Origin of the sequence: Mucilaginibacter tolerans (genome assembly GCF_030519375.1) — a bacterium.
Classification (GTDB): domain Bacteria; phylum Bacteroidota; class Bacteroidia; order Sphingobacteriales; family Sphingobacteriaceae; genus Mucilaginibacter.
Genome location: NZ_JAUMKB010000003.1, coordinates 288,358 through 346,028, shown reverse-complemented (window position 1 = coordinate 346,028; position 57,671 = coordinate 288,358). Strand labels below are relative to the sequence as shown.

Genomic DNA, 57,671 nt, shown 5'->3' with positions numbered 1-57,671 from the left:
CTAAAATGCTTGTTGTCCATTAGCTTTTCGGCCCTTGCAGTAACAGGAATAGCGCTATCACCTTCAGATTCTTCTTCGTCGTCATAGAAAACCGCTTTCCGTATCAGCAAATCGGAAATTAAGCTCCATTTATCAAACTTTTTATCATAAACACTTTTGAAATACATGTAAGACAACATATAAACCAAAAGGCCTAAAATCAACAATATAATACCGGCAAGGACAATATTTTGAATATGCCAGATACTGAACACGGAAAGTAAATAAGCTTTGCTAACCAAACTTTTGCTATTAAAATCAGGTGAATTATTTAACCAATGGGGCCTCGAACCTCCGTACACGTACTGATAGCTCGTTCGGGCTAAATGGCTTTGTCATGTAGTCATCGGCACCAAGTTGAAATGCCTCGAGCACTACATTTTCTTGTCCCATACCTGAAAGAATAATTACCGGTGTACCGGTCGGATATCTTTTTTTCACAGCACTCACCACCTCAAGGCCCGATAGATAAGGCATCATAATATCTGTAATAACCAGATCGGGCTGAAAATCGTCCAACTTTTGTACTGCTGCACGACCATCATTTGTTATCACCACATCATGCCCGTCTTTTTTGAGACGGAACTCAAGCATCTTAATCATCAATTGATCATCTTCAGCTACCAGGATTTTCATATTTTAAAAATTTTAAACGGTTAATAAACTGTTAAAGAATTGTTATTGCCTCTGATAAAGGCGTTATCACACTTATACGCAGTCAGATAAACATTAGTTATGCGGCAATGATTTTTTTGCGCCTGACGAAGTTCGGAGCGAGAAGTGATGCTAAAACCCGTAAGATTGGGGTTGATTGCAGGTTAAATTATCCATTAAAAACAATAATCCCTTGCTCAATTTTTGGAGAGTTTATCATGCCGCAAGAATAACGCCGGGACGAAATATCTACCATTGAAATTTCAAAATTTTTGAACTACTTTGGCTCGGTGTTAAAGCCTTCTATTCGTAAAAGGCATTATTAAATTCAAAATCTAAATCATGAAATGCGCTTTAGTAACGGGGGGATCAAGGGGTATTGGCCGGGCTATTTGTTATAAGCTCGCCGAAATGGATTACTATGTGCTGGTTAACTACAAGGCTAACGAACAGGAGGCTCAAAAAACGCTTGCCAAAATAAAGCAAAACGGAGGTAATGGCCAGTTATTGAAATTTGACGTTGGCAATAAAGCTGAAATCAATCAGGTACTAAGTAATTGGGCTGAAACAAACACCGATAAATACATCGAGGTGCTGGTGAATAATGCCGGCATAAAAGATGATGAATTAATGATGTGGATGAAAGATGAGCAGTGGGATAGTGTTTTGAAAACGAGTTTGGATGGCTTTTTTTATGTCACCAGGCAGGTTTTAAGCAGTATGCTGATGAAAAAATATGGCCGCATAGTTAACGTGGTTTCCTTATCTGGCATAAAAGGGTTACCGGGGCAGGTTAATTATTCGGCAGCTAAAGCGGGGGTTATAGGCGCCACAAAGGCATTGGCCCAGGAGATTGCCCGCAAGGGGGTTACTGTAAATGCGGTTGCCCCCGGATTTATAACAACCGATATGACGGAAGGCCTTGACGAGAAAGAATTAAGGTCAATAATCCCCGTTAAACGTTTTGGTACGCCCGAAGAGGTGGCCCATGCGGTCGGGTTTTTAGCATCTGCCGAAGCGGGCTATATAACCGGGGAAGTATTGTCTATTAATGGGGGTCTATATACTTAGAGGTTTGCATAATTATTTGATAGCATAATTTGATAGTATCAAAAGAAGATATCTTATCCTTTATTCCACAAAGGCCGCCGTTTGTGATGGTCAATCAATTAGTGGATTGCGACAGTACTAGTTTTCATAGCACATTTTTTATTGAGCGAGAAAACATATTGGTTTATAATAATGAACTAAGCGAAGCCGGCATTATAGAAAACATTGCTCAAACGGTTGCCGCCGGAGCAGGGTATAGGGCAAAAAAAAACAGCGAACCTATTTCGATCGGTTATATAGGTGCAGTAAAAAACCTTGAAATATCTGCTTTGCCTAAAGTTGGAGACACCATAAATACCCAGGTAACTATTACTAACCAGGTATTTGGAGTTACCATTGTAACCGGGAATGTTGAATGTAAAGGTAAAAGCCTTGCAAAATGTGAAATGAAAATATTTATTAAATAGGTTTTAAACAGTATAGAAAATTTAGAATGCTGCAAAATGAACTTTTTACTTTTACGGACATTCTTGCCGAAGAAAATACTGTAAAAGCAAACGTCAAGCTAAATCCGGAGCATCCAATATTTAAGGGGCATTTTCCCGGCGAACCTGTTTTACCTGGTGTGTGCATGACCCAAATGGTAAAGGAGCTGTTGGAGATTTATATTCAAAAGCAAACCAGGTTGATCAAAGCCAGCGATATTAAATTTTTATCAGTTATTATCCCCAAGCAGGATAAGTTAATTGGCATCGAATTAAAATTATTCTTTGTTGATGATGGAATCAGAACAGATGCCAGGCTCCTGAACAAGGATATAACACTTTTCAAATTCAAAGGGATGTTTCAGTTACAGTAAGTTATCGCTACCTCCACTTTCGCATTTGATTCTTCACTCTTTATGCTTTTTAATCTGAGTTTGAAGTTTTTTCAATCAAAAATAAAATACCGTTAAAAAACGGGTTGCTTATTGAGCAAAAATTGATGATCTTTACTAAGCCTTCCCCCTGATTGTTCGCAGAACTAAACTATTTTTTTAAAAATATTGTTGGTTAAATGAATTTCAATGAGCGCATAAAGCATGATACTCGTTGTTTCTGAAAGTCAACATTGTTTTACGCAGATAATAGGAAAGTTACGCCCCCCTCGGAATTCCACCAAGGAGCTTTGAATATTTATGTGTATCAAAGTGATTACCTGCTTATATTTCCTTATTCCATTCTATGATAAAACAAGTATCTAAACCAAACATCGACCAAAAACTCTTAACCTTACTTGTCACCAGTGTAAAGGATTACGCCATCTTTATGATTGACCCGCAGGGTTATATCATTAGTTGGAACAATGGTGCCGAACGTATAAAAGGGTATAGAGAATCAGAGATTCTGGGTAAGCATATATCTGTTTTTTATACAAAAACGGATATTGATAAGAATGAGCCCCAACATAATTTAAATGAGGCCCTTAAAAGTGGCTCCTACGAGAATGAAGGATGGAGAGTTCGAAAGGACGGTTCAATATTTTGGGCCAACGCTATTTTTACGCCACTGTTTGATGAAGATCAAAAATTGCTGGGATTTGCGAAAGTGACCCGCGATGTGACCGAGCGGAAAAAGACAGAGGATAAAAGACAAGAACAGTATATTGAACTTGAAAGACAGGTAAAAGCGAATACTGAAAAAATATTAGCCGCCGAGATCCATTACCGTAAGCTGATTGAAAATAGCCATGACGGCATCGCATTATTCGACAAAGATCTCAATGTGTTTTACCGCAGCCCTTCTGCCCAGCGTATTACCGGCTGGGGAAAGAAGGAACGGGATGGTTTGGGCATCGGGGATATTATCCACCCTGATGACAAAACACTGGTTAGCGGGTTGTTCCTGAAAATATTGGATAAACCAGAGGCACCGGTCATTTGTTCTTACCGTGTCAGGCACAAGCTGGGACATTACATCTGGCTGGAATGTGTATTCAATAATAAATTGGATGATCCGGACATGAGGGCTATCGTTTGCAATTTCCGCGATGTAACCGCCAAGAAGGAATCAGAACTGTTATTGCAAAAAACTGTAAATGAACTGTCTGCTTACAAAGTCGCATTGGATGAATCGGCAATAGTAGCAATAACTGATCAGACAGGGATCATCAAACACGTCAACGACAATTTTTGCGGGATATCCAAATACAGCAGAGAAGAGCTGCTTGGGCAGGACCACCGCATCATCAATTCCTCTTATCATGAAAAGGCACTTATAGCCGGTCTGTGGCATACCATCGCAAACGGAAAAATTTGGAAAGGGGAATTAAGAAATAAGGCGAAGGACGGCAGTTTTTATTGGGTTGATACTACCATCGTGCCTTTTTTGAATGAACGGGGAAAACCTTATCAATACGTTGCTATCCGTTCGGATATAACAGAACGTAAAAAAGCTGAATCAGAAATACAGAGAACAGTTAAGGAATTGTCGGCTTACCAATACGCATTGGACGAATCAGCAATTGTAGCGATAACCGATCAGAAGGGGATCATCAAACATGTTAATGATAATTTTTGCCGGATATCCAAATTTAGCAGGGAGGAACTGCTTGGACAGGACCACCGCATTATCAACTCCTCCTATCATGAAAAGGCATTTATAGCCGGGCTGTGGCGAACCATTGCCAACGGGAAGATTTGGAAAGGGGAATTGAAAAACAAAGCGAAGGATGGAAGCTACTATTGGGTTGACACTACCATTGTGCCTTTTTTGAACGAACAGGGCAAGCCTTATCAATATCTTGCCATCCGATCGGATATAACAGAACGTAAAGAAGCTGAATCGGAAATACAGAGAACAGTTAAAGAACTGTCAGCTTACCAATATGCATTGGACGAGTCGGCAATTATAGCGATAACCGATCAGAAAGGGATCATCAAACATGTTAATGACAATTTTTGCCGGATATCTAAATATAGCAGGGAGGAGTTGCTTGGACAGGATCACCGCATCATCAATTCAGCCTATCACGATAAATCATTTATTGCTGGTTTGTGGCGAACTATTGCCAACGGAAAGATTTGGAAGGGGGAACTAAAAAACAAAGCAAAGGACGGGACAAATTATTGGGTTGACACTACCATTGTGCCTTTTTTGAACGAACAGGGTAAGCCTTATCAATATCTGGCCATCCGCTCGGATATAACGGAGCGGAAAAGTTTAGAAGAACTGTTGGGCAAAACAACCGAGCTTGCGCGTATAGGGGGCTGGGAAATTGATTTGGTAAACGGCACCTATTATTGGTCTGACATTACAAAAGAGATACATGAAGTAGAGCCTCACTACGAACCTACTCCGGAAAAAAGTGTCAGTTTTTACCCGGATGAAAGATACAGAACAGCGCTAACGAATTTAATGCATGATGCTCTAAATAACGGTAAACCTGGTGACGCCGAACTTCAAATTGTTACTCCTAAGGGGAATCATAAATGGATACGTGTAATTGTTGAATCTGAATTTGTTGATGGGAAGTGCTCAAGAATTTATGGCAGCTGCCAGGATATTGATGCACGGAAAAAAGCAGAAATATCCGGAAAAAGGGCACTCGAAGAAAGGAATCAGATACTCGAAAGTATAGACGATGCTTTTTTTGCTGTCGATAAAAATTGGATTGTGACTTATTGGAATAAAATGGCCGAAAAAGTTTTATTAACCCCTAAGGATAAAATTCTCGGTCATAATTTATGGGAAATATTTTCTGATTCAGTAGGGTCAGAATCATACAAAAACTATCATATTGCTCTTGAAACCAACCAGGCAGCGCATTTTGAAGACTATCACCCCCCTCTTGACAAATGGTATGAAATAAGCGCTTACCCTTCTGATACTGGTCTCTCAGTATATTTTAAGGACGTAACAGATCGAAAAAATTCAGAAACGCGCTTAAAAGAGTTAAACGAAGATCTTCAAAATCATGCAAAAGAACTGGCAGCTTCAAATGAAGAGTTAGAACAATTTGCCTATGTAGCCTCACACGACCTGCAGGAACCACTGCGCATGGTAACTGGTTTTTTGACCCAACTGGAGAAAAAGTACCAGGACGTGATTGACGAGAAAGGCAAACAGTACATTTATTTCGCGGTGGATGGTGCCAAACGTATGCGCCAGATCATACTCGATTTACTGGAGTATTCCAGGGCAGGTAAAACGGTGTCGGGCCTGGAGCGGATTAACCTTAACAAGCTTATGGATGAAATGCGGGTATTATACCGTAAACAGCTCGACTCCGGTGCGCAGATAATTAACGACGAATTGCCAGTGATAGTTAGTTACAAAACTTCGCTCTGGCAGGTATTACAAAATCTGATAGGGAATGCCCTTAAATATCATAAAAAGGACGTAGCACCTGCTATTACACTGACTTGCAGCGAGACGAATACCCATTGGCAGTTTTGTGTGGAAGACAATGGTATCGGCATTGAGTCGGAATATTTCACCAAGATATTTATCATTTTCCAACGCCTGCACCGAAAGGGAGAGTATTCCGGAACAGGCATTGGGCTGGCTATTGCCAAAAAGCTGGTCGAAAATCTTGGCGGGAAGATTTGGGTGGACTCTGTCAAAGGCCAGGGTACCAGATTTTATTTTACCATATTGAAAAACGAAACCTTATGAAACCTATCAAAATTCTGCTTATTGAAGACAGCGAAGGAGATATCCTCCTGACCGTAGAGGCACTTTCTGACAGCAAAATTGTTAATGACATCTACGTACTGAAAGACGGCAAAGAGGCAATTGAATTTTTTGAAAGCAACCCTCCGGCCGAACAATTGCCTGACCTTATACTGCTGGATATAAACCTCCCGATGAAAAGTGGTCACGAGGTGCTTAGCTACCTTAAAAACAGTATGTCGTATCGGCATATCGCCGTTATTATGCTCACCACATCTTCATCTGAAAAGGACATCTTACGGGCGTATGACAGTTATGTAAATTGTTATATCACCAAGCCGATTGATGCCTCAGATTTTATGGATGCGGTAATAAAAATCGAAGACTTCTGGATTAGTATCGTTACCCTGCCCAGGTAAATAATGTGATGAAAGCTATCGAAAAAACATATCGCATCCTTGTAGTGGAGGACAATCCGGGAGATTTTTTGCTAATCTCGGATTGCTTGCGAGAGCAAATGATTGGCGTTGATATTTCTGGAGCGACCAGTTTCGGTGAATTAAAGGAGCTGATCACAGACGATGGCCCCTTTTATGATGTTGTACTATTGGACATTACCCTGCCTGATCAGGTAGGTGAGCCGCTTATACGTGAAACGTTGCAGCTTTTTCCCTATACACCTGTGATCATCCTTACCGGATATACAGATTTTGAATTCAGTGTGCGTTCGTTAACTCTGGGAGTGTCAGACTATCTGCTGAAAGAAGAGATCACTCCTTTCGTGCTTTACAAAAGCATTCTTTACAGCGTGGAAAGGAAAAAAATTACGTTCGACCTGGAAACGTCGGAAAAGCGGGTGCGCAGTTTTGCGCTGCAGCTGAATAATGCCATTGAAGAGGAGCGTTCGCGCATTGCACGTGAAATTCACGATGAGTTCGGACAGCAGCTTACAGGTATGAAAATGGGACTGAGTGCGTTAGAGGAAATGGCGGGCGGCAACCAGGAGATACGCACGGTGGTCCATGAAATACAGACACAAGTGGATGAGGGCATAGGTGCATTACGGCAGATTGCCAATGAGCTTCGCCCGGCCATTCTTGATAAACTTGGACTGGTGGCAGCTATTGAGTGGTTGCTGAGTGATTTCGAGAAAAAAACGGGTGCGCGTGGTTATCTGTATGTGAGTAACAAGGCGCGTCTGAAGATAAATGACAAAAACTTATCGGTCAATATTTTCAGGATATGCCAGGAGGCTATTACTAACGTGATTAAACATGCTATAGCCACCATCCTGCAGATATTTGTCAGGGTTAAAGATTCACAATTACACATCAACATTTCAGACAACGGCCGTGGAATGCCGGCCCGTGATCAGCATATGCCACTTTCGATGGGATTGTTGAATATGCAGGAGCGTGCAGCACTGATTGGCGCAGAACTGTCTATTGAAAGTGCACCGGGAAAAGGTACAATTATAGAAATAAAATGCAATTTATATGGCGACACGAATATTGATAGCTGACGATCATTCAGCCATACGCGCTGGTATTCAACGGATATGCAGCAATAAGCTTCTTGCCCCCCAGTTTGGTGAAGCCGAGAATTACCAGGAAGTATTCACTCAATTGAGGGAACAGCTCTGGGATCTATTGATTTTGGATATTGACTTACCCGGAATGAGTGGCCTGGAAATATTAAAGCAGGTTAAAAAAGATAAAATAAAAGTGCCTGTACTCATGTTCAGCTTTCATAGCGAGCAGCAAATAGCACTTAAAGCACTAAAAACAGGAGCTGCCGGATACTTGTCGAAAGATGCAGCAGATAAAGAATTGATTACTGCAATTGAACATGTGCTGGGCGGGAGAAAATATGTCTCGGCGGCTATTTCAGAAAAGCTATTTTCAATGCTGGACAGCGACCCTGATAAAGAACCACATGAATTACTATCAGAAAGGGAATATCAAATATTTCTTCTAATTGCATCAGGGAAAGATCTTTCGCAAATGGCCGATCTTTTATTTCTGAGCAGATCAACCATTAGTACCTATCGCGCACGTATACTGGAAAAAATGGAACTACGGAATAATGCTGAATTAGCCGCCTATGCCGCTAGCCATAAACTGGTTTAAGCGCTTCTTGTCATAATTATTACTACACGCTTTTCGTAACAACGACTATATTTTCCCGTGCTTTATCACCCCATTTTTGAATAAACAAAAACGGATATGAAGCATCCTCACTTTTTTTATCACTTGTATTGCATCAATATGGCTTGTCCCGGTTCTGTCTTTGGCACGATCCACGAGATAAGATTGGAACTAACATCGGAGAATATTACCAATACTCATTTGTGCCCGCAATGCGGCGCGACGTTGGTTACCGCAATCGATATTGAAATCAGACAGATACTGGTAGAAGCGAGGATACAGCTTCAACGTTAAACCGGACCTAAAATGGACATTCAAAATTAAATGCAATGAAAATCATAGGTAACCTGTTATACGGCCTTGTTCTCCTGCTGAATTTCGGCACACTGCTAACAATCGCCTGGTGTTTGCTGACACCCATCGATAAAAGACAACCCCTGTTTACAGGCCGACCGGCTTTAGAGTTCCCCCGCTCTTTAGCCGGAAAGCCTGAATTATCCAAACATAAAACTTTAAAAACAAGACGTGATGGAACCGATTATTAGACCTGCTATTTTATTGGTCCGGGGCGACCAGAGAAGCTATAGCTACCAATGCGCACAATGTGGTACAACTCATCAGCGGCGAGTGAAAATAGGAAAAGGCACCGGACCCTTTAGTGACGTGTCTTTGCTGCAGAGGCATTACTGCACACGCTGCGGTGCCAGCTTCGTTACCATTTTTCACTATGATAATTAATGTGTTGGAAACCCTGAAATGTTGAAAATATGAAGATCGATAAGAGCATTTCCCACGTGCTGGTTGTTGAAGATAACCCTGGTGACTTCGCCCTGGTGGATGATTTTCTGATGGAAAAGTTTACTTCCCCGCATGTGACGCAGGCTGAAACGTTTGCAGAGGCCAGAAAATATCTTAAATCAGGCAGTCAGAATTATGATCTGGTATTGCTGGACCTTTCATTGCCCGATAAGGCAGGAGAAGATTTGATCGCAGAAATGACCGCGCTGTGTGGCGTTGTTCCGGTGATCGTACTTACGGGTTACAGCGACTTTTCCTTTGGCATCAGGTCGTTATCACTTGGAGCAGCCGACTATATTTTGAAGGATGAACTTACACCGATGACGCTCCACAAGAGCATCCGGTATGCCCTGGAGCGAAAAAAAGCCATGTCAGCATTGGCTGAATCTGAAAAGAAATATAGCGAGCTTTTTCATTTGAGCCCACTCCCAATGTTTGTGTTTGCTTTCGATGGTTTGTCTATTCTTAATGTGAACAAATCAGCAATAAAACATTATGGTTATACAAAAGATGAGTTTCTGGGTATGACCATCAAGGATATATGCAAAGCAGGAGACATGTCGTTGCTGGAAGAATCCCTGATGACTTCCAAGCAGTACAACAAGCTGATGCTACCAGGACCTTATCGTCATTGCAAAAAGAATGGAGAGATTATCCATGTAGAAATACAGGGGAATTCAATGACATATAGAGGCATAGAAGCAAAAGTGGTATTGATTATAGACGTGACTGAGCGGCTGAACTATATTGGGGAGATTGAGATTCAAAATGAAAAGCTTAGAGAGATCTCGTGGATTCAATCTCACATGGTGCGTGCGCCGTTGGCCAGGTTGCTTGGGCTGATCGCCTTAATCCGGGACGTGAAGGATAATTCTGGTGAATTGCAATATATGATGAATTATCTGGAGGTTTCGGCTAATGAGTTGGATCAGGTGGTCAGGGAGATTACATCCAAGACCGTAATACCGGAAATTGACCCGCTGTTAAAGCAGGCTATTTGAAAGATGAAAAAGAGTTGTCTCAGAAAAGTCGCCGTCAGTGTTTGGCCGGGATTGGGCGGCCAACGTGATAGGCGCGCTATTTTAGTGTTATGACAACGATAGATTATGACAGCGCAATTTGAGATACAAGCCGCCCGTTACCGGGAAGAGACTCTTCGGAGGTCGGATAAGCTAATGGATTATTTCCTTGCTTGTTACGGCCTCACTGGTCTTGCTCTTGCTTTTTATTATAATACATGGCTAATTGCCGTGGGTTTTGGTGGTTCAGCGTTGGTGATTTATTATTCTGTCAAAGTGCTGATGCCCGGGTCGAATTTCTATCAGTATGTACTCAGTGCTGTATTCGGGGTGTTTACTGCTCAGTTTATTTACCAAATGCAGGGCCTGTTTGAGATGTATTTCTTCGCCTTTATTGCTAGCGCAATGCTTGTTACCTATCAAAAATGGAAGTTGCAGATACCTTTACTGGTAGTTGTGCTCATTATCTATTGTGTGCTAAATTATCTGAATAATATTGGATATAGAGTATATACCGACCGAGCCGGTCGTTTTGTTATACCCACGTATATCATCCATGTTGTATTGACAACGGCTATGTTTTTTGTCTGCGGGCTATCGGCGTACCAGCTTAAACAATACCAGGAAAAGCTAATCAGGCAGACACTATTGATGGCTGAACTAAAGCATGAGGCTCAACTCTCGCAACAAGTTCACCAGGAGCTCGCTCAACATGCAAAAGAACTTGCAAGGTCTAATGCGGAGCTGGAACAATTTGCCTATGTGGCCTCACATGATCTGCAAGAGCCACTGCGCATGGTAACTGGCTTTCTCACGCAGTTTAAGCGGAAGTATTATAATGTAGTGGACGACAATGGGAAGAACTACCTGCGTTTTGCGTTGGAGGGGAGCCAGCAGATGAAGCAAATTATCCATGACCTCCTTGATTATTCGCGGGTTGGGCGAATAGAGGACAAACGGGGGCAGGTTGCTCTGAATGAAGTAGTGAATGATATCGGGAAGTTATATCGCAAGGAGATTCATGAACAAAAAGTCATTATCCATTCTGAAGACCTCCCGGTAATTCATGCGCCAAAAGGAGCAGTCCGCCAGATATTTCAAAATTTGATCAGTAATGGTATCAAATATCAAAAGTCCGGGAACATTGCCAAGATTGACATAAACATACAGGAAACAGGCAGTCATTATCAATTTTCTATTCAGGATAATGGGATAGGAATCAGTCCCGAATATTTCGAGCAAATTTTTATTGTTTTTAAGAGGCTGAATAAGAAAACAGAGTATCCGGGTACGGGTATGGGGCTAGCTATTACCAAAAAGATCGTGGAAAACCTTGGTGGGACAATTCATGTAGAATCAGAGCAGGGTAAGGGGAGCGTTTTTTATTTTACAATTCCCAAAACAACGGGCGATCATCGAGGCGTGATCGAAAACTCAATCTAAATTTTACTCAAAACGACGTTCTTAGCAGCCGTAGGGACGCTTTTCGAACCCCTTTTTGCAAGATTTGCGATTATTGGCCTTCTAAATTAATTGAAATGTGTGATTTAAAAAGCATAAGCTTTTTTTTGTGTATAGACTCCCAGAATCAGCTGACCCTTCTGCATTTACTTTACCGGCGCAGGCGCATCCTTAAACTTGTTGTACTTACCCGTAAGCCTTCCGATAAAATAAATTACCGGGAAGACCACCTTTTGCACAAAGCCGGGTATTTCGAGCATGGCGAATTCGCTTTTATAGCGGGTCAATAGATAAGCGCCGTCAAATTGTTCGGGTTGCCCTCTGCCCGAGCGACTTTGAGCTTCATAAATCGCCGATAAAAAAAACTGGAGGTTGTTTGCAGGTTTTGCCCATCCTTCTACTTGTGCCTCGTTAGTGCCGCTATTCCAAAAGCGGTGGGGTGTACCCCTTGTAAACACAATGCTGTCACCTTCGCGAGCCACTTGCTCTGGTCCGCCCAACACCTGGTAACTTATCTGCCCTTTTTTTACAGTGATACATTCGTCCTGTTTATGATGAACATGCATCGGCGGACCACTCATCGGGTGTACCCAGCCATGAAGGATCAACTTGTCCCCGTCAGGCTCCCGCACTAATTCTCTGAAAACTATCTTTTCACCAAGGCCGTTTTCAATCGTTTTAGGAAATTGATTCATTGATTTAAATTTAGGGTTTTGAATTTACTTTGATGGTTCAGCTTTTCCTGCAACAAGGTTAAGCGCCAGGAAGTCAAACACGAGTGTAACGGCGCAGATCAGGCTCCTGAACCAGTTCATTGAACGCCATTGTTCCAATGCAGTTTTTATAGCCTCTAGGTTAGTGGCGATCGGCGATTTGAACATAATATCATTCCTGGGGTAGAAGTAGGCGAAGGTTAACATATCTGTGCCCACAGCAAATACGAGTGCTATGGCGCAATAAATTCTTACTCTTTTGCCCGCCCGCCAGCATAGTATCAGAGCCAGCAAGCCTGCCACCTGGTTAGCAGGCGAAAATATCCTGTAAAAAGTTCCGGGATTGGCCGCTTTAAAATAATCCCTCGTCGTTTGGATAGATGACGGTATATTGGCCCCCCAGTTACGGGCGTCAACCACCGAGGTGTAAATGTTTGTGAAAAGCAGGCCGGCTGCTAAGCTAATTGCCAATGCAAGTGATAGTTTACGTAGTGTCATGGGTATTAGGCTCTTAAAATAAATTTTGATTTTAAAATAAAGATATGCTAAATTAGGACAATGTCCTAATTTATTTGAAATTTATGTCAACCAAAGAAAAACTTGTCTCCAGGGCAGTAGAATTGTTTAATGAAAACGGAATAGAATATGTGGGAATGCGCGAGCTGGCGGCGGACTTAAATATGCGCGTTGGTAATGTCACCTACTATTTTCCAACCAAAGATGACCTGGTGATGGAGATAATAAGCCAACTTCGCGATTTGAACAGCAAAACCATCGGACCTGATTGCAGCAGTATCATCGATTTTTTGTCGATGTACAAGCAGGTATTCCACAATCAGTATCAATACAGATGTTTGTTGTTAAGTTTTGTGCACTTGGTTTCGAGGCATCCGTTATTTGCAGGCAATTATTTTGCAACCGAGGCAAAGAGAAGAGAAGCATTGCGGAGCCATTTAGCGTCCATGGTGAAAAATAACTATCTGTCAACTTCGCTTATCGGTGATAAAGTCGAGTTGGTCGTTTCGCATATCACCCTTATTTCAAGGTTTTGGCTATCCGAAGCACGCATTAGTTATGTGAATTGGACAACTGAGCAAACCATAGCTCATTATCTTAATTTATTAAGCGATATACTGCTTCCCTACGCTACAGATGAAGGGAAGAAACAGGTTGATAATTTCAGAAAGGAGCTTGGGGGAGATTTACCCAAAACTTGGAAATAAGAACGTTTAAGCGATCTAATGCTAAACCTGCCTTATGAATCGTTTCGAACTGTTGGCGATTAGCTTAAATGAAAAACGCCATTATCTTATAAGAAAACAGCGTTTATCGTAGCCCGTAGGGGGGCTTGACCTTTTTTGACGCAAAATCGGAGTCAATTCGGCTCATTCAAACTCATTCGATGTCATAGCGATTTGCCCTATAGCAACTACAAAAAGAACATATTCGAAGCTTTAAAAGATCCTTATTAATTTAAGGATTTTAAAGGAAACATTAGTTCAGCATTACTGCAACATTACTTCGACAACAACTCGACTGCTTTCATAATATCATTAATAAAGTGTACTAATGATATCCCTTATAAAATACAATATAGGGTACAGGCATTTATCAATACCTGATAGTTATTAATTATATGTCAAGTATTCTGTGCGGTTTACTTGACATTTGAAAAATAAAAAGTAACTTTGATCTGCGAGAATTTTAAAAAAAAATGAAAGTAGCCGAAAAAATTGCAGACAAGATTGCCGGGATGCCCGAAGGCAGCACCTTCCGCTACCAGGAACTGCCGATAGAACGCGAGGAATACACCGCCGCCGCGAAGGCTATCGAACGCCTGGTTAAAAACGGCCTGATCACGCGCGCCTCAACCGGGCTGTTTTACAAACCCAAACGCTCTGTTTTCGGAATTCTGAAACCCGATGAGCAGGAACTGCTGAAGCCTTATTTGTTTTTAGCCGGGAAAAGGATCGCCTACATTACCGGCACGCTGTTGTATAACCGGATGGGGCTGACCACGCAGGTGCCCAAAAACATTAAAATAGCTACCCGTGATAAACGACTGGAGCTGACGCTGGGTAACCAGAAGGTAACATCCATCAAAAGCTACGTAGATATCAATGACGATAATTACCGCTATCTCGAATATCTCGACGCGATCAAAGACTTTAAATCCATACCCGACCTCAACAAGGAAGCTGCGGTCCGGCTATTAAAGGACGGCATTGGCAAACTGGAAGACCGGCAGCTTCTTAAAAAGCTAGCCTTAAAATATCCACCCCGCGTAAGGGCCCTGGTAGGGGCTTTGATGGAGCTTGTAAGCCCCACGGAAGACCTTAACGCATTGCGCAAAAGCCTCAACCCGCTCAGTACTTTTGAGTTTGGGCTGAACACGAACCTATTGCCGAACAGCACCACCTGGAATATCGCCTGACCATGACCTTGCACAACAACCCGGAACTGTTTAAAGACGCGATCACAGCGACCGCCCAGCAAATGAAAATTGCCGAGATCTATGTCGAAAAAGATTATTGGGTCACGCTGGCGTTAAAAACCATTTTTGAATCTGAAATCGGAAAGGAAGCCGTTTTTAAGGGCGGAACCTCGCTGTCCAAATGTTATAAGTTGATCGAACGGTTTTCCGAGGACATCGATCTGGTCGTATTGCGCCGTGAGGGAGAAAGTGATAACCAGCTTAAAACGAAGATCAGGAACCTGACCAACCTGGTAGGAACCGTCATGCCCGAGATCGAAGTGGAGGGCATTACCCGCAAGATGGGTATGAACCGTAAAACGGCCCATGCGTATGCCAAGGGGGAATTCAAAGGCGAATTTGGGCAGATCCGCGAACACATCGTTGTCGAAGCCACCTGGCTGGGCAACTTCGAGCCTTATACCACCGCTGAAGTCAGCAGCTTTATTGCTGAAATGATGCGAAGCAATGGCCAGCAGGCATTGATCGACGAATATGGCTTACAGGCCTTCACCGTCAGGGTGCTGACCAAAGAGCGAACGATCTGTGAAAAGATCATGAGCCTGGTCAGGTTCTCTTACACGGAAGAACCTTATGAAGAGCTCGCCAAAAAGATCAGGCATATCTATGATATACATATGTTATTGAAAGATGCCGCCGCCTTTTTTGATTCAGAAGAGTTTGACAAATTGTTAAACATGGTCGGCAAAGATGATATTTTGACTTACAAGAATAATAACGGCTGGCTAAGCGCCCCGCCGCAAAATGCCATTATCTACGCAGAGCCGGAAGTTACCTGGGCAGCGATCCGCCAACCCTACCGTACCACATTTAAAGATTTGGTGACCGGCAGGCTGCCGGAAGAGTCGGAATTGATCGATACCTTAAAGCGTGTTTCCAAAAGGCTTCAATCGGTAGTATGGTCCGCAGGAATATTCGGGAGAGCCAATAATAGCTTATGCTAAAGAACTTAAAACAGGTTTGGTATTTTGCCGCAATGATATATATTCCTCATTAGTATTAAAGAGCGCAATATCTAACGACCATCAATCACTTTATGTAATATCGGAGTCCACAGAAGGCAAAAACGCCATCAAGCCTTGGGCGCTAGCGAAGATTTTATCCTACCTTTATTGACAGTAACTTTGACAGTAAAAACAAAAAACCCTCATAAGCATCTCACTTACAAGGGTATTTTGATAATCTAAGTAGCCCGTAGGGGAATCGAACCCCTGTTTCAAGAATGAAAATCTTGCGTCCTAACCCCTAGACGAACGGGCCTTGTCGAAGCAAAAAACTCAATTTAGAATCTTCCGTTTCGGGATGGCAAAGATATAGCTTTAACACAAGTTTTAAAATAATTTTTAAAAAAATATTTAGGCTATTTATAACTGTGTGATAATTAAGTCAAAAAAACAATTTGCAGGCTTATCCATTGTATTTCTTACAGTCAATTGTTATACATTTATATTGAATCAATAAAAACTTGTAAGGTTTTTTCCCTGCCACGACTAAGGTTCAGCCATTCAATAATTTGTAAAACTGTATTAACCACTTGATAATAACCAGGTGACATGAAAACCTTCGACGCAATTGTAATAGGATCCGGTCAGGCAGGAGGCCCTTTGGCCAAGAAACTTGCCCTCGCCGGCAAGAAGACTGCCCTAATAGAACGCAGATATGTGGGAGGTACCTGCGTAAATGATGGTTGCACGCCTACCAAAACATGGGTGGCGTCCGCCAAAGCAGCATACATGGCTTCGAACAGCGACGATCTGGGCGTTGATATCAAAAGCTTTAAAGTAAACATGACGCAAATCCAAAAGCGCAAGGACGATGTGGTGCTATTGTTTCGTAATGGAAGCCAGAAAGGACTCGAAGCCACAAAAGGGTTGAGCCTGATATTTGGAGAGGCGACATTTACTGCGCCTAAAACCATTTCGGTAAAGCTGAACAATGGTAAAGTGGAAGAAATAAAGGCTGATCTGATCTTCATAAATACTGGCTGTCAGCCTATCATACCTGAGATTGAAGGACTGAAAGACATTGATTATTTGACATCGACCTCCATACTGGAATTGAAAAGAGTTCCCGAACATCTGCTCGTTATCGGCGGAAATTATATCGGGCTGGAGTTCGGGCAGATGTTCAGACGATTTGGAAGCAAAGTCACCATACTTGAAAGATCAACAAGGATTGTTTCCCGGGAAGATGAAGATGTTTCTAAAGAATTAACCGATATTTTAGAGGAAGAGAAGATCAAAATATTGACTGGCTCAGAAGCGGTAAAATTCAAAGAAACGGCCAAAGGGAATATCTCAGCAACCATCAAAACGGAGAGCAAAGAACACAAGATCAAATGCTCGCATGTGCTGATCGCCATTGGCCGAAAACCTAATACAGAAATTCTTGCACTTGAAAAGACGGGTGTGGAAACCGATGACCACGGTTTTATTAAAGTAGATGACAGGCTCGAAACAAATGTAAAAGGCATTTATGCGTTGGGTGACGTAAAAGGCGGTCCTGCGTTTACCCATATTTCATATAATGATTTTACCATCATTTACCGTAACCTGGTAAAAGGAGAGAACCTGAGCATAAAAAACCGGCTTGTTCCCTACTGTATGTTTACGGATCCACAATTGGGTAGGGTAGGATTGGATGAAACTGAAGCAAGGAAACAGGGTCTGAAAGTTAAAGTTGCGAAATTGCCAATGGCGCACGTAGCGCGGGCAATTGAGACGGGCGATACCCGCGGATTTATGAAGGCGGTAGTTGACCCGAAAACAAAAAAAATATTAGGTGCAACGGTATTGGGACAGGAAGGTGGTGAGATCATGACCATGTTGCAAATGGCAATGGAGGGGGGCCTCACTTACGAACAAATACGTTATTTTGTGTTCGCACATCCGCTATATGCCGAATCGTTGAACAACCTTTTTATCACAATCGAGGAGTAAGTAGCCAATGATAAGGGTTGAACAACTGAGCAAGCATTTTGGCAGCATCAAGGCTGTTGATGGCATCTCGTTTGAGGTAGGCGATCGTGAAAAACTGATCCTGCTGGGCACCAGCGGTTGCGGGAAGACTACTACGCTGAAAATGATCAACCGGCTGATCGAGCCCACCTCGGGTAATGTATTCATAGATGGTAAAAACATTTTCGATCAATCTCCGGAAATTTTAAGACGTGGCATTGGCTACGTATTACAGAACAATGGTTTATTCCCACACTACACCGTCGGCGAAAATATTGCGATAGTGCCTCAATTATTAAAATGGGACGGCAAGCGTATCGAAAAGCGCGTTGCCGAATTGATGGAGAAGCTTCACCTGTCAAAAGATCAGCTCAAAGCTTATCCGAATGAACTGAGTGGTGGCGAGCAACAACGTGTGGGTTTAGCGAGGGCGTTAGTTGCAGATCCGCCGGTTTTGTTGATGGACGAACCATTTGGAGCGTTGGATAATGTTACCCGTTCAAAAATCCATGCTGAATTCAAAGCTTTGGATGAACTGAAAAGAAAAACCATAATCATGGTAACACACGATGTGCAGGAAGCTTTTGAATTGGGCGACCGCATCTGTCTGATGGACAAGGGAAAAATCGTACAGATTGGCACACCAGCCGACTTACTGTTCAAACCTGTCAATCATTTTGTTCAATCGTTTTTGAAAGAGCAACGACTACAATTGGAGTTTAAGGCAGTTCGCATCAAAGATATCTGGGGTTTGCTGCCGCATGCAAAGAAAACAGGGGATACTGGTTTAAATGCTGACATAACGGTTTGGTCAGGATTGGAGAATTTTAAATCTCAGCAGGCAGATCATCTGAATATTACTCACGAAAATGAAACACGGTCGGTGGGATTTGAGCAGCTGATAACCGCATTTTATAAATACCAAAACGGCCGCGCACATGAATGAGCATCAGCAAACTTTATGGGAGTTTATGCGGCAGCAAAGCGACAAGCTGTTGATGCAAACCCTGCAGCATATTGGCCTGACTTTTATTTCGCTAATCATTGCGGTTGTGATCGGGTTGCCTTTGGGCATCTGGATAACACGGAAAAAATATTTTTCGGGTATAGTATTAGGTACCGCCGGAGTTTTACAGACTATTCCTAGTATCGCACTCTTAGGCTTTATGATACCGTTGTTGGGTATCGGTATAAAACCCGCTATTGTTGCTTTGCTACTTTATGCACTTTTACCTATCATCCGTAACACTTATACAGGAATAACCGGAGTTGATGTAGCAGTGAAGGAAGCGGCACTTGCCATGGGAATGAACAAATGGCAAATTCTGTTTAAAGTAGAATTACCCTTAGCTATGCCGGTTATATTGGCAGGAATACGCACTGCAACGGTAATCAATGTCGGAGTAGCGACGCTGGCCTCTTATATTGCCGCGGGCGGTTTAGGCGAATTCATCTTTGGCGGTATTTCCCTTAACAATACCAATATGATACTTGCCGGGGCTATACCGGCTGCTTTGCTTGCTATTTTATTCGACTTTTTGCTGTCGCGATTGCAATATTTCAATTTCAGAAAAATAAAGACCGCCACTGCTACACTGCCACTACTACTGATAATACTGGCATCGTTCTATTTTATTCCTTCAGCTTATGGTGGTAAGCTGAAAGCTGGTTTTACGCCAGAATTTATGGGCAGGCAGGACGGTAATCTGGGGCTGGAAAGCAAGTACGGATTAAAAGTTCATCCTATAGTAATTAGCGATGCGGTAATGTATGAAGCCGCATATGAGAGGCAATTGGATGTGATCAGCGGTTACTCAACAGACGGGCGGTTGAAGGCGTATGATCTGATCGTTTTGGATGATGATAAAAAAATATTCCCGCCTTATTATGCAGCGCCCATTGTTCGGCAGGATGCATTGAAAAGATTGCCCGAGCTTGAAAATGCTCTTAATTTGCTGTCAGGTAAAATTACAGATTCTATTATGTCTGATCTGAATTACAGGACAGATTATTTGCACCAAAGCCCGGAAAGGGTGGCTGAGGATTTTTTAAAATCGCACAGGCTTTTAAAGCCCCTCCGAAATGGCAGTAACGGAACCGTACGTATCGGCTCAAAAATTTTTGGCGAGCAATACATATTGGCAAGCATGTATACGATGCTGATAAAAGGTTATACGGATTATGATGTAACCACCAAAACTGGGCTTGGTGGCACCAAAATATGTTTTGACGCTTTGAATAATAACCAGATTGATCTGTATCCTGAATATACCGGAACAGGCTTGCTGGCTATTCTTCAACCACCATCAAAAGCAATAGATTCTTTAATTGCCGATAACAATAAAACCTATAACTATGTTGCCAGCGAGTTTGGGAAAAAGTATGGTATTAAATGGCTTAAACCAATTGGCTTTAACAATGCATATGCTTTGATGATGCGCGAAAAACAGGCAAAGCAACTCAATATTAAAACAATTTCAGATTTGAAAAGGTATTTGGAGAGCAACCCATGATAAAACTTTCTGACAAATATAAAGAGGTACGGAAACGCACCGAACAAATTTGCGCCCCCTTGCAAACGGAAGATTATGTTGTGCAACCCATCGCGGACGTGAGTCCGCCTAAATGGCATTTGGGGCACACCTCGTGGTTTTTTGAAACCTTTATCCTGAAGCCTTATTTTATGGGTTACCAGGAGTTTGATGATCAGTATAACTTCGTTTTCAATAGCTATTACGAAACTGTCGGCACAAGGGTAATTCGCACTGACCGTGGAAATTTAAGCAGACCCACTGTTGCCGACATCTATCAGTATCGCGAATACGTAGATGAAGCAATGGACAAATTTCTGTGCGGCGAAATATCCGATGATGTAAAGGAATTGATGATACTCGGCCTCAATCATGAGGAACAGCACCAGGAGCTTTTATACGCCGATATCAAATACATTTTGGGACATAACCCTTTGTTCCCGGCATATTCTAAAGACTATATATCACCCAAACCTGCCGAACCAGCAAACACATCATTCATAAAAATTGAGGAGGGCATTTATGAGATCGGGCACCGGGGTGATGGGTTTTGCTTTGATAATGAATTGGGCCGGCATAAAGTCTATTTGAATGCTTATGAGATAAGCCCGGTGCTGGTTACCAACCAGGAATACCTGGAATTTATTAACGATGGGGGTTATCAGAACTTCAGGAACTGGCATGCCGAAGGGTGGGATTGGGTAAATAAAAATCACGTGTTAGCGCCGCTGTACTGGCACCAGATCAACGGTGCCTGGTATAATTATACGTATAATGGCCTGCAGTTGCTGAACCCAAAGGATACCCTGACTCATGTCAGTTATTTTGAGGCTTATGCCTATGCTGCGTGGAAAAGTTTGCGGTTGCCTACTGAATTTGAGTGGGAGGCGGCTGCCAATAAGTTCGACTGGGGCTATCGATGGGAGTGGACAGAAAGCGCTTATCTGCCTTATCCTGGTTTTGTGAAAGCACCGGGCGCAATAGGTGAATACAACGGGAAATTCATGGTGAACCAGCAGGTTTTGCGCGGTGCTTCTGAAGTGACTTCTCCCGGTCACGGCCGCGTCACATATCGCAATTTCTTTCAGACAAATTTACAATGGCAATTTACTGGCATACGTCTTGCTAAATAAAAATAATACAAAAACCTGAAAACATGGCTATTTATATGCTGCAATCAAGTTTAAATGACGCTGTAAATCTTAAAAAAGACCAGTTTTTTGACGACGTTGTCAATGGATTAAGGTCGAACCCCAAGCGCTTGAGCTCAAAATATTTTTATGATGCGAACGGCGATAAGCTTTTCCAGGACCTGATGAATTGTCAGGAGTACTATCCAACCAATTGCGAGCTGGAAATATTTTCGACTAAAACTGCCGAGATATGTAAAGCCATCGTAGCCGATGATAGCCCTTTTGACCTGATCGAATTAGGTGCTGGCGATGCAATGAAATCGTCTTACCTGCTTAAGTATCTTTTGGAACAAAAACAGGATTTTACCTATATGCCGATCGATATTTCTGATAATGTGATTTCCTATCTGAATGTTACTCTGCCGGTTACATTGCCAGGCATAAAAATACACGGCCTTAATGGTGAGTATTTTGATATGCTTAAACAGGCTGCTGTTGCATCCGATAGAAGGAAGGTAATATTGTTTTTAGGCTCTAACATCGGCAATATGCCGGTACCCGATGCAATTGGTTTCTGTAAAGAATTGCGTAATCACTTAAATGAGGGGGATATGGCCTTAATTGGCTTTGATCTGAAAAAGAACCCTGCTACTGTCTTAGCGGCTTACAATGATAAAGGGGGCATCACTAAAAGGTTCAATTTGAATTTATTAGCAAGAATCAATCGCGAACTGGGTGGAGATTTTGATCTGACCAAATTTGAGCACTACCCAACTTACGACCCGGAAACCGGAGCCTGTAAAAGCTACCTGGTAAGCCAGCAAGACCAGATCGTAACGATAGGAAACAGACATATCCATTTCCATAAAGACGAATATATCTTTATGGAAATATCACAAAAGTTTACCGTATTGCAAACCGGTCAGATTGCTGAAAAAGCTGATTTTAGGCCCGTAAAGCTATTTTTCGACAGCAAAAACTGGTTTCTGGATGCGATTTGGCTGGCGGAGTGATACATGCTGCGGAGAGGTGATGCATCGCGTCTGTGCGATTGTTATAAAACCTTGGGATTCAATTCCGAATCAACCAGCTCCCCTACTGGTTTGCCCATTAGCCATTTTTGGTGATCATTACGCTGCCAGCTATGCTTGGGCTCCGATACCCGTGCGCCGTCTGCTACATAAATAATCGTCATCACTTCTCGCATCTTGTCTGACTGGTTGCCTGGTGCATTGTGAATGGTAAATCCACGATGAAAAGTTGCATCACCCGCCTTCATCACCTGGGCTCGGGTAATGGGAAATTTTTGATTTTGCACGTAATCGTCGAATGCTGATTCTGACTCGTCTGAAATCTCAAAGTCGAATACAGCGCCATTTTTAAAGGAACCTGAGGCAAAGGTGAGCATACCCATATCTACATCAATGTCTACCAACGGCATCCAAAGCGTAATCGTATTGTTGGTATCGATAGGCCAGTAATACTGGTCCTGGTGCCAGGGAGTTGGGCCGCCCCCCGCCTCTTTAAACAGCGCCTGATCATGATAAATACGGACATTCTCAACGCCCATCAGATCGGCAGCAATTTTGGCCAGCCGTTTCGACAAAACAAATTTCTTTACTTCTTCATCGCACCGCCACAGGTTCATAATCTGTAAAAAAGCTTTACCATAGGTGTCCCTGTCGGTCATTTTGCGCTTTTCCGTATTATATTTTTCAGCGGCGCTTACTATGATGGGACGATATACAGCCATTTCATCGGCAGACAATACTCCACAAATCAATGTATGCCCTTTTTGTTGAAACTCTGTGATATTGTCCTGACTTACAGGCTGAAGATCATCCAGTTTAGGTAATTGGGAGATAGTGCTCATGGAAATGGAGGTTTATAATCAAATTTAATCCTGCATCAAACAAAAAAAAATGACAGCAATGGTGGATATATGGCATATATTATCATTATATTGCATTCTCTCAATTATTAACCCAAAATAACCTATGATCAAAGCTTCTTACGAAGTGCTTCAGCCTTCTAGCGGGCATTCGTTCCTGATCCGGACTTTCGGAAAAACAGGGTTTGATGCCCCTTACCATTTTCACGAAGAATACGAACTCACCTATATTGTGCATGGCCATGGCAAACGGTATGTAGGCAGCCACATGGAAAATTTTTCAAGCGGTGACCTTGTTCTGCTTGGTGCCAGTTTGCCACACTGCTGGAAATTGGAAGCTGACGGCACGAGCCACGAAGAAGCACGGGCAATTGTCATCCAGTTTAGTGGCAATTTCTTAGGCGATGATTTTTTGAATAAAGATGAACTGCTAGGGATTAAAAAGCTCCTCCAGGCAAGCGCCAGCGGTGTTTGCTTTAATGGTACTACCCGTACTGTTATAAATCGTGGTTTGACACACTTGTCACATGAAAAGAATAATTTCAAAATGTTGATCCAACTGCTTGAGATATTACAACGACTGGCATTTTCAACCGAGTATAAGTTGTTGGATCAACACCGGAGTATAGCGGAGCAATCGCGTGCGGAACAGGAGCGCATCAATCCGGTGTTTGCCTACCTGGTAGAAAACTTCAGGGGCGATATTTCGCTCGACCAGGCTTCCTGCATTGCCCACATGACGCCGAATGCATTCTGCAAATATTTTAAAAAGATCACGCGGAAAACCTTTATGGAAACCGTGATCGAATACCGGCTGAACTACGCTACACAACAGTTGGTGCAAACAGATAAGCCAATATCACAAATATCATTCGACAGCGGATTTGGTGATGTGTCGCATTTTTATAAAATGTTTAAGCATAAGATGCACCAAAGCCCGCTTAACTACCGCAAAAATTTTATGCGCGAATTTGAAGAGGAAAGTGTGGACCGGTTTACAGCCTGAAGTGTTTAATTAATCCTTTATCTTTTTACTCAATGAGAAGACGTTCATTATACCTTTTACCCTTGGGTGTTGCTATCGGTGCCGGTATCGGCGTCGCAATGAAAAATGTGGCTATAGGTGTAGCCATTGGTGTTGCGGTAGGAATGGCTATGTCTATCCTATCGCAAAGACGCTGATTTGCTAAGGTTCTGTAGTGTTTCTGTTAGTTCTCCACAGGCATTTCCCGTAGTTGTTTTGGTGTCAATTTTTCATATCCTGCAGGGGTAGCGAAGATGCCTGCCGGTACCGGCTCAAATTTGATCTCTTTTACAGTGGTCTTGGTTAATAAGCCATTGGTGCTGGAGGTAAACGACAGCGGGAAGCCTTTAGCGGTATCAAGAGTCATGGTTAGGGAATTTGGAATAAGATGTACTTCTTTAGTAAACCATGCCTCATCCGTCTCACCTGTCACTTTGTTAGTCAACACATATTTTAACGCTTTATAGTGGGCGATTGTTTGGGTATCCACACTGGCCACATAACTATAACCCAGCTTTGCGGGCGATTCTTCTTGTTGGTCTGCCTTGCTGTAGTCGATAACAATTTTTTTATCGCGCGAAGCCAATAAAACCCGCATGAAGTTGGTAGGCTTGTGGGTGATGATCGTAGTCGATTCATCATTCATTTGCTGTACGCTTACTGCCGAATCGCCTTTGAAATAAACTTTGGCCGTTTTGGGAAGATAGATCAGGTATCTTTTCAAACTATCCGGCAGCTGATACTGCAGATTATAAGTGATTGATCCTTCCAATACTTTTTTATGGCTGCATGAATAAAGTAATGAGGTTAGCAGAGCAAAATACAGAACGATTTTTTTTAACGGCATGACGAATAATATAAGGCCGCAAAGTTATCAAAAATGACTTTACTCTTTCCGCTAAATTAGTGGAAGGCATCGCAGTGCCGGGCCTTTCATTCAAAAGAGAGGTGAAAAAGCCTTCGTCAAATCCGTAAAACTACGCAAGCAATACCGTAATAACACTAACATCAATGCCGGAATGGGGATATAATTTTGGTTATTCATTAACCCATACCATTATGAGCAAGCTGACTTACATCGAAACCTGCCCCTTAGACCAATTTATTTTGAGAAAAGTATTATCGCGCTACGGCACTTCATGCGAAGTAAGGTGCACCGATAGTAGTATTGGCGTTTTAAGCCTGCTATCAAGCCGTAGTTTGAATGCTAAAAACATGCCGGATATGATCGTGCTGGATCTATATAATCCCGGTATGAATGTTTGGGACTTCCTTGACAAGATTAAATGGTTATACCCTACTTTTCCGAAACCACTTGAGATATACATACTATCGGCAAGCAAATTCGCAGCAGATGTGGAACGTGCCCGGAAATATTGGTTTGTAAAAGCCTTTATGCTGAAGCCGGTTACAAAGGAAATGATCATTGATCTGATCAACAAAAAGCAAGGTAATGCGCGCCGGTTCCCTATGTTGGAGGCTACTAATTGAATTACTCTAATTTACCCGCAACATTTAAGAGAATACAAGTGCTATGAGAAATACCCAAGGTCTTACCAGGGGTTATATCCAGGTAATGCATCAGATACCCGTCTACAATGCCGCGCATTACCTGCTCATAACTGGCTTTAAATTCAGGCATAAGCGGGACCACTGAATTGCGGAAGGTCATTTTCCCCCTCTCATCTACATAAACATACATAATGTAGTTAAACCCCTCATAGGTCTTATGAATGGTAATATTGTATTCAGGCGCAAGGTAGTCATCAGCAGCATCGGCTTCATTAATAGGTGTGGATTCATTTTTCACCTTCTCTACTTTTACTAATGGAGTTTTGCTTTTAAGGACGACGGGTTCCCGCGCCGAAAAAGTGCTGTCGGGTTGAGTGTTTACCTGTTTAGAGCGCAATTTGACAAATGCAGAGTCTTTCTTGCAAGGTAATCCCATTGCCATAATCTTCCTTGAGTCGTGGGATTTAATGTATCGATCGGAGTAAAATGTAAGAAGTACTTTTGAGCCTTCGTCGTGATCTTTAATGATTTTATTTTCAACCCGTAGCGCTTGTAATATCATACTATCGGGGGCCAATTTCCTCAGTTTAAACCAGGCGTCAACCATATTAAAGGTAGAGTCGTGATCGAAATAAACATGAAAGCCATAATACCTTTTCGTTTTCGGGCTGTAAACGTTCACCGAATCGTCGGATACGAAAAACAGCCTCCACGAGGGTTCTAACTGATAACCTTGTTTATCAAACTTTAATCCATTAGTGTAAATACGTTGTACTTCTGTAAAATGCGTGCCTTTAAAATCGCCAAATGGTAACCCCGGGCGCCTGAACTTTTTGCAGGAAAAACACAATAAAGGAATAAGCAGGATAACAAGAAACCGTAACCGTGTCATAAATCAGCTCAAAATAGTTAAAAATCAATAATCTTTGAATAAATTGCTTTGTAATCCAGCACCTGAGCCATGAAGAAGTTATTTCAGTTGATCTTACTTGCCTTACTAACCATACTTACCAACCTGGCTAACGCGCAGCGTAAACAAGTATTGCTCGATTCCTACTTTAATGATGAGCATAAAAAGGATGACCGGGGTGTTAGCATATCCTACCATTACAAATGGAACGAGGTGGATAACGATGGTTTTTCCATTTTTAAAGAAGCCTTCAAAAATGCCGGAGCCAGCGGAGTAACTATGCTTTACCGCGCTCCGGACCCTGACGTTTTGGGCTCGGCTGATGTTTATATTATTGTAGACCCTGACACCAAAAAAGAAAGCCCCAACCCTAAATATATCAGGCCCGAAAATGTGGAGGTGATACGCAACTGGGTAAAACAGGGCGGAGTATTACTGCTAATGGCCAATGACAGCGCCAATGTGGAACTAAAACATTTCAATACACTTGCCGAGCGTTTTGGTATTCATTTTAATGACGACCTGCGCAATCATGTAAAAGATGACCAGCATTTTAAAGATGGTGCCCTTATTGTAGACGAAGGTAATCCTATGCTGGTAACCGCTAAAAAGATATTCATGAAGGATATTTGCTCACTTACACTCAGCTTCCCTGCTGAACCAATATTGAGAGATGGCGAGGCCGTTATTATCGCTGTTTGCAGGTATGGGCGGGGCACAGTACTAGCTGTTGGCGATCCCTGGGTGTATAATGAGTATACCAATGGCCGGCTGCCTAAGGGTTTTGATAATGACAAGGCCGCTAACGATTTGGCACAGTGGCTTATACAGCAAATACCTGACAAATATTAGAGCAGCAATGTGTCCACCCTGTGCGCATGAACGATATTATCGCAAGGCGACCAGGAGAATATAGTAAATCTGCCATCCTGTGAAGCTACTAATGCAAAAGCATCGCGCTGGTCGTGTACAAATTGTGCAGCTGCAAAATGCCGTGTGCCGCCATCTTGCCCGGGTGCTATTAGTTGTGCTTGACTATCAATGATTGGTTCAGTTACCATTATTTCCTTTACCGTTTCCCCGCCATGCGGACGGGTGATCTTGGCTCCAAATGCCAGAAGTTCGTGGCGATCGTTGATGATTGTTGCACCATCCACTGCTGTGAGTCCGGCAACGCAGTCAATTTCCTTAGAAAGCTTTTCCTTCCATAAGGTCAGATTACGGTCGCGTACATTTTGCACCATGAGTCTGGCTAGACCATTAAACGAGGGCGAAACAGCATAGGATATCGGGTGAATAATAGATTCCCGCCATTTATCGCTGTCGGAGGGTACGATCAGCAATAAACCCCCATGACCATGTGCCCGCATAGATACGGCCAACTGTACATGCACATTTACAGGATTATTCCATGATAATTGTGACGAAAAGCCAAGCAATGATGATAGCAGTGCAGGACAATCAGGTACGTTAATGCTTTGCTCATCTACTACTTTCACGTCGTCGCCTTTCAAAACAGCTACGTTTACAAATTTTCCGAAGCCATCAACACGGCGGTGCTTGATTACAAGTAAACCCGGTTCAACTACTTCCAGTACAAAACAAAACCCCGGAATATCGTGCGTAGTGCCCCAGATATATAATTCATCTTCTTGCAGCCAAACACCTAAGTGGATGCCCGAGCGTTCAACCGCAGGCGCCAGTTTGATCAAAGCCTCAGTGGAGAGGGCAATGCGCTGTTCAAAAACTAAAGGCTGAGACGATTGGTCTGGGGGGAGGAACGCCAGTGATATTTTAGGCGAACGTCCTTCTTCTTTTCTCAGGCTGGTCCAGAATGCAGTATCAATAATTGCTTCTATAGTACGTTTGTCAGGCTGACAGGCTATCCCGTCTTCGCCACCTTTGCCGGCCTCGGCAATTTGCATCGCGAAATGCGATTCGATCGCTCCTGATACCAAACGTGCCGCTTTGTACGATGTTTCGCTTATCATTGACCTGATTCCTGTGTTCATAGAAGATTGAGAAAATTAAGACCCTAATTTAACCCAAATTACCCTGCTGCTATACCGGCATAGCAAAATATTACTTTAATATGCTTTTTTTCGATGAGCTTTACAAGCAGCTTACGGTGTTGGTCAGCTTTTTTAGCTGTGGTTCATTTATGATGCGAATACTTTTGCCTGTGACCTCTACAAGCTTTTCATCAGTGAATTCATTCATCACTTTAAAAAGAGTTTCATAAGAGGCGCCGGCAAACGAGGAAAGATCCTGCCGGGTCAGCTCGATACCGATGGAGCCATCCGTATTTACACCAAATTGGTTTTTGAGATTGATAAGTGCTTGTGCAATACGGCCTTTTACTGGCATGTGAACCAGGTTGCGGACGCGTTTTTCCGATTCCTGCAGTTCATTTGCCATAAAACGCATCAGTTTGTAGGTAAGGTTGTTGTTTACCTGCAAGGTTGACTCAAAAAATTCCATATCGATATAACAAACCACCACAGGCTCTAATGCCGTAGCCGTTACAAGGTAGTTGGAGTCGTCGCCAAGTCCGGTATGCCCTAATATCTCCCCTGCTTTTGCAAAACGTATGATCAGGTCCTTCTCGTTATCCCATTTCTTGTGCACCTTAACATTGCCGGAATAGAGGAAATAGATACCTTTTACGGGCTCACCTTCCCGGAAAACAGGATGGCCTTTTTTGATGGAGATGTTCTGTTTATGCACTGCAATGGCAGGGAGCCAGTCTTTAAGGGAAAGACGGCACATAAAACAACTTTTCAGATCGCACCCGTTGTTGGTTTTCATTCTCGGGTACAATATTAAATCTTAATGTCCGACAATGGCAAGGTTAGGATAAATTTATTCGTTGCAGCTTTTTAAATAATTTTCAATCGACCACCGGCCCGAGCCGATAATTGCAAATAGTACCAGCAATATCAACGCTACGATGGACGAAGCCAGGTCGGTATTAAAAGGTGACTGCAAGTAATTAATGAAAAACACGGCGCCGAATACTACCGGTATCTGCATTATGGCTGAAAAACGTGTGAGTATTCCCATAGCGATTAATGTTCCCCCAACCATATGTACAAAAGTCACATAGTAAACCAATAACATCAGTGCCCAGGGCGCTACTGTAATATCCGAGCGGGTTTCGATAAGTGATTTCAGGTTGGCTGTGTTGTCCATAAAGCCAAGCCCTTTTAATAGTAAAAATATGCCTAAAAGTACACGGATAACATCCAGAAACCGCGGGTGATGACTATCGCCCCATTTCTCGATTCGGTGGATAAAGTTCATAACAAACCTCCTTTGTAACAAGTTTTTGACAAACTGTTAAACCAAATATAATAAAAAAATTATGTCGCTCCAAGCAAATTGCCGGCTAAAGAATTGTTTTGTTAAATTTATCATTTGTATTGTTTGAGCAATAAAAAATGTTTATAAAATCCAATTTTAGCTCGTAAAATATTAATTAAACAATATTTTAATTTGACTATTCTAAAACTCTTCCTTACTTTTGCATCAAATTTGACGGCACTCTTCCAATCTTTATCTGCCGGTAAATTCTCCTTTTATATAATACGATGAAAACTACTGGATACGCAAATGGCATTCCTATCTCGCCTTCATTAAACTACTTGTCCGGACCTAAAGAAGACGCCAAAAAAAGTGTTGTTTTAAAAAAACGGCTCATCACTATTTCACTCTTATGTATCGCAGTGGCTGCTGTGATAAGTTTGATCGCCAAATTTTTGGTTTTGCTGATCAATCTGATCACCAACATATCTTTTTATGGAACTTTCTCTTTAAAATTCCAAAGCCCGGCTTATAACCATTTAGGCGTTTGGGTGCTCATTATACCTGCTATCGGTGGCATAGTGGTTGGGCTGATGGCATTATATGGCTCAAAAGCCATTCGTGGGCACGGGATTCCGGAGGCCATGGAGCAGATATTGGTTAATCAAAGCAAGATAAAGCCTCTTATCACTTTTCTCAAGCCGATATCATCGGCAATCGCTATCGGAACCGGTGGCCCGTTCGGTGCTGAAGGTCCGATCATCGCAACGGGTGGTGCATTAGGTTCGACGTTGGGGCAGATTTTCAGGATTACCTCCAACGAGCGGAAGATCATCCTGGCAGCAGGTGCCACGGCAGGTATGTCGGCTATATTTGGCACACCTATAGCAGCGGTTTTCCTGGCTATTGAATTGTTGCTGTTTGAGTTTTCACCCAAAGCTATTCTTCCGGTTGCTTTGGCTTGCATTACCGGTGCAGCGGGGCATCACCTGTTATTTGAATCCGGACCGGTGTTCCCTATGCCAGATGTTGGCGTACCGAGCAATATCGCGCTGGCTATTTATAGCTTCATGGGTATCATTATCGGCTTTTTAGCAATGGGACTAACGAAGGCCGTTTATTGGATAGAAGATGCTTTTGAAAAACTCCCAATCCACTGGATGTGGTGGCCGGCAATTGGCGGCGTGGCCGTTGGTGCAGTGGGTTATTTCGCGCCGCATACACTTGGCGTAGGTTATGATAATATCACCAATCTTTTATCCGGAAATTTGCCTCTTGCCATAATATTGAGCCTGTGCTTCTTTAAATTCATCTCATGGGCCATTGCATTAGGCAGTGGTACATCCGGTGGTACGCTTGCACCACTGCTAACCATGGGTGGCGCAGCAGGTGCAATCCTGGGTATCGTGCTTTCAAAAAACTTTCCTGAAGTAGGCATCAGCATACCTATGGCGGCCCTGATTGGCATGTCGGCTATGTTTGCCGGTGCATCCAGGGCTTATCTGACCAGTATTACTTTCGCACTCGAGGCCACCATGCAATCACATGCTTTATTGCCTTTGCTGGGGGCCTGCACGGCCTCGTACCTTATTTCATTCTTTCTGATGGAAAATACCATTATGACAGAGAAAATTGCCCGCCGCGGGGTTTTCACGCCCGACTCTTTCGAACCGGACTTGTTGCAGAAACTCACCGTTGCTCAGTTAATGAACGAAAACGACGTAGTCCTGGCATCACAGAATCCTATTAAAGAGGTAAAGCAATGGCTGGAGGAAAGGCACGATCAAAGTAATTACTTTATGACGGTTGACAATGATGGATCTTATTCTGGTATTTTAAAACGAACTGACCTGTTTTCGCCGGGTGTGAAGACGGATCACACCATAAAAGACATTCTAAATCCAGTCCATTTCTTCCTTAAAAATAATGACAGCCTGCGGACAGCTGTAGAAATAATGGCCAAACACGATACCGAGGCACTTCCGGTTATAGCTGCAAAAGGCGGTAAGATAATGGGCATGCTTACTTATCCCGACGTATTAACCGCTTATAAGCTTCACATCGAGGAGAATGAAACAGCAAATACGCAAATATCGCTCAAACGCCGCAGGATGAAAATGCTTATTAAAGGCAAGAAATTAATTCGTATCAATGACGTGTCAAAATAACAATTATTATCATCTTTAAATTACGCTTCCTGAAGAATAGTACTTTTGAAACGAATGTCTCCCTTTAAAAAGGAGGCATTTTTCATTTTTATAGCTGTCAGAAATAATTCTTTAAAATAAATTTGACATTTTATAAGTGTTATTTATACATTTATAACCATGAAACCTAAATTATTCCTGGCATTGCTACTGGGTACGCTATGCCTTAAAGTTACTGCGCAAAAAAATGCGAGCGCTGATATCAGCAGTGATTCAAAATTAACTGTCAGCCGTTTTATTTATGGCCAGTTTGCCGAACATTTAGGGCATGGCATATACGGCGGTTTTTGGGTCGATAAAGATTTACCGGTTGAAAAGCAGGACCGTATACGTCTTGACATTGTAAATGCATTAAAAAAAATAAAAATTCCTGATCTGCGCTGGCCGGGTGGATGCTTTGCCGATGAATATCATTGGCGCGATGGTATCGGTCCGCGAGATCAGCGCCCTAGAATGGTAAATACCAACTGGGGCAATGTGACCGACGATAACAGCTTTGGCACGCATGAGTTTTTGGAATTGTGCAAATTAATTGGCTGTGAACCATATATTGCGGGCAACGTGGGTAGCGGAACAGTGGAAGAGATGGCCAAATGGGTAGAATACCTTAACCTGGATGGTGAAAGTACGATGGCCGAACTCAGAAAGAAAAATGGCCACCCGGAACCATACAAAGTTACGCTCTGGGGTGTGGGTAATGAAAGCTGGGGCTGCGGCGGTAATATGACACCTGAATATTATTCGAACCTTTATAAGCGTTATGCAACTTATGCGAGGGATTATCCGGGCGCACAGTTGAAAAAAATAGCCAGCGGGCCAAATTCAGCCGATTATAACTGGACTGAAGTATGTATGAAGAATATTGGTACGGGTATGTGGGGCCTGACATTACATTATTATACCGTCCCTACAGGGGACTGGGGGCACAAAGGCTCAGCTACCAATTTTAATGAGGGCGAGTACATCAGTACAATGGTTAACTGCCTGAAGATGGAAGAACTGGTGACCAAGCACTCGGCTATTATGGATAAGTATGACCCTGAAAAGAAAGTTGCCCTTGTAGTTGATGAGTGGGGGGTGTGGACAGACGTCGAACCAGGTACTAACCCGGGTTTCCTATATCAGCAGAACAGCTTGCGCGATGCACTTTTGGCTGCTACTACCCTCAATATCTTCAACAACCATTGCGAGCGTGTGAAGATGGCCAACCTGGCGCAAACAGTAAATGTGTTGCAATCACTTATACTGACAGATAAGGATAAAATGCTGTTGACGCCTACTTACCACATCTTCGACCTGTATAAGGTTCACCAGGATGCAAAATACCTTCCGGTAAAATTGAATAGCCCTGATTATGAATTCAATGGTAATAAGATTCCGGCTGTGAATATTTCTGCTTCGCAGGATGCAGCAGGTAAAATCCATATTTCGCTGGTAAACCTTGATCCGCATAATACGATCAAGGTATCAACCTCATTGGGCGATTTGCACTGGAATAAAGTAAGCGGCCAGATCCTTACATCGGCCAACTTAACTGATGTAAACACATTCCAATCACCGGATAAAGTTCATATCACTAATTTTAATGGTGCCAAAAAAGAAGGCGGCAAGCTTAGCGTTGCGCTTCCTGCAAAATCGGTTGTAACATTAGAGTTGAATTAATAAAATAACAGTGGCAGTATTGTTTGTACTGCCACTGTTCCTTATTGCAGATACTATCTTATCCTTTCTTGCTAGTAGATGCACGAACAATCAGCTTTGGCTCTATGCTGATGGTTCTGGGATTGCGGGATATTTCCTCCATGCCCATCTCTTTGAAATATAGTTCAGCAACCGTTTTTCCCATATCGATACTAAACTGATCGATCGTGGTGATCGACGGGCTTGTTATTTCTGTAAAAGCTTCGTTTGAATATCCGCATATGCCTAATTCGGATGGCACTTTGATACCCATTGCCAAAGCCATTTCCAGCACCCCTAAAGCTGAAAAATCGGAAGTGGAGGCAAATATGGCATCAGGGGGATTCGGCAAGCTCAAAAGGCGCCTTGTTCCCTCGGCCCCCAGCTCTTTGGTCCATGCATTTTCAACAATCAATTCATCAAGAACCGGTAAATTATGTTTCTTCAGCGCATTAAGGTAGCCTGCTTTTCTTTGTTTAAAAATATCCAGGTTTTGAGGCCCTTCAAGCAAAGCGACTCTTTTATACCCTTGTTCAATCATGTGCGATACTGCCTCCATCGATACATGTTTGGTATCATTGATCACCTTTAACGTATCAAGCTCCGGGGCTACACGGTCAAACTGAATTAACTGTATACCGCTATCAATCACATTTTGTAAGTGTTTATAATTGCCGCCCTCAGCTGACACCGATATAACGATACAATCCACATGCTGGTTGATCAGCGTATTTACGCACTGCACCTCTTTTTCATGCAGTTCGTTGGATTGGCAAATAATAAGATTATAGCCTTTTTGATAGGAAGCTTCTTCAATACCTGCAATGACATTAGAGAAAAAATTCTGGTTTATGCGCGGAACAACCACCCCAATAGTTTTTGACTGTCCTTTACGAAGGCCCGAAGCAAGCGTATTATGTTTATAATTAAGCTCCGCCGCCGTATCCAAAACCAGCTTTCTTGTGGCCGAATTGATATTGCCATTGTTATTAAGTGCCCTTGACACAGATGAAGCGGCAATGTTTAGCTTTTCGGCAATGTCATAAATGGTGGTTCTTTTTTTCTGCTTCATAAGATTTGTAAAAATGCGAAAATAAATCTCTGCAATCGATTGCAAATAAAAAAAATAATTTAATTTTAGCCCCGTTGAAATTCGATTGATGGTTAAGCCTGCTTTGCTGTAAATCTTAAATCCGATCAATTCATTTCAATTAACCAACTAACAACCAATTAAGTTATGTTACTACTGGGCATTGATATAGGGACCTCGTCTGTTAAAGTCACCGTTGTTGACTCGGCTACCCAAACCGCTGTAGCTGCGGCACAGTACCCCGATACCGAAAGCCCGATTCTGGCACATCAGCCCGGCTGGGCCGAGCAATCGCCTGATATGTGGTGGCAGCAGTTGCAACATGCTGTACAACTTTGTAATAACAGTGGCAAATATAATCCGCATGATATTGCCGCGATCGGTATTGCCTACCAGATGCATGGTCTGGTACTTGTTGATAAAAATCAGCATGTGCTTCGCGACAGTATTATCTGGTGCGATAGCCGCGCAGTTGAAATAGGTAATAAAGCGTTCGAAGCTATTGGCGAAAATAAATGCCTGAAGCACCTGCTGAATTCGCCCGGAAATTTTACTGCATCCAAATTAGCATGGGTAAAGGAAAATGAACCGGAAATTTATGCGCAGATTGATAAGATTATGCTGCCAGGCGATTTCATCGCCATGAAACTCTCAGGTGATATCACTACTTCGGTATCTGCATTATCAGAAGGCATTTTTTACGATTTCATAAATGACAGCCTGTCGGCTGATGTGCTTAAATACTTTGGATTCAGTAAAAGCCTGTTTCCGGTTGTAAAGCCGGTATTCTCTAATCATGGCACATTGTCCAGGTCGGTTGCTGAGAAGTTGAGATTAAAAGTAGGCATTCCTATCACTTATAAAGGAGGCGACCAACCTAATAATGCGCTTTCATTAAACGTCTTAAACCCTGGTGAGGTGGCGGCTACGGCAGGAACATCTGGCGTGATTTATGGCGTAAGCGACCAGTTGGCTTATGATCCGCAATCACGGGTAAACACATTTGCTCACGTAAACTATACTGAACAACAAAAGCGATTGGGTGTACTGCTTTGTATCAATGGCACAGGCAGGTTGTATAGCTGGATAAGAAGCGTTTTCGCCTCAAACTTAAGTTATTCGGCGATGAATGAGAGGGCTGCCGAAGCTCCTTTAGGTAGTTATGGCCTGCGGGTGTTGCCGTTTGGCAATGGGACCGAACGTATGCTTTGCAACAAACCTATCGGTTCGCAAATGCACAATATTGATTTTAATCTGCATAGCCAGGCGCATATTTTACGGGCCGTTCATGAAGGTATTGCTTGTGCATTTAGATATGGACTGGATATTATGCGGAGTAATGGTATGAATCCTTCGGTAATTCGTGCGGGCAGCGCAAATCTGTTTTTAAGCGAATTATTTACCAACTGCTTTGTCAATGCGACCGGTGTGCCTGTCGAGCTTTATAATAATGACGGCAGTACAGGGGCAGCTTTAGGCGCTGGTATTGGCTCGGAGATTTATGCATCGCCATCTGAAGCTTTCGCCAAAATGAAGAAGATAAAAGTTGTAGAACCGTCAGGTGATAAGTTTGAACCTGTTTACCAGGACTGGAAACGGTTGCTGGAGAAAGAACTATAAAGAATAAACATAAAGACTTGCGAAGTTTTTAAAATTCCATAAGTCTTAATAACAAAAATATAAATCACTAATTCAATCATTCATTAATTCAATAATTCACCAATTATGATACTTACAGGAGAAAAGGAGTTTTTTAAAGGAATAGGCCAGGTAAAATATGAAGGCCCGCAAAGCGATAACCCGCTTGCGTTCCGCTGGTATGATGCAGATAAGGTCGTTGCCGGAAAATCAATGAAAGATCACTTGCGCTTTGCTTGTGCTTACTGGCATTCATTCTGCGGCTCGGGAGCCGATCCGTTCGGGGGGCCTACTCATCTTTTCGCCTGGGATAAAAAAGCTGATGCTGTTGAGCGCGCAAAAGATAAAATGGATGCAGCTTTTGAGTTCATCACCAAAATGAACCTGCCTTATTACTGCTTTCACGACGTGGATGTGGTTGACTACACCAATGATATAAAGGAGAACGACCGTCGTTTGCAAGCCATGGTTGATTATGCCAAACAAAAACAAGCAGCAAGCGGTGTAAAATTGCTTTGGGGAACTGCCAATTTATTCTCTCATAGCAGGTATATGAACGGTGCAGCTACTAACCCTGATTTTCATGTGCTTACCCATGCCGCGGCCCAGGTTAAAGCAGCGCTGGATGCTACGATTGCCCTGGGTGGCGAGAACTATGTATTCTGGGGCGGCCGCGAAGGCTATATGACCTTGCTGAATACAGATATGAAGCGCGAGCAGGAACACCTCGCGCAATTTTTACATGCATCAATAGACTATGCGCGTAAACAGGGTTTCAAAGGCACTTTCTTTATCGAACCAAAACCTTGCGAGCCAACCAAGCATCAATACGATTATGATGCTGCAACTGTGTTGGGCTTTTTGCAGAAATACGACTTGTTGAAAGATATGAAATTGAACCTGGAGGTAAACCATGCTACTTTGGCGGGTCACACGTTCCAGCACGATTTGCAGGTAGCGGCTGACGCAGGCTTGTTGGGTTCGATTGATGCCAACCGCGGCGATGCGCAAAACGGATGGGATACCGACCAGTTTCCGAATAATATCAACGAAGTGGTTGAATATATGCTGATCATCCTGGAAGCCGGTGGCCTGGCAGGTGGCGGTATCAACTTCGATGCAAAGATCCGCAGAAATTCGACTGACCCAGCAGACTTGTTTTATGCGCATATTGGCGGCATGGACATCTTTGCAAGGGCGCTTGTAATAGCCGATCAAATACTCCAGAAATCAGAATATAAGAAGATCAGAAAAGACAGATATGCCTCATTTGACAGTAGCACAGGCAAAGCTTTTGAAGAAGGGAAAGTGGGTCTTGAAGAGTTGAGAGATTATGCTGTAGCTAACGGCGAACCTAAAACTTTGAGTGGCAGACAAGAATATCTTGAAAATTTGATAAATCGATATATATAGTTTATAATTGTCAAACCAACAAATAAAAACCTGAATTTAAATGCATACTTTAACCACGGGCGACCACATTGTATTTGCGATATACTTTGTAATAGTAGCCAGCTATGGGTATTGGGTATACAAACGTAAACACAATGCTGATGCCACCTCAAAAGATTATTTTTTAGCGGAAGGCTCGCTCACCTGGTGGGCAATTGGAGCGTCACTAATTGCATCCAACATATCTGCCGAACAGATGGTGGGAATGAGTGGCTCCGGTTTTAAAATGGGGCTGGCTATTTCAACTTACGAATGGATGGCTGCGCTCACGTTAGTGATTGTAGCTGTATTTTTTATACCTGTATATCTTAAAAATAAGATATATACTATGCCACAGTTTTTGCACCAGCGGTATAATGGTAAGGTAGCTATGATCATGGCTGTTTTCTGGCTGTTCCTGTACATTGTTGTCAATCTAATGTCAATCCTATATCTCGGTGCCGTTGCTATCAGCGGAATATCGGGTTTTGGCCTCTGGCCTTGTATGATCTTCCTGACCGTCTTCTCAATCATTATCGCATTGGGCGGTATGAAGGTTATCGGCTATACGGATGTTATCCAGGTTTTTGTGCTGATACTGGGGGGCTTAATGGCTACGTACCTGGCGCTGAATCTATTGAGCGAAAAAGCGGGTACACATGGTTTATTGAATGGTTTCAGTTTGCTTAGAAGCCAGGCAACCGACCACTTCCATATGATTTTTTCAAAAGATAACCCTAATTATATGGACTTGCCGGGTTTGAGCGTATTGATCGGCGGTATGTGGATCACCAATTTGAACTATTGGGGCTGTAACCAGTATATAACGCAAAGGGCATTGGGCGCTAACCTGAAAACGGCCCGCGGGGGTATCCTTTTCGCAGCATTCCTGAAGTTGCTCATGCCGGTTATCGTGGTATTGCCAGGTATCGCTGCCTATGAGCTGTACCAGAAAGGCATGTTCCACCAGGAGATGCTGACAAGTACAGGCATTTTAGATGTGAACAAAGCCTATCCATCGTTGCTCAACCTATTGCCGGGAGGTATGAAAGGGCTTGCGTTTGCTGCGCTTACCGCAGCTATTGTAGCGTCGCTCGCAGGTAAGGCAAACAGTATTGCCACCATATTTACCCTCGATATTTACAAAAAAGCCATTAAGCCTGATGCCAACGATCACAAACTGGTCGTATTAGGAAGATATTCGGTGATAGTATCTATGCTGCTTGGCCTTGTCTTATGTATATTTATTGGCAGCGCGCTAATGGGAGAAGGCAAACAGGGTTTCCAGTACATACAGGAATACACCGGCTTCGTTTCGCCAGGTATATTCGCGATGTTCATCCTGGGCTTTTTCTGGAAAAAAGCTACGTCTAACGCTGCGCTGTTTGCGACCATCGGCGGATTGGCGTTCTCGATTTTCTTCAAGTTCCTGCCAAACTTTGCTGACCTTCAATTTATGGCGCCGCTTGGTTTCTCTAAGTTTACAGGTACTACTTACGAGATTCCATTTCTTGACCGAATGGCTTTTGTATTTGTTCTGTGTATGGCTGGTATGTATATCATCTCGAAAATTGAAACTGCAAGAGGCGTTATACCTAATGGTTTGGAAGTAGATGTAAATATGTTTAAGACCAATCGTGCATTTGCCATTGGCGCACTTATCATATGCATTATTTTAACAGTGCTTTATACGGTGTTCTGGTAAGAAGAATCAATAATGGATAAGAAAAAGCGATGGTTTAACACCATCGCTTTTTTACTGTAAAGTAATCTACCGGACAGATCAAATTTATCGTCGATTAATTCTATATTTGAACTCTTAATTAATAAAACCATCTCCCCGATGTTTAGTAATCTCGAACAAACTTTCCGCTGGTATGGGCCTTCTGATCCTGTAACATTGACCGCTGTCAGACAGACAGGGGCGACAGGTGTGGTAAATGCCCTGCATCATATCCCAAGCGGAGAGGTATGGTCAAAAGAAGAAATTGAAAAAAGGAAAAACATTATCCAGTCTGCCGGCTTGACATGGTCGGTGGTGGAAAGTGTGAACATTCACGAGAGCATTAAAACCGCAAGCCCTGATCGCGAAAAATATGCGGAGAAATATATCGAGACGATAAAGAACCTGTCTGAAGCGGGTATAAAAACGGTATGTTACAATTTTATGCCAGTGCTCGACTGGACGCGTACGGATATCGATTTCCGTTTACCCAACGGCGCATCGGCATTGCGCTTTCATGCAGCAGCTTTGGCGGCTTTTGATCTTTATATTTTGGAACGTGAAGGGGCTTACAAGGATTTTACACCAGATCAGCAACAAAAGGCAAAAACCTATTTAGATAGTCTTACTGCCGAGCAGAGGGCGCAGTTGATCACCAACATCATGGCAGGCCTTCCCGGTACAAAAGATGTGTTGACTGTCGATCAGTTTAAAGAGCACCTGGAAAAATATAAAGGGATTGATGCCGATAAATTAAAACAAAATCTAGCCTGGTTTTTGCAGGCAATTATTCCCGATGCCGAGAAATTGGGCATCAGGATGTGCATTCACCCGGATGATCCACCGTTCCCGATTTTGGGTTTACCGAGGGTGGTATCAACAGAAAGCGATCTTCTGGATGTGGTTAGCGCATCACCATCGGTAAGCAATGGCCTTACGTTTTGCACCGGATCACTAGGTGCAAGAGGAGATAACGACCTGCCTGCAATGATAGGTAGATTAGGTAAATACATTCATTTCCTGCATCTGCGGAATGTGCAGCGCGAAAATGACGGAAGTTTTTATGAAGCAGATCATTTAGGGGGCAGTACCGATATGTACGCCGTAATGAAGGCCGTTTTGCAAGAACAGAAAAACAGGGCGGATAGCGGACGGACTGATGTAGCTATCCCAATGCGTCCGGATCACGGTCATAAGCTGCTGGATGATTTTAATTATAATACCTTCCCTGGGTATTCGGCAATAGGCCGTCTTAAAGGCCTTGCCGAGTTGCGCGGCCTGGAAATGGGTATCAAAAATGCGCTTTATCAGTAGAATAATTTATCGGCAATGGGCGATCCTTTAAAAATACACTTTCCGGGTACGGTTCTTTCTTTTGGAGAATTGTTGTTACGCATATCCCCGGATGAAGGCGGCGACTGGTTGAAGGAAAATACATTTCCGTTTTATATCGCCGGTGCCGAGCTAAATGTAGCTACGGCACTGGCACTCTGGAATGTCCCTTCAAAATACATTACGGCGATCCCTGAAAATAACCTGGCTCACCAGATTGCGAATTACCTGGAAAAACAAAAGATAGATATGTCTGATGTGATTTACCAGGGAAACAGGATCGGCTTATATTTTCTGACGAAAGGTAAAGACCTGAAAAACGACGCCTTGATCTATGACCGGGCGCATTCATCATTTTCGGAGCTAAAACCTGGAATGATTGACTGGGAAAAACATTTTGAGGGTGTAAGCTGGTTCCATTTTAGTGCGATATGTCCGGCTATTAATCAGAATGTAGCTGATGTTTGCAAAGAAGCACTCGAAGTTGCTTCGCGGAAAAATATCACCATATCTGTTGATCTGAATTACCGGTCCAAACTATGGAAATACGATAAAAATCCTGATGTGATTATGCCCGAACTGGTGAAGTATTGTGATGTGATTATGGGTAATGTGTGGGCAGTAGAGACTATGCTGGCTATTCCAGTGGTACCTGATATCCACGAATCGGGACAAAAAAGTATTTATCTGAAAGAAGCCTTAAAAACGTCTGAGGAATTAATGCGGCGATATCCTAACTGTAAAGCGGTTGCTAATACCTTCCGGTTCGATGCACAAAAGAAAATAAGCTATTATGCAGCCCTGTATACTGGGGGTAAATTTTATGCGTCGAACGAATATTGTTCAACAGAGATCGTTAACAAGGTAGGGAGTGGAGATTGTTTTATGGCGGGACTGATTTACGGTTTTTACAATAACTTTGATCCGAAGCAAACGCTGGAGTTTGCAACGGTAGCAGCTTTTGAGAAACTATTTATCGAGAGTGATACAACCAATATACCAGCGGCTGAAATACTAGGTAAGTTAAATGGTTGATTAGGTTGACTGAGTTGATGATCGCAGTTCATCAACTTACTTGACTTAATCCAACGCAATCAACTAAATAATGAAAGGAAAACAAGCGGTACTGGATAGCATTTTGAAGCAAGGGATGCTTCCTTTGTACTTTTATGAAGATGCGGAGGTAAGTATAGAAATCATGCGCACGCTGTACAAAGCCGGCGTCCGGGTGATGGAATATACTAACCGGGCGAAAGAGGCTTTCGAAAACTTCGTGGTTTTGAAATCCGTTCAGGAAGCGGAAATGCCTGATTTGTTTTTAGGTATCGGTACTGTGAAAACCGAAGAAGACGCAGACAGCTACATTAATGCCGGTGCCGATTTTATTGTTGCCCCAACTATCAACCCTGCCATAGCAGATATAGTGAACGAATTGGGTGGTTTGTATATCTCAGGCTGCATGACGCCTACCGAGATACACCTGGCTCAACAGCACAAGGTTGCTTTAATAAAAATATTTCCTGCCAATGTTTTAGGCCCGGGTTTTGTTAGTGCAGTTTCGGATGTTTTCAGGGGACAATTGTTTATGCCTACCGGAGGTGTGGACCTGAATTATGAAAACATCAACGGCTGGTTTAATGCCGGCGTTTGTGCAGTAGGTATGGGTAGCAAACTGATCACCAAAGAGATTTTGTGGAATAAGCAGTACGACAAATTGTATACCAATACGGTTAATACTTTACAATTGATCCAATCGGCCAGGCAAGTATGAATCAAAAACCAGGTAATTACAGATGGGTGATTTGTGCGCTGATATTTTTTGCCACCACCATAAACTACCTGGACAGGGCCGTAATCAGCTTATTAAAATCGACCCTTACTGCTGATTTTAAATGGAATGATGGCGACTATGCCAATATAGAGATCGCCTTTAAGATTGCTTATTCAGTAGGCTTATTATGTGCGGGCCGGCTTATTGATAAGCTCGGCACCAAAATGGGCTATTTCTTTTCGACCCTCTTATGGAGCGCTTCAGCAGTATTGCACGCTTTGGTAAACAGCACTATGGGATTTGCTCTCGTGCGCTCGGCTTTGGGACTGAGTGAGGCGGGTAACTTCCCTTCGGCTATTAAAACTGTCGCTGAGTGGTTCCCCAAAAAGGAAAGGGCATTGGCGACCGGGATATTCAATTCGGGCGCAAATATTGGGGCGATTGTAGCTCCTTTAACAGTGCCTTTTATAGCGGTAGCGTGGGGCTGGCGCTGGGCATTTGTGATCACGGGCTCTATAGGTTTTATCTGGCTGGTATTGTGGCTAATCTTTTATGAAATACCAACCCGTCAAAAGCGCCTCCGCAAACCCGAACTGGATTATATCAACAGTGATGCTGATGAATCAGATCATACTGCTCAGTCGCAGGAAGGTGACAAAATATCATGGGGAAAGTTGCTTAGTTACAAACAAACCTGGGCATTCTCAATAGGTAAATTCTTGACCGACCCGATCTGGTGGTTCTATCTTTTCTGGCTGCCTGACTTTTTGGAAAGCCAATACGGATTAAAAGGAACGGCAATCGCTATGCCGGTGGCATTGGTATATACCATTTCGACCTTTGGTAGTATTTATGGTGGTTATTTGCCCAAAAGCCTGATCGAAAAGAACTGGCCAGTGTTCAAGGCACGAAAAACCTCTATGCTGATCTACGCCTTTGCCGTAATACCGATCGTTTTTGCGCAGATATTGGGCAGTATTAATATGTGGCTGGCAGTTGTTATTATAGGGTTGGCAGCCTCAGCGCACCAGGCCTGGAGTGCTAACATTTTCACTACGGTTTCGGATATGTTTCCCAAGAGGGCAGTCGGTTCGGTAACAGGAATTGGTGGTATGTTTGGCTCGATAGGAAGTGTTTTGTTGTCGTTATTTGTACAGAAGAACATGTTTGTGCATTACCGTTCTATCCATCATATTGAGGTCGCTTACTACATCATGTTTTTTGTATGCGGTGGCGCCTATTTGCTGGCATGGTGCATTATGCATTTTTTGGTGCCGAAGATGAAGCCGGTTGATCTTTAGTTGTTTTCCGCAACCGCCATCGGCTCATGATTTACCGGAAAATTTACCGAGCTCGCGATAAAGCAAAGTTCCGCGGCTTTGTGATGCAGCTTATTAGCCTTTTCGATCATAGAACTATCTTTTACCGTAACCAAGGGTTTTAACGTCACTTCTGTAAAATGACCACCGCCGTCCGATGTTTCCACCATAACGCCCGAAGCATTGTCGACGTAGTCCGTCACAACCACACCACCCACGGCACATAAATGCAGGTAAGCCAGCATATGGCAGGCTGAAAGTGAAGCGACCAGGAGATCTTCAGGGTTATAACGTGTCTTGTCACCCCGAAAGGCTGGATCGGATGAGCCGTCGATATCGGCTTTTGACTCGGATTGAATGATGTGATTACGGTCGTATGAGCGGTAGTCACTGGTGCCGGTGCCGCGGTTGCCGGTCCACTTAACGGTTAAACTGTAATTATGTGACTTGTTCATAGCTGCAGAATTATTTAGGTTTGGCGGATTAATCACCCTAATAGGGTGAGTATTTTATATCTCAAATAAACGTAATTTGATAGTAGATTTACGAAAATAGGGTGTTGTTACAAATGACGTTTAAAATTCTGAAAAAACATATCACAAAAGCAAAGCCGGGGGCAATGTACAGGCTTTTTTGTGTTTTGTTGCTGACTCTATTTTGTCATTTGATATCCCTGGGCCAAAAATATACCTTCTCACATTATGATATCGAGGACGGCCTGATTCAATCGCAAGTTAATAGCCTGGCGCTTGACCAGCTACACCGTTTATGGATAACTACTTTGGGCGGCGCTTGTCGTTTTGATGGTAAGGAGTTTACTTCGTACACCCGGCAAAACGGTATGCCGACCAACTTTATCGATAATGTTTTCGTAGATAAAGAAAATGTGGTTTGGTTCGGCACGCAAAGCGGATTGATGAAACTGGCGGGGAAAAAGCTGGCAGGCTATTCTGTATCCGCTAAACTCAAAAACAACCGTGTGCGAAGCATTACCCAGGATGGCAGCGGTACGATTTGGTTCATCATGAATAATCGATTATTCAAGGTATCGGGTAATTCCGGCAAAGAAGAAGTTATACAAGATACTATTAAAGAACCACTGCTTTGTCTTGCTGTTGACCCCACCGGCAGATTGTATGCGTCTGTTCACAAAAAGGGGATCTATTACCGGGATAAAGGAAAATGGATCAATTTGGTTTCCTATCCAAAAAACGATAAGGGGCTTTTGGTTATTAAAATGCTGTTTGACCGGACAGACCAAAGCAGGCTTTTACTATTGTCCTTTAATGGTATTTATGCGGTGAAAGATGGGGTATTGCACCTTTATAGAAACGATCTTATAAAAAGTATAAAACAACCCTTCCTGAGTATGGCACAGGACAGTGCTGCTAATTTATGGGTGGGTACTAATAACGGCGCATATTATCTTGATCTCAGAAAGCAAAACAGTACGCATTTTGTGTCGTTAAATGGCCTGTCGGACAATGCGATCACAGATATTTATAATGATGCCGACAACAATTTATGGTTAGCCAGCCAGGGTAGTGGCTTGTACAAATACGAAGGCGATCGTTATGTGATCTTCGACCGGACGCAGGGTCTTCCTGACAACGAAGTAGTATGGGGAATTGCAAAAGAAAGGAATAATAGCATATTATTGGGAATTAACGGCGCGGGTTTGTTTCAATACGACGGTAAAAAGCTTACTCGTGTTAACTTGCCCAAAGAACGCCAGGATTTGAATAGTGTGCAATGCCTGTATACCGATAAAAATGGGTTGATATGGATAGGGACAGATCATGCCGGGCTTTGGACTTTTGATAACAATCATTTCCATATGGTCAAAGGCAGCGATTATTATGCGATCAACGCTATTGAACAGGATAGCAATGGATTGATATGGATAGTAACGCCAAGCGGATGTTTTTACCTGGAGAAAAATTCCTTAAAGCGATTGGAGGGGTTCTCGGGCTTTTCTTCATCGATCATCAATGCCGGGAAAGATTCGATTATTGCAGGAACGCAGGACGGGATCATACTGGCGGTCAACAAAAAAATTGTGAAGGATTTTAAACTGGATGCGGTGCGAACCTCTACCGTTTTTAGTATGCTCAACTATAAGGGAATGCTTATTATCGGTACAGATGATAGGGGAATATTTGTTTGGGATAAACCGACCGGCCGCGTCAAAAATTACAACACTAGAGATGGACTTAATTCAAACACGATCTATAGTTTGGTGACCGATGATCACGATGTGATATGGGTGGGAACCGGTCGTGGTGCGAATCGTCTTTTGTATGATGAAAAAAGCAAAGCGTTTACCGTAAGAGGTAACGGCAGCTCGAAGAACCCGATACTCGAATCGAATCAAAATGCTATACTGTATAATGATGGTAAGGTTTGGATAGGTACCACAAAGGGTGTTGTGATGTATAACACGAATATTGTTCCTCCACCAAAAACGCCGCCGCATATTGTTATCCAATCGGTAAAACTGCTGCCACAAAGCGGCGAAAAACAAAACAGTACAAACATCACCAACGGTACAAAGCTTTCGTTCAGTAACAAGCACTTATCTATCGCATTTTTGGGCATTAACTTGAAAGATCCGGCTAATGTGTCCTATCGTTATAAGTTAAGGGGATTGGATACCGCCTATTCGTTGCCGGTTAAAAACAATGTGGTTGACTATCCTTCACTCCCTGCCGGCAATTATACTTTCGAGGTAAAAGCAATCGGGATGGATGGGATGTATTCCGCTAATATTGCCAGTTTCTCGTTCTCCATTACACCGCCATTTTACCAAACCGGTACCTTCCGCTTCCTGGCAATTATATTTTTTGTGCTGATAGGGGTTTCTATACAAAGCTACCGACACCAGGTGAAGATAAACCGGCTGCGGATAATTGAGGCCACCAGGCGTGAAGAAAGCCTGAGGATACGGCAGCAAACCGCCGAAGATTTTCATGATGAGTTGGGGAACAAATTAACGCGAATTACGGTGCTGTCGGAAATATTAGATACCAGGATGGATAGCAGTCAATGTGATCAGAAGAAATTGCTGGAACAGATCAGGCAAAATGCTGCATCGCTATACAATGGTACAAAGGACATCCTCTGGGCGCTTGATCCACAGAGCGATAATCTGTACGAAATCCTGAATCATATACGGGATTTTGGTAAAGAGTTGTTTTTGGATACCCCTGTTGAGTTTGAATTTAAAGGTATCGAAGAATCGCTGAATGAGATAAAACTGCCTATGGAATACAGCCGAAATATTCCGATGATATTTAAGGAACTGCTGAATAATATCCTGAAACACTCACAGGCTGCCAAGGTAACCATTAGTCTTGATGAAATTTATAAAAACGGATTGCACCTGATTTTGTGCGATAACGGTTGTGGTTTTGATGAAAACGAAATGCGAAAAGGCCAGGGTATTAATAATATTATAACACGGACAAAACGGATCAACGGTACGATCAATATTGATTCTGAAAAGGGCAAGGGTACGGTGGTCGATCTGAAAATCAGGATAAACCCAATAGTGACACACTAAATTTAGCATGATGGAACGCAATATAAGGATAGTGATGATAGAGGATGACGAGATCATCAGGGAAGGGTATGCCTTGCTAATTGGCCAGGCTGACGGTTATATCGTGGTAAAAAGTTACGTGTCTTTTGATGATGCGGTGAAAACCATTATGGATGACGCGCCGGACGTGATTCTGCTTGATATTGAGTTGCCGGGCACCAATGGTATAGCTGCTATACCCAAGCTGAAGAAAATGCTGCCTGGTGCTCATATCCTGATACTTACAGTTTATGAATCGGAAAAACAGATTTTCGAAGCGCTGGCGAATGGTGCATCGGGATACCTAACCAAAAATACACCTGCTGCCAAAATAATTGAGTCAATAAAAGAGGTGAGAGAGGGTGGTGGGCCGATGAGCGTGAACATTGCCCGCATGGTGATCAAATCCTTTCAGCGTAACCAGGAATCGCCACTGTCAAAACGCGAGACCCAGATACTGGAACAAATAGCCGATGGAAAAAGTCGCAGCCAGATAGCGAAGGACTTGTTCATCGACCTGGAAACAGTCCGCAGTCATATAAAAAACATCTACCTGAAACTGGATGTCAATTCCCGTGCGGATGCCATTAGGCTGGCTAAGGAAAATAAGCTGATTAAGTAGAGCTTTGGATTGAAATGTCATATTCAAACCATAAATCGCTGAAACTTAAAGTTTTTAATTTAAAATAGACTTTTTAGTATATTTTTGTGCTGGTAATTAGATGAAAATGCTTACGAAGGCAGAAAGAACAAAACAATTTATCCTGGAAACAGCAGCCCCTATCTTTAACCGGAAAGGTATCTCCGGAGCTAATATAGATGATGTGCTGGATGCTACTCAATTAACCAAAGGATGCCTATACGGACACTTTGAAAATAAAGAAGATTTGGCTTTGCAGGTTGTTGATTACATGCTGCATAATAACGCCGAGAAACTGATGATGAATATTAGCAGGGGCAAAACTGCAAAAGCAAAGGTCTTTGCTTACCTCGACTATTATAAAGATCCATTGGAAACCAATATTAAAGGCGGGTGCCCGGTATTTAATATGGCGGTTGAAGCCGACGATAATAACCCTGCTATCAAAGAAAAGATCGCAGGCGTACTTCGCCAGGGGCAGGAGTTGTTTGTAAGTATTTTAAATCAAGGGATTAAGGACGGCGAATTCACGGATAAACTTGACGCTGCCGGATATGCTTTTAAAGCAGTCGCCGCTGTAGAGGGTGCGGTCGTTTTGTGCAGGGTGATGAATACTGCCAAGCCTATGCTGGGCTTGGTCAAGAATCTGAAGGCGGAGCTAGAAAGCTATTCTGTCTGATTTTTTTTCAATCAGAATAGACTTTTTAGTATATTTTGATTGAAAAATTGACAGTTTTTTTGACTGATTAAGATTGAATGAAAGAAAATTTGTCAATGGGATCATACTAAAATATACTAAAAAGTATAAAATAAAGCAAATAATATCACACACACTTAATTATTGAAAATGAAACAAACAGTTTTAGTCACAGGGGCCTCATCGGGCATCGGGCTGCTTATCGCCAGCAAGCTCCACGAAAATGGTTACCAGGTAATCGGCACAAGCCGGAACCCAGAAAAATACCAGACGAAATTACCATTTAAGTTACTGCCATTGGATCTGAATGATGACCATTCCATAGCATCCTTTGGCAAGCTGCTGTTCAGCGAGATCAAAACTTTAGATGTGCTGATCAATAACGCGGGTTACCTAGTAAACGGACTTGCCGAGGAAACCCCCATTGAGTTAGGTAAGCAGCAGTTTGAGACTAATTTTTGGGGAACGATCAAAATAACTAATGAGCTGCTGCCCTATTTCAGGAGGCAAAAACACGGAAAAATAATTACGCTTGGTTCTCTGCTGGGTTTAGTGAGTCTTCCAAATACTTCCTACTATTCGGCTTCCAAACATGCCCTCGAAGGCTATTTTAAGGCACTTCGGTTTGAATTGAACCAGTTTAACATCAAGGTAGTAATGGTTGAGCCGATTAGTTTTAAAACCAATATCGGTGAAAGTGCAACTGTAGCTAAAGGAACGATCGCCGACTATGCCCAGTTCCGGCAAAAGGTTATTGCGTATACCAAAAAGTCATTTGATAACGCACCCGACCCTGCACCGGTTATCGCTACTTTATTGCGGGCAGTGAAGGAAAAAAATCCGACGTTTGGTTACCCGGTCGGAAAAGGATCATCAATCGTACTCCTGCTTCAACATTTCGCTTATAAGTTTTTCGAGAAATCTATTCTGAAATCGATTAACGCTTCAAAATAGAATTAACAAAAAAAATAAAAAATGAAAGCATTCATCATCGACAAATATAAAAGCAAGGATGGCGGGCGTATTGGGCAAATACCTGCTCCGGAACTGCGGGCGGATGAGGTATTGGTAGAAGTACATGCTGCCGGTATAAACTTGTTAGACTCCAAAATCCGGGACGGAGAGTTCAAACTCATTTTGCCTTATAAAACGCCATTTGTTTTAGGCCATGACGTGGCCGGTGTTGTAACCAAGGTTGGGGTAAGGGTGCGCCAATTTAAAATTGGAGACGAGGTTTACGCCCGCCCGGCAGATCACCGGATTGGGACGTTCGCAGAATTTATTGCTGTTAATGAAGCTGATGTGGCGATTAAGCCAAAAAAGCTGAGCATGGAGGAAGCCGCATCCATTCCCCTGGTGGGCCTAACCGCCTGGCAGGCGCTGATTGAAAAAGGGGGACTGAAAAAAGGGCAAAAAGTATTTATCCAGGCTGGCTCCGGCGGTGTAGGCACATTTGCCATTCAGCTGGCGAAATATTTGGGGGCTACTGTGGCTACAACTACAAGTGCAGCCAACGTGGAGCTGGTGAAAAGCCTTGGTGCAGATGTTGTAATAGACTACAAGAAGGATGACTTTGAGAAAATTCTGCAGGGTTACGACCTGGTTTTAAATAGCCAGGATGATAAGACACTCGAAAAATCGATGCGCGTGTTAAAACCTGGTGGAAAACTTATTTCAATCTCAGGGCCGCCTGATCCGGATTTTGCTGAAGAGATCGGATCGCGATGGTTTGTAAAATTAATAATGCGCCTTTTGAGCTCTGGGGTCAGAAAAAAAGCAAAACGACTTAACGTGAGCTTTTCATTTCTTTTTATGAAGGCAAACGGCGATCAGCTAAAAGAGATCAGCTCGCTTATAAATTCAGGTGTTATAAGACCAGTTATGGACAGGGTTTTTCCATTTGAATCGGTCAAAGAAGCAATGAGCTATGTTGAAAGTGGCCGTACTAAAGGGAAAGTAGTTATCAAAATCAAATAAATGAATAGATTATTTGATAAATCACCCTAATGGGGTGATGATGTGCTAAAATCACCTCAGTATCTTTATCCTTAACGTAAAATGGTATTAGCTAGTGCGATATGGAATACATGAGGGTACTAAAAAACAGGAACAAAATAATCAGTACTACTTCCGATCTTCGATCATACTCAGAAACGACTGCTAATTTCAGTATCAGATTTGTTTTTAGCGGAAATGAAACCTGCGCCATCGGAAGGCGTCAGTTATCATTGCATACCGATTCATTTATCATGATGAACAAAGGGACACAATTCACTAGCAGCAGCGACCTCCGCTTGCCAGTAAATATGCTGTCGATAGAGTTTGATGAGGATTTTTTGAATGAATTTAATGTCAAATTCTTCGGCAAAAAAAAGGGTGGATTATTTGATACCGAGCATGTAGCTTATCAGCTTCGCGAGACCATTTACCCACTGAAAGCAGACCTGAAACTTAATATCGGCAGACTAAAAGACCTTATTGAAGATGAAAATACCAGCGAGGATCTGATAAATGAGTTGTTACACCACTGTCTTCAGAACTGCTGCCGCATTTATAATGAAGAAATATCACTGAAGGCAAAGAAACTCAATTTTCTGAATGTCAATACCCGGATAGAAATACTACGGCGACTTAACCTGGCTAAGGAATATTTATATGCCAATTACGATAAAAACGTGAGCCTGGAAGGCGTGGCCAATTATGCCTGTCTTTCGGTAAATCATCTCTTGCGGACGTTCAAGCTGGCATATAACCAGTCGCCGCACCAATACCTGATCCAAATACGTTTGCAGCGCGCCCAGTTGCTTTTGGCAAAAACGGAATACCCCGTGTATGAAATTGTGAATATGGTTGGGTTCAAATGTACCAGTTCGTTCATCCGTTTATTCCGCAACAGGTACCAGACCACGCCTCTTAAGTATAGGAATGTAGCGGCATAAAATGTTAGCCCGGAGCATAAAGCCCGGACTAACATTTAAAAATACTCGTATCAACTCATTCGCCCGTTGTGTAGAATTCGATAGAAGGTTTGCCTATCACACCAGCACTTTCCATCAGCTTTTTCTTTTCATCTGAAAAAATCGCTGCCTTTGCTTTCGTCATGTCAGTGATGTCGAATACGAGCTGTACCATGTTAGGATCATCCGTGGCTTGTGCCAGAGCCACATCAACCAATCCTTCACTTGCTCTTTTCGCTTTACCTTCACCATCGTAAACCTTTAGCCAGGCGTCAAAGTCCTTCACCTTATGATTAACAACTACCCACTGCTTTTCATGAGATTCAGTGTTAACTCTAATCACATGAAAGTAGATCATTTCCGGTTTTGAAATTACTCCAGCTTTGTCCATGGTGGCCTTTAGTTTTGGATCGGCAGCAAAGGCTTTTCCTTTGGCCATATCCGCAACCTGTAAGACAATAAGGATATGGTTGGGTTTGTCGGCGCCTCTGCCTACTACAATATCTGTTAGCCCCGCAGCTTTCCGGTTAGTGGAATCGGTATTGAAAATTGGCCGCCACGCGCTATAATCTTTTACGTCGTGAATAACTTCAACCACGTCAAACGGGATTTTCATGGCTGAGTGCATAGCCTTTTTTGTAGTGTCGGCCATTTTGGTAGAGTCGGCCATTTTGGAGGTGTCGCCAGTGCTTTTAGATGCCGATCCACCGCATGAAAAAAGAGTTGCCGCCAAAACCAATGCCGGCAAGAGTTGAAGAACTGATTTGATCCTTGTCATTTTAATAGGTTTTTAATTGTGAATGATTGTTTATTAAACTATTCGCCCCTATTAGTGACAACACAAAACAAAGACAAGAGGTACTGTCAGAAAATCAGGGCTTTACATATCTAATATATCAAATATAAAATGATATTCTTATTAAGAAAAGGAGATAATTTTCCAGAATGGAAGCCTTGGTTTAGCTAAGTCGATTCGGCTAATTTTGGTGGGGTTTATACCATTTTGGCGTTACTATCACTCTATCGGGATTTTTGGGATCTATTAATATTTGGATTTGGTCGCCTGGCTGTGGTTTTTCATCGGAACGATTATCATAATTATTGGTTGTCATCACAACTCTCGTTGTCTTATCCTCATTTTCAACTTCGAGTTTCATCTCATATATTTTATCATAATTTCCTTTACTAAAACCTGTTTCGTAAATGGAGCGTACTGTTGCAACTATTGGATGACCATATTGTGAAAAATACCGTCGCTTGCGGGTAGACAGCCTGTGCATGAAGTAAAAAAGTGTGACTCCCAGAATGATTATAAAATATTTAGAACCTAATAGTTCCTCAATTGCAAAAGGCATAAGTATTTAACTTATATAAGAATTTCGTGTTAAATAATTAGTGCTAAATTTAATGGCGATATGTCAGGAATCAAAACGATACATCTTACTGACTACATTTCTCAATTCGTCTAACCTGTTGAATATATAATAAAAGGAAAGATGATCAGTATAGCGCAAATTACATACCTCAATGAAATAGGTCAGAGGCCAAAACTTGAGGATTCAATTTATCCGGCGGCTGGTAAAGCCACTGTTTCTGATAAACTGTTTATTGTATGTGACGGGGTTGGGGGCGAAAAAATGGGCGAAGAGGCAAGTCGTATCGCCTGTGAAGAGTTTGCAGCTTTTTTTGACCAAAATGTTCCTCCAAGTGGCGCATTGTCTGATACTTATGTCCGCGCGGCACAGTCGCATGTTTTACAGCAGATGCGCAATTATGCAGTTCAGCATCCTGAGGCCCAGAAGATGAGTACTACACTTACTTTAGCTTATCTGACTGAGAATAACGTATCAATAGCCTGGTGTGGCGACAGCAGGATTTATCATTTGCGCAAAGGAGAAGTGATATGGCGTTCTGCGGATCATTCACTGGTTGAGAACCTGGTAAGGCATGGCGAAATAACAGAAGAAGAAGCACGTATCCTCCCACTGCGTAACGTTATCACCAGGGCTTTGAGCGCTACAGGAAGTACCTCTGAAATAGAAACCCATATTATAAAGGACGCACGTGAAGAAGATTATATTATGCTCTGTACAGATGGTGTACTTGAGCAAATTAATGACGACCGTTTGCGGGAGATCACCCTAAGCCATGCTAGTAATAAAAGAGGTTTATTTATGGAGTATTGCAGCGATGTCACCAAAGACAATTACTCGTTATATCTGCTGAAATTGAATAACGACAGCTCTACATCACCCCGGATGGATTGGTAATGATGGAAATTATCAATCAAAATTAAATTAAACAAGGGAACCATAGGTGCATTTTGGTAACCAACAGTTAACAATACCGCCATATTGAAATAATGTGAAAGTTATTTTCATAATAGTTTATTCACTTGTAATGTTCTTGCTCATCGGCTTTAAAAGTTGAAACATTTATTTCAAGAAAACGTACAAAAACCGTTTAAAAGGCTTTCATTCTAACTAATGAACAGATGAACGGGTTATTACCCTTTCTTTATTTATTGTTAAATGCTGTGTACCCCCAAGATACCATTAGAGATTTTTGTGGGTATAGTATTCCGAAAAAAAGCCTCCGGGAATTGTTTCCCGGGCAAATAAAACTATCTGCCTCTGAACATTTTTGTGGATTAAACTCAGTGAATAGCTGTCACAGTATGAAAAGGATTGCTACGCACTGTTTATTAAATTAAATCAACATAAACCCGGTATTCCATCAATTGATGAGATTACCGTTGCAAAGTTTATCATGGTAAAAAGGTTACTATTTTTTGTTACAGCGCTTGTATTGATCCTGTCATCTTCTATGGCGATGGCGGCTAACGCAACGCTTGCTGGTCTTTCGCTTAGTGCAGGTTCATTATCTCCAACTTTTACAAGCGGTACCATAAACTATACAGTTCTTGAAAGCAGTTCAACAAGCTCAATAACGGTTACTCCTACACAAACAGTTTCCGGATCAACAATAAAAATAAATGGAACTACTGTTGCCAGTGGTTCTGCCTCAGGGGCGATTGCTTTAAGTGCAGGCAGTAACTCGATTAGTATTGTGGTTTCAAGGGCAGGTTATTCGCCAGTCACCTATACATTGACCGTAACGCGCGAAAATATTAGTTATACGGGATCGCCTTTTACTTTTATAATCTCGTCTCTGATCTCGCCTTTAACGCCAACTAATACAGGAGGAGGATCACCAACCTACTCAATTGCTCCGACACTGCCTACCGGGTTGGCTATCAGCCCTTCTACCGGTGTTATATCGGGCACACCACTTGCAATAAGTTCAACGACAAGCTATACCGTTACAGCAGATTACGGAAGTGGTATTGCAGCTACCACCACTATGTCGATTGCTGTTAATCCGTTTGCGCCGGCACCAAGCTACAGCCCATCTTCAAATACATTTGTAGTTGGCACTACAATTAGTACATGGACGCCCTCTAACTCGGGCGGTGCAGCTACCGGTTGGTCAATAAGTCCTTCATTGCCTACAGGTTTATCATTTAATACCAGTACAGGTGCGATAACAGGTACGCCAACGGCCATTTCGTCAACGGCTACTTATACTGTTACTGCCACCAATATAACAGGTAGCGGTAATACTACAATTAGTATCACAGTAAATCCTCAGGCTCCGAATATCAGTTACAGCCCGGCTTCAAATGTATATACTGTTGGTACAGCTATTTCATCCTGGACTCCTACCAATACAGGCGGGGCAGCAACAAGCTGGTCGATCAGCCCGGCATTATCGGCAGGATTATCATTTAATACCTCTACCGGTGTTATTTCGGGTACACCAACGGCACAGTCTTTTTTCACAATTTATACGGTTACAGCTACGAATGTAACCGGAAGCAGCAGCTCCAACATCAATATAACCTGTAACAATCCGGTACCACCAAGTATCAGTTATAGCCCATCAACAAATACTTATGTCGTTGGTACGGCTATCAGCGCTTTAACACCAACCAATACGGGTGGTACTGTAGTAAGCTATTCGGTGAGTCCTTCGCTACCGGCAGGCTTGTCGTTAAATACCAGTACGGGTGTTATATCGGGCACTCCAACCGCTGTAGCGGCTACTGCTACTTATACTGTTACGGCTACTAATGCAGGTGGCAGCGGCAGCGCGACTTTAACGATAACAGTAAATCCTGCATTGCCTGTAATTAGTTACAGTCCCTCAACAAATGTATATACAGTAAATACGGCAATCACTTCGCTGACGCCAACCAATACAGGCGGAGCCGCGGCAAGCTGGTCAGTAAGCCCTACATTACCTGCAGGCTTATCATTCGATACAACCACAGGTATTATTTCAGGTACACCCACGATAGTAACAGCTACTGCGACATATACCGTTACAGCAACAAACGTAACTGGTAGTGCTACAACAACCGTTACTATAACGATCACTCCGCAGCCGCCTGCTATCAGCTATACACCATCGGCAAATATTTATGTGATCAATACGGCAATCACAAACTGGAGCCCTGCAAATACCGGGGGAGCAGCCACAAGCTGGTCTATAACTCCGGCATTGCCCGCCGGGTTATCATTTGACATAACGACTGGTACAATATCTGGTACACCAACTGCTCTGTCAACGATAACTACTTATACCATTACAGCAACGAATGGAGGTGGCAGTAGCAGCGCAACCATTAAAATCACGGTTAACCCCAACGCACCAGTTATCAGCTATACCCCATCATCAAATAATTTTCTGGTAGGTTCTGCAATTACGACATGGACGCCGACAAATACTGGAGGTTCTTCTACCAGCTGGTCAATTGGCCCTTCATTGCCATCCGGTTTAATATTTAATACAACCACGGGTGCAATTACAGGTACGCCAACAGCAGTTTCAGCAACAACTACTTATACTATTTCTGCTGATAATGATGGTGGTGTAGGAACTACTACTATATCTATTACCTGCGTCAATCCGATGCCGCCAAATATTAGTTATTCACCTTCGGGTAACACTTATACAGTAGGTGGAGCGATAACCAACTGGGTGCCAACCAACAGCGGAGGAGCGGCGGCAAGCTGGTCAATCAGCCCCGGCCTTCCAGCCGGTTTATCATTTGATACTACTACAGGTATTATATCAGGTACACCAACTGCATCATCTGCCGCAACAACCTATACGATTACTGCTACCAATACGGTAGGCAGCTCGACCACCACTATAACTATATCAGTTAATGCCCAGGCACCGGTGATCAGCTATACACCGTCAACTAATACTTATACAGTAGGTACAACGATCAGTTCATTAACTCCAGCTAA

Annotated in this window: 54 protein-coding genes and 1 tRNA gene (2 of these 55 only partly in view); 40 read left to right on the top strand and 15 right to left on the bottom strand. The window is 42.7% G+C overall.

Features of this window, described 5'->3' with window-relative positions; all coding sequences use genetic code 11:
* Positions 1 to 167, bottom strand: the start of a protein-coding gene (locus Q3A68_RS06270) for a HEAT repeat domain-containing protein (protein ID WP_302900203.1). It extends 823 nt beyond the left edge of the window; only the first 167 of its 990 coding nucleotides appear in the window; it begins with the start codon at positions 165 to 167; the stop codon falls past the left edge of the window.
* A gap of 139 nt (positions 168 to 306) precedes the next feature.
* On the bottom strand, positions 307 to 675 hold the full coding sequence (locus Q3A68_RS06265; RefSeq protein WP_302900202.1) for a response regulator transcription factor: 369 nt from the start codon (positions 673 to 675) through the stop codon (positions 307 to 309).
* Between the two features lie 360 nt (positions 676 to 1,035).
* On the opposite strand from Q3A68_RS06265, the gene flxB reads away from it, so the two are divergent.
* The 11 genes from flxB (at position 1,036) to Q3A68_RS06210 (ending at position 11,802) form a co-directional block, all read left to right on the top strand.
* Positions 1,036 to 1,764: a flexirubin biosynthesis SDR family reductase FlxB gene (flxB, locus tag Q3A68_RS06260; RefSeq protein ID WP_302900201.1), complete on the top strand. Its 729-nt coding sequence runs from the start codon at positions 1,036 to 1,038 to the stop codon at positions 1,762 to 1,764.
* A 29-nt stretch (positions 1,765 to 1,793) separates the two neighbouring features.
* On the top strand, positions 1,794 to 2,210 hold the full coding sequence (locus tag Q3A68_RS06255) for a hotdog family protein (RefSeq protein WP_302900200.1): 417 nt from the start codon (positions 1,794 to 1,796) through the stop codon (positions 2,208 to 2,210).
* Between the two features lie 26 nt (positions 2,211 to 2,236).
* A complete protein-coding gene (locus Q3A68_RS06250) occupies positions 2,237 to 2,602 on the top strand; it encodes an ApeI family dehydratase (protein ID WP_302900199.1) in 366 nt (121 codons plus the stop codon).
* Between the two features lie 364 nt (positions 2,603 to 2,966).
* Positions 2,967 to 6,398 carry a PAS domain S-box protein gene (locus Q3A68_RS06245; RefSeq protein WP_302900198.1) on the top strand — a complete coding sequence of 1,144 codons (3,432 nt, stop codon included), beginning with the start codon at positions 2,967 to 2,969 and terminating at the stop codon, positions 6,396 to 6,398.
* The gene (locus Q3A68_RS06240) at positions 6,395 to 6,814 is read left to right on the top strand and encodes a response regulator (RefSeq protein ID WP_302900197.1); all 420 of its coding nucleotides are present in this window, start codon (positions 6,395 to 6,397) and stop codon (positions 6,812 to 6,814) included. The genes Q3A68_RS06245 and Q3A68_RS06240 overlap by 4 nt, the downstream gene beginning before the upstream one ends.
* A gap of 8 nt (positions 6,815 to 6,822) precedes the next feature.
* Positions 6,823 to 7,917, top strand: a complete 1,095-nt coding sequence (locus Q3A68_RS06235) for a hybrid sensor histidine kinase/response regulator (RefSeq protein ID WP_302900196.1) — start codon at positions 6,823 to 6,825, stop codon at positions 7,915 to 7,917.
* On the top strand, positions 7,892 to 8,524 hold the full coding sequence (locus Q3A68_RS06230) for a response regulator (protein ID WP_302900195.1): 633 nt from the start codon (positions 7,892 to 7,894) through the stop codon (positions 8,522 to 8,524). Before Q3A68_RS06235 ends, Q3A68_RS06230 begins: the two co-directional genes overlap by 26 nt.
* Positions 8,525 to 8,620: 96 nt before the next feature.
* On the top strand, positions 8,621 to 8,836 hold the full coding sequence (locus Q3A68_RS06225; protein ID WP_302900194.1) for a hypothetical protein: 216 nt from the start codon (positions 8,621 to 8,623) through the stop codon (positions 8,834 to 8,836).
* Positions 8,837 to 8,871: 35 nt separating this feature from the next.
* The gene (locus Q3A68_RS06220) at positions 8,872 to 9,087 is read left to right on the top strand and encodes a hypothetical protein (RefSeq protein ID WP_302900193.1); all 216 of its coding nucleotides are present in this window, start codon (positions 8,872 to 8,874) and stop codon (positions 9,085 to 9,087) included.
* A 222-nt stretch (positions 9,088 to 9,309) separates the two neighbouring features.
* Entirely contained in the window at positions 9,310 to 10,341 is a 1,032-nt protein-coding gene (locus Q3A68_RS06215) for a response regulator (protein WP_302900192.1), read from the top strand.
* Positions 10,342 to 10,446: 105 nt separating this feature from the next.
* Positions 10,447 to 11,802, top strand: coding sequence for an ATP-binding protein (locus Q3A68_RS06210; RefSeq protein ID WP_302900191.1), 1,356 nt, complete (start codon positions 10,447 to 10,449; stop codon positions 11,800 to 11,802).
* A 164-nt stretch (positions 11,803 to 11,966) separates the two neighbouring features.
* On the opposite strand, the gene Q3A68_RS06205 is transcribed toward Q3A68_RS06210, so the two are convergent.
* Together Q3A68_RS06205 and Q3A68_RS06200 are read right to left on the bottom strand one after the other, a co-directional pair.
* Positions 11,967 to 12,515 (bottom strand): cupin domain-containing protein, encoded by a 549-nt coding sequence (locus Q3A68_RS06205; protein ID WP_302900190.1) that lies wholly within the window; start codon positions 12,513 to 12,515, stop codon positions 11,967 to 11,969.
* A gap of 24 nt (positions 12,516 to 12,539) precedes the next feature.
* Positions 12,540 to 13,031, bottom strand: a complete 492-nt coding sequence (locus Q3A68_RS06200; protein WP_302900189.1) for an anthrone oxygenase family protein — start codon at positions 13,029 to 13,031, stop codon at positions 12,540 to 12,542.
* 83 nt (positions 13,032 to 13,114) lie between these two features.
* On the opposite strand from Q3A68_RS06200, the gene Q3A68_RS06195 reads away from it, so the two are divergent.
* From Q3A68_RS06195 to Q3A68_RS06185, 3 genes are all read left to right on the top strand, one after another.
* Positions 13,115 to 13,756, top strand: a complete 642-nt coding sequence (locus Q3A68_RS06195) for a TetR/AcrR family transcriptional regulator (protein WP_302900188.1) — start codon at positions 13,115 to 13,117, stop codon at positions 13,754 to 13,756.
* Positions 13,757 to 14,247: 491 nt separating this feature from the next.
* The gene (locus tag Q3A68_RS06190) at positions 14,248 to 14,967 is read left to right on the top strand and encodes a DUF6088 family protein (protein ID WP_302900187.1); all 720 of its coding nucleotides are present in this window, start codon (positions 14,248 to 14,250) and stop codon (positions 14,965 to 14,967) included.
* A 2-nt stretch (positions 14,968 to 14,969) separates the two neighbouring features.
* Entirely contained in the window at positions 14,970 to 15,971 is a 1,002-nt protein-coding gene (locus Q3A68_RS06185) for a nucleotidyl transferase AbiEii/AbiGii toxin family protein (RefSeq protein WP_302900186.1), read from the top strand.
* Between the two features lie 244 nt (positions 15,972 to 16,215).
* Here Q3A68_RS06185 and Q3A68_RS06180 read toward each other — a convergent pair.
* Positions 16,216 to 16,287: transfer RNA gene (locus Q3A68_RS06180), tRNA-Glu, on the bottom strand.
* Positions 16,288 to 16,580: 293 nt separating this feature from the next.
* On the opposite strand from Q3A68_RS06180, the gene Q3A68_RS06175 reads away from it, so the two are divergent.
* Genes Q3A68_RS06175 through Q3A68_RS06155 form a run of 5 tightly spaced genes read left to right on the top strand, consistent with a single transcriptional unit; the run spans position 16,581 to position 22,661 of the window.
* Positions 16,581 to 17,966 (top strand): mercuric reductase, encoded by a 1,386-nt coding sequence (locus tag Q3A68_RS06175; protein WP_302900185.1) that lies wholly within the window; start codon positions 16,581 to 16,583, stop codon positions 17,964 to 17,966.
* Positions 17,967 to 17,973: 7 nt separating this feature from the next.
* Positions 17,974 to 18,930 carry an ABC transporter ATP-binding protein gene (locus Q3A68_RS06170; protein ID WP_302900184.1) on the top strand — a complete coding sequence of 319 codons (957 nt, stop codon included), beginning with the start codon at positions 17,974 to 17,976 and terminating at the stop codon, positions 18,928 to 18,930.
* A complete protein-coding gene (locus Q3A68_RS06165) occupies positions 18,923 to 20,497 on the top strand; it encodes an ABC transporter permease/substrate-binding protein (RefSeq protein WP_302900183.1) in 1,575 nt (524 codons plus the stop codon). The genes Q3A68_RS06170 and Q3A68_RS06165 overlap by 8 nt, the downstream gene beginning before the upstream one ends.
* Positions 20,494 to 21,648: an ergothioneine biosynthesis protein EgtB gene (gene egtB, locus Q3A68_RS06160; RefSeq protein ID WP_368045655.1), complete on the top strand. Its 1,155-nt coding sequence runs from the start codon at positions 20,494 to 20,496 to the stop codon at positions 21,646 to 21,648. Before Q3A68_RS06165 ends, egtB begins: the two co-directional genes overlap by 4 nt.
* Before the next feature lie 23 nt (positions 21,649 to 21,671).
* On the top strand, positions 21,672 to 22,661 hold the full coding sequence (locus tag Q3A68_RS06155; RefSeq protein WP_302900182.1) for an L-histidine N(alpha)-methyltransferase: 990 nt from the start codon (positions 21,672 to 21,674) through the stop codon (positions 22,659 to 22,661).
* Positions 22,662 to 22,702: 41 nt separating this feature from the next.
* On the opposite strand, the gene Q3A68_RS06150 is transcribed toward Q3A68_RS06155, so the two are convergent.
* Entirely contained in the window at positions 22,703 to 23,521 is an 819-nt protein-coding gene (locus Q3A68_RS06150) for a phytanoyl-CoA dioxygenase family protein (RefSeq protein WP_302900181.1), read from the bottom strand.
* A 124-nt stretch (positions 23,522 to 23,645) separates the two neighbouring features.
* Here Q3A68_RS06150 and Q3A68_RS06145 point away from each other — a divergent pair, with 124 nt between their 5' ends.
* Positions 23,646 to 24,545, top strand: coding sequence for an AraC family transcriptional regulator (locus Q3A68_RS06145; protein WP_302900180.1), 900 nt, complete (start codon positions 23,646 to 23,648; stop codon positions 24,543 to 24,545).
* A 32-nt stretch (positions 24,546 to 24,577) separates the two neighbouring features.
* Complete coding sequence (locus tag Q3A68_RS06140; protein ID WP_302900179.1) at positions 24,578 to 24,721, top strand: glycine zipper domain-containing protein; 144 nt, start codon at positions 24,578 to 24,580, stop codon at positions 24,719 to 24,721.
* Positions 24,722 to 24,747: 26 nt separating this feature from the next.
* Here Q3A68_RS06140 and Q3A68_RS06135 read toward each other — a convergent pair whose 3' ends face one another.
* Positions 24,748 to 25,410, bottom strand: coding sequence for a hypothetical protein (locus tag Q3A68_RS06135; RefSeq protein ID WP_302900178.1), 663 nt, complete (start codon positions 25,408 to 25,410; stop codon positions 24,748 to 24,750).
* 212 nt (positions 25,411 to 25,622) lie between these two features.
* Between Q3A68_RS06135 and Q3A68_RS06130 the strand changes: the two genes are divergently transcribed.
* Positions 25,623 to 26,054, top strand: coding sequence for a response regulator (locus tag Q3A68_RS06130; protein ID WP_302900177.1), 432 nt, complete (start codon positions 25,623 to 25,625; stop codon positions 26,052 to 26,054).
* 1 nt (position 26,055) lies between these two features.
* Here the strand turns inward: Q3A68_RS06130 and Q3A68_RS06125 are convergent, their stop codons facing one another.
* Complete coding sequence (locus Q3A68_RS06125; RefSeq protein WP_302900176.1) at positions 26,056 to 26,967, bottom strand: hypothetical protein; 912 nt, start codon at positions 26,965 to 26,967, stop codon at positions 26,056 to 26,058.
* A gap of 69 nt (positions 26,968 to 27,036) precedes the next feature.
* Between Q3A68_RS06125 and Q3A68_RS06120 the strand changes: the two genes are divergently transcribed.
* Positions 27,037 to 27,837, top strand: coding sequence for a DUF4350 domain-containing protein (locus Q3A68_RS06120; protein WP_302900175.1), 801 nt, complete (start codon positions 27,037 to 27,039; stop codon positions 27,835 to 27,837).
* Here the strand turns inward: Q3A68_RS06120 and Q3A68_RS06115 are convergent.
* From Q3A68_RS06115 to Q3A68_RS06105, 3 genes are all read right to left on the bottom strand, one after another.
* Positions 27,834 to 28,997, bottom strand: coding sequence for a putative sensor domain DACNV-containing protein (locus Q3A68_RS06115; RefSeq protein ID WP_302900174.1), 1,164 nt, complete (start codon positions 28,995 to 28,997; stop codon positions 27,834 to 27,836). The two genes, Q3A68_RS06120 and Q3A68_RS06115, sit on opposite strands and share 4 nt — an antisense overlap.
* Before the next feature lie 100 nt (positions 28,998 to 29,097).
* Positions 29,098 to 29,793, bottom strand: coding sequence for a Crp/Fnr family transcriptional regulator (locus Q3A68_RS06110; RefSeq protein ID WP_302900173.1), 696 nt, complete (start codon positions 29,791 to 29,793; stop codon positions 29,098 to 29,100).
* A 54-nt stretch (positions 29,794 to 29,847) separates the two neighbouring features.
* Positions 29,848 to 30,288, bottom strand: a complete 441-nt coding sequence (locus Q3A68_RS06105) for a DoxX family protein (RefSeq protein ID WP_302900172.1) — start codon at positions 30,286 to 30,288, stop codon at positions 29,848 to 29,850.
* Between the two features lie 287 nt (positions 30,289 to 30,575).
* Between Q3A68_RS06105 and Q3A68_RS06100 the strand changes: the two genes are divergently transcribed.
* Together Q3A68_RS06100 and Q3A68_RS06095 are read left to right on the top strand one after the other, a co-directional pair.
* Positions 30,576 to 32,456 carry a chloride channel protein gene (locus Q3A68_RS06100; RefSeq protein ID WP_302900171.1) on the top strand — a complete coding sequence of 627 codons (1,881 nt, stop codon included), beginning with the start codon at positions 30,576 to 30,578 and terminating at the stop codon, positions 32,454 to 32,456.
* A gap of 159 nt (positions 32,457 to 32,615) precedes the next feature.
* Positions 32,616 to 34,157: an alpha-N-arabinofuranosidase gene (locus tag Q3A68_RS06095; protein WP_302900170.1), complete on the top strand. Its 1,542-nt coding sequence runs from the start codon at positions 32,616 to 32,618 to the stop codon at positions 34,155 to 34,157.
* A 58-nt stretch (positions 34,158 to 34,215) separates the two neighbouring features.
* On the opposite strand, the gene Q3A68_RS06090 is transcribed toward Q3A68_RS06095, so the two are convergent.
* Positions 34,216 to 35,247, bottom strand: a complete 1,032-nt coding sequence (locus Q3A68_RS06090; RefSeq protein ID WP_302900169.1) for a LacI family DNA-binding transcriptional regulator — start codon at positions 35,245 to 35,247, stop codon at positions 34,216 to 34,218.
* A gap of 165 nt (positions 35,248 to 35,412) precedes the next feature.
* Between Q3A68_RS06090 and Q3A68_RS06085 the strand changes: the two genes are divergently transcribed.
* The 7 genes from Q3A68_RS06085 to Q3A68_RS06055 all read left to right on the top strand — a co-directional run bounded on the left by Q3A68_RS06085 (position 35,413) and on the right by Q3A68_RS06055 (position 44,461).
* Positions 35,413 to 36,885, top strand: coding sequence for a xylulokinase (locus Q3A68_RS06085; protein ID WP_302900168.1), 1,473 nt, complete (start codon positions 35,413 to 35,415; stop codon positions 36,883 to 36,885).
* Between the two features lie 105 nt (positions 36,886 to 36,990).
* Positions 36,991 to 38,316 (top strand): xylose isomerase, encoded by a 1,326-nt coding sequence (gene xylA, locus Q3A68_RS06080; RefSeq protein WP_302900167.1) that lies wholly within the window; start codon positions 36,991 to 36,993, stop codon positions 38,314 to 38,316.
* A gap of 40 nt (positions 38,317 to 38,356) precedes the next feature.
* The gene (locus tag Q3A68_RS06075; protein WP_302900166.1) at positions 38,357 to 40,039 is read left to right on the top strand and encodes a sodium/sugar symporter; all 1,683 of its coding nucleotides are present in this window, start codon (positions 38,357 to 38,359) and stop codon (positions 40,037 to 40,039) included.
* 138 nt (positions 40,040 to 40,177) lie between these two features.
* Positions 40,178 to 41,371, top strand: a complete 1,194-nt coding sequence (uxuA, locus tag Q3A68_RS06070; RefSeq protein ID WP_302900165.1) for a mannonate dehydratase — start codon at positions 40,178 to 40,180, stop codon at positions 41,369 to 41,371.
* A gap of 15 nt (positions 41,372 to 41,386) precedes the next feature.
* Positions 41,387 to 42,424 (top strand): sugar kinase, encoded by a 1,038-nt coding sequence (locus Q3A68_RS06065; protein ID WP_302900164.1) that lies wholly within the window; start codon positions 41,387 to 41,389, stop codon positions 42,422 to 42,424.
* Positions 42,425 to 42,494: 70 nt separating this feature from the next.
* Positions 42,495 to 43,160: a beta/alpha barrel domain-containing protein gene (locus Q3A68_RS06060; protein ID WP_302900163.1), complete on the top strand. Its 666-nt coding sequence runs from the start codon at positions 42,495 to 42,497 to the stop codon at positions 43,158 to 43,160.
* Positions 43,157 to 44,461 carry an MFS transporter gene (locus tag Q3A68_RS06055; RefSeq protein WP_302900162.1) on the top strand — a complete coding sequence of 435 codons (1,305 nt, stop codon included), beginning with the start codon at positions 43,157 to 43,159 and terminating at the stop codon, positions 44,459 to 44,461. Before Q3A68_RS06060 ends, Q3A68_RS06055 begins: the two co-directional genes overlap by 4 nt.
* On the opposite strand, the gene Q3A68_RS06050 is transcribed toward Q3A68_RS06055, so the two are convergent.
* Positions 44,458 to 44,934 (bottom strand): OsmC family protein, encoded by a 477-nt coding sequence (locus Q3A68_RS06050; RefSeq protein WP_302900161.1) that lies wholly within the window; start codon positions 44,932 to 44,934, stop codon positions 44,458 to 44,460. The two genes, Q3A68_RS06055 and Q3A68_RS06050, sit on opposite strands and share 4 nt — an antisense overlap.
* Positions 44,935 to 45,047: 113 nt before the next feature.
* Here Q3A68_RS06050 and Q3A68_RS06045 point away from each other — a divergent pair, with 113 nt between their 5' ends.
* The 6 genes from Q3A68_RS06045 (at position 45,048) to Q3A68_RS06020 (ending at position 52,335) form a co-directional block, all read left to right on the top strand.
* A complete protein-coding gene (locus Q3A68_RS06045) occupies positions 45,048 to 48,041 on the top strand; it encodes a ligand-binding sensor domain-containing protein (protein ID WP_302900160.1) in 2,994 nt (997 codons plus the stop codon).
* A gap of 7 nt (positions 48,042 to 48,048) precedes the next feature.
* Positions 48,049 to 48,681, top strand: coding sequence for a response regulator transcription factor (locus Q3A68_RS06040; RefSeq protein WP_302900159.1), 633 nt, complete (start codon positions 48,049 to 48,051; stop codon positions 48,679 to 48,681).
* Positions 48,682 to 48,787: 106 nt separating this feature from the next.
* The gene (locus tag Q3A68_RS06035; RefSeq protein WP_302900158.1) at positions 48,788 to 49,378 is read left to right on the top strand and encodes a TetR/AcrR family transcriptional regulator; all 591 of its coding nucleotides are present in this window, start codon (positions 48,788 to 48,790) and stop codon (positions 49,376 to 49,378) included.
* Between the two features lie 168 nt (positions 49,379 to 49,546).
* On the top strand, positions 49,547 to 50,350 hold the full coding sequence (locus Q3A68_RS06030) for an SDR family NAD(P)-dependent oxidoreductase (RefSeq protein ID WP_302900157.1): 804 nt from the start codon (positions 49,547 to 49,549) through the stop codon (positions 50,348 to 50,350).
* A 21-nt stretch (positions 50,351 to 50,371) separates the two neighbouring features.
* Positions 50,372 to 51,373: an NADP-dependent oxidoreductase gene (locus Q3A68_RS06025; protein ID WP_302900156.1), complete on the top strand. Its 1,002-nt coding sequence runs from the start codon at positions 50,372 to 50,374 to the stop codon at positions 51,371 to 51,373.
* A gap of 101 nt (positions 51,374 to 51,474) precedes the next feature.
* The gene (locus Q3A68_RS06020; RefSeq protein ID WP_302900155.1) at positions 51,475 to 52,335 is read left to right on the top strand and encodes a helix-turn-helix transcriptional regulator; all 861 of its coding nucleotides are present in this window, start codon (positions 51,475 to 51,477) and stop codon (positions 52,333 to 52,335) included.
* A 55-nt stretch (positions 52,336 to 52,390) separates the two neighbouring features.
* Here Q3A68_RS06020 and Q3A68_RS06015 read toward each other — a convergent pair whose 3' ends face one another.
* Both Q3A68_RS06015 and Q3A68_RS06010 read right to left on the bottom strand, forming a co-directional pair.
* The gene (locus Q3A68_RS06015; protein WP_302900154.1) at positions 52,391 to 53,131 is read right to left on the bottom strand and encodes a hypothetical protein; all 741 of its coding nucleotides are present in this window, start codon (positions 53,129 to 53,131) and stop codon (positions 52,391 to 52,393) included.
* A 199-nt stretch (positions 53,132 to 53,330) separates the two neighbouring features.
* Positions 53,331 to 53,708: a DUF3592 domain-containing protein gene (locus Q3A68_RS06010; protein WP_302900153.1), complete on the bottom strand. Its 378-nt coding sequence runs from the start codon at positions 53,706 to 53,708 to the stop codon at positions 53,331 to 53,333.
* Positions 53,709 to 53,849: 141 nt separating this feature from the next.
* On the opposite strand from Q3A68_RS06010, the gene Q3A68_RS06005 reads away from it, so the two are divergent.
* Together Q3A68_RS06005 and Q3A68_RS06000 are read left to right on the top strand one after the other, a co-directional pair.
* A complete protein-coding gene (locus tag Q3A68_RS06005) occupies positions 53,850 to 54,623 on the top strand; it encodes a PP2C family protein-serine/threonine phosphatase (protein WP_302900152.1) in 774 nt (257 codons plus the stop codon).
* 499 nt (positions 54,624 to 55,122) lie between these two features.
* A protein-coding gene (locus Q3A68_RS06000) for a putative Ig domain-containing protein (RefSeq protein ID WP_302900151.1) crosses the window boundary here: on the top strand, positions 55,123 to 57,671 show its start. 4,534 nt of this gene lie beyond the right edge of the window; 2,549 of the gene's 7,083 nt are visible here — the first part of the coding sequence; its start codon is at positions 55,123 to 55,125; the stop codon falls past the right edge of the window.

What these genes read in the sequence shown, in the direction of transcription:
- Q3A68_RS06265 (WP_302900202.1), bottom strand. Translation starts at nt 675, where the DNA reads ATGAAAATCCTGGTAGCTGAAGATGATCAATTGATGATTAAGATGCTT.
- flxB (WP_302900201.1), top strand. Translation starts at nt 1,036, where the DNA reads ATGAAATGCGCTTTAGTAACGGGGGGATCAAGGGGTATTGGCCGGGCT.
- Q3A68_RS06250 (WP_302900199.1), top strand. Translation starts at nt 2,237, where the DNA reads ATGCTGCAAAATGAACTTTTTACTTTTACGGACATTCTTGCCGAAGAA.
- Q3A68_RS06245 (WP_302900198.1), top strand. Translation starts at nt 2,967, where the DNA reads ATGATAAAACAAGTATCTAAACCAAACATCGACCAAAAACTCTTAACC.
- Q3A68_RS06240 (WP_302900197.1), top strand. Translation starts at nt 6,395, where the DNA reads ATGAAACCTATCAAAATTCTGCTTATTGAAGACAGCGAAGGAGATATC.
- Q3A68_RS06235 (WP_302900196.1), top strand. Translation starts at nt 6,823, where the DNA reads ATGAAAGCTATCGAAAAAACATATCGCATCCTTGTAGTGGAGGACAAT.
- Q3A68_RS06230 (WP_302900195.1), top strand. Translation starts at nt 7,892, where the DNA reads ATGGCGACACGAATATTGATAGCTGACGATCATTCAGCCATACGCGCT.
- Q3A68_RS06225 (WP_302900194.1), top strand. Translation starts at nt 8,621, where the DNA reads ATGAAGCATCCTCACTTTTTTTATCACTTGTATTGCATCAATATGGCT.
- Q3A68_RS06220 (WP_302900193.1), top strand. Translation starts at nt 8,872, where the DNA reads ATGAAAATCATAGGTAACCTGTTATACGGCCTTGTTCTCCTGCTGAAT.
- Q3A68_RS06215 (WP_302900192.1), top strand. Translation starts at nt 9,310, where the DNA reads ATGAAGATCGATAAGAGCATTTCCCACGTGCTGGTTGTTGAAGATAAC.
- Q3A68_RS06210 (WP_302900191.1), top strand. Translation starts at nt 10,447, where the DNA reads ATGACAGCGCAATTTGAGATACAAGCCGCCCGTTACCGGGAAGAGACT.
- Q3A68_RS06205 (WP_302900190.1), bottom strand. Translation starts at nt 12,515, where the DNA reads ATGAATCAATTTCCTAAAACGATTGAAAACGGCCTTGGTGAAAAGATA.
- Q3A68_RS06200 (WP_302900189.1), bottom strand. Translation starts at nt 13,031, where the DNA reads ATGACACTACGTAAACTATCACTTGCATTGGCAATTAGCTTAGCAGCC.
- Q3A68_RS06195 (WP_302900188.1), top strand. Translation starts at nt 13,115, where the DNA reads ATGTCAACCAAAGAAAAACTTGTCTCCAGGGCAGTAGAATTGTTTAAT.
- Q3A68_RS06190 (WP_302900187.1), top strand. Translation starts at nt 14,248, where the DNA reads ATGAAAGTAGCCGAAAAAATTGCAGACAAGATTGCCGGGATGCCCGAA.
- Q3A68_RS06185 (WP_302900186.1), top strand. Translation starts at nt 14,970, where the DNA reads ATGACCTTGCACAACAACCCGGAACTGTTTAAAGACGCGATCACAGCG.
- Q3A68_RS06175 (WP_302900185.1), top strand. Translation starts at nt 16,581, where the DNA reads ATGAAAACCTTCGACGCAATTGTAATAGGATCCGGTCAGGCAGGAGGC.
- Q3A68_RS06170 (WP_302900184.1), top strand. Translation starts at nt 17,974, where the DNA reads ATGATAAGGGTTGAACAACTGAGCAAGCATTTTGGCAGCATCAAGGCT.
- Q3A68_RS06165 (WP_302900183.1), top strand. Translation starts at nt 18,923, where the DNA reads ATGAATGAGCATCAGCAAACTTTATGGGAGTTTATGCGGCAGCAAAGC.
- egtB (WP_368045655.1), top strand. Translation starts at nt 20,494, where the DNA reads ATGATAAAACTTTCTGACAAATATAAAGAGGTACGGAAACGCACCGAA.
- Q3A68_RS06155 (WP_302900182.1), top strand. Translation starts at nt 21,672, where the DNA reads ATGGCTATTTATATGCTGCAATCAAGTTTAAATGACGCTGTAAATCTT.
- Q3A68_RS06150 (WP_302900181.1), bottom strand. Translation starts at nt 23,521, where the DNA reads ATGAGCACTATCTCCCAATTACCTAAACTGGATGATCTTCAGCCTGTA.
- Q3A68_RS06145 (WP_302900180.1), top strand. Translation starts at nt 23,646, where the DNA reads ATGATCAAAGCTTCTTACGAAGTGCTTCAGCCTTCTAGCGGGCATTCG.
- Q3A68_RS06140 (WP_302900179.1), top strand. Translation starts at nt 24,578, where the DNA reads ATGAGAAGACGTTCATTATACCTTTTACCCTTGGGTGTTGCTATCGGT.
- Q3A68_RS06135 (WP_302900178.1), bottom strand. Translation starts at nt 25,410, where the DNA reads ATGCCGTTAAAAAAAATCGTTCTGTATTTTGCTCTGCTAACCTCATTA.
- Q3A68_RS06130 (WP_302900177.1), top strand. Translation starts at nt 25,623, where the DNA reads ATGAGCAAGCTGACTTACATCGAAACCTGCCCCTTAGACCAATTTATT.
- Q3A68_RS06125 (WP_302900176.1), bottom strand. Translation starts at nt 26,967, where the DNA reads ATGACACGGTTACGGTTTCTTGTTATCCTGCTTATTCCTTTATTGTGT.
- Q3A68_RS06120 (WP_302900175.1), top strand. Translation starts at nt 27,037, where the DNA reads ATGAAGAAGTTATTTCAGTTGATCTTACTTGCCTTACTAACCATACTT.
- Q3A68_RS06115 (WP_302900174.1), bottom strand. Translation starts at nt 28,997, where the DNA reads ATGAACACAGGAATCAGGTCAATGATAAGCGAAACATCGTACAAAGCG.
- Q3A68_RS06110 (WP_302900173.1), bottom strand. Translation starts at nt 29,793, where the DNA reads ATGAAAACCAACAACGGGTGCGATCTGAAAAGTTGTTTTATGTGCCGT.
- Q3A68_RS06105 (WP_302900172.1), bottom strand. Translation starts at nt 30,288, where the DNA reads ATGAACTTTATCCACCGAATCGAGAAATGGGGCGATAGTCATCACCCG.
- Q3A68_RS06100 (WP_302900171.1), top strand. Translation starts at nt 30,576, where the DNA reads ATGAAAACTACTGGATACGCAAATGGCATTCCTATCTCGCCTTCATTA.
- Q3A68_RS06095 (WP_302900170.1), top strand. Translation starts at nt 32,616, where the DNA reads ATGAAACCTAAATTATTCCTGGCATTGCTACTGGGTACGCTATGCCTT.
- Q3A68_RS06090 (WP_302900169.1), bottom strand. Translation starts at nt 35,247, where the DNA reads ATGAAGCAGAAAAAAAGAACCACCATTTATGACATTGCCGAAAAGCTA.
- Q3A68_RS06085 (WP_302900168.1), top strand. Translation starts at nt 35,413, where the DNA reads ATGTTACTACTGGGCATTGATATAGGGACCTCGTCTGTTAAAGTCACC.
- xylA (WP_302900167.1), top strand. Translation starts at nt 36,991, where the DNA reads ATGATACTTACAGGAGAAAAGGAGTTTTTTAAAGGAATAGGCCAGGTA.
- Q3A68_RS06075 (WP_302900166.1), top strand. Translation starts at nt 38,357, where the DNA reads ATGCATACTTTAACCACGGGCGACCACATTGTATTTGCGATATACTTT.
- uxuA (WP_302900165.1), top strand. Translation starts at nt 40,178, where the DNA reads ATGTTTAGTAATCTCGAACAAACTTTCCGCTGGTATGGGCCTTCTGAT.
- Q3A68_RS06065 (WP_302900164.1), top strand. Translation starts at nt 41,387, where the DNA reads ATGGGCGATCCTTTAAAAATACACTTTCCGGGTACGGTTCTTTCTTTT.
- Q3A68_RS06060 (WP_302900163.1), top strand. Translation starts at nt 42,495, where the DNA reads ATGAAAGGAAAACAAGCGGTACTGGATAGCATTTTGAAGCAAGGGATG.
- Q3A68_RS06055 (WP_302900162.1), top strand. Translation starts at nt 43,157, where the DNA reads ATGAATCAAAAACCAGGTAATTACAGATGGGTGATTTGTGCGCTGATA.
- Q3A68_RS06050 (WP_302900161.1), bottom strand. Translation starts at nt 44,934, where the DNA reads ATGAACAAGTCACATAATTACAGTTTAACCGTTAAGTGGACCGGCAAC.
- Q3A68_RS06045 (WP_302900160.1), top strand. Translation starts at nt 45,048, where the DNA reads ATGACGTTTAAAATTCTGAAAAAACATATCACAAAAGCAAAGCCGGGG.
- Q3A68_RS06040 (WP_302900159.1), top strand. Translation starts at nt 48,049, where the DNA reads ATGATGGAACGCAATATAAGGATAGTGATGATAGAGGATGACGAGATC.
- Q3A68_RS06035 (WP_302900158.1), top strand. Translation starts at nt 48,788, where the DNA reads ATGCTTACGAAGGCAGAAAGAACAAAACAATTTATCCTGGAAACAGCA.
- Q3A68_RS06030 (WP_302900157.1), top strand. Translation starts at nt 49,547, where the DNA reads ATGAAACAAACAGTTTTAGTCACAGGGGCCTCATCGGGCATCGGGCTG.
- Q3A68_RS06025 (WP_302900156.1), top strand. Translation starts at nt 50,372, where the DNA reads ATGAAAGCATTCATCATCGACAAATATAAAAGCAAGGATGGCGGGCGT.
- Q3A68_RS06020 (WP_302900155.1), top strand. Translation starts at nt 51,475, where the DNA reads ATGGAATACATGAGGGTACTAAAAAACAGGAACAAAATAATCAGTACT.
- Q3A68_RS06015 (WP_302900154.1), bottom strand. Translation starts at nt 53,131, where the DNA reads ATGACAAGGATCAAATCAGTTCTTCAACTCTTGCCGGCATTGGTTTTG.
- Q3A68_RS06010 (WP_302900153.1), bottom strand. Translation starts at nt 53,708, where the DNA reads ATGCCTTTTGCAATTGAGGAACTATTAGGTTCTAAATATTTTATAATC.
- Q3A68_RS06005 (WP_302900152.1), top strand. Translation starts at nt 53,850, where the DNA reads ATGATCAGTATAGCGCAAATTACATACCTCAATGAAATAGGTCAGAGG.